A 56738-nucleotide genomic window follows, 5' to 3' on the forward strand; every position below is an offset into this window, starting at 1 on the left:
TTCACGTTGTTTGTTTCGTTCAGTTTTCAAAGAACTACTTGGTCGCTCATTTGCGACTTCCTTATGTTAACATCTTCATTTTTCAATGTCAACTAAGTTTTTCAAATTTCTTTTTTATCGTCTTCTGCGTTTCCGCATCAGCGACGGTTATTAATTTATCATATAATAACTATTAACGTCAACACTTTTTAATAAAAAATTCTTTTCCTTACATAACGCATACACTCTTCTGCATTAGCGACTCTTCGAAACAAACAAAAAATGATTTTATATCTTTCTTCCATCGCCTTTTTTACAACGTCATGAATACGTTCATCTTCAAAATCAAATAACAGTTCTTCTAACTCTCTCTTCAATATGTATTCCATTTCTTTTTTCTCTTCTTTCGTTAACATAAACCCAAGCAAATCATCACCTCAATCATTTCTTACAAAGCAATAAACGTTACGCTCATTTTCACTTATCAAAATCCTATCATTCATTATATCCACTGCTTACGATATTAATCCTTTGTTCTCTTTTTAATATTTAAAGCATATATGTAACTGAAAAGGATTGGACAAAGGGGCGTAATATTATGTTTTTCTTTTTTATTACGAGTAAACGAGCTTTTAAACACATTAGCTTAATAGTGATACTTTCCTTATTTACAGCATGGCTTCTCTTTTTGAAAACATATTCACATGAATCTGCTTTTTCAACTGCGACAGGACCTAAAGTTATTTACAAAGGAGACACCTCTAAAAAACAAGTTGCATTCACGTTTGATATTAGTTGGGGAGACAAAAAAGCAATTCCAATCCTTGATACACTTAAAGAAAGAGACATTAAGAATGCAACCTTCTTCGTTTCTGCTGCATGGGCAGAAAGACACCCTGATGTTGTTGAACGCATCATAAAAGATGGACATGAAATCGGTAGTATGGGCTATAATTACACGTCCTACACTTCTCTAGAGACAAATGAAATACGAAGAGATCTTTTACGAGCACAAGATGTTTTTACAAAACTTGGTGTGAAACAAGTCAAGCTATTACGTCCACCTAGTGGAGACTTTAACAAAGCAACACTTAAAATAGCAGAATCACTCGGATACACCATCGTCCATTGGAGTAATAACTCAAACGACTGGAAAAACCCAGGTGTAAACAATATCGTTTCCAATGTCTCTACTAATTTAAAAGGTGGAGATATCGTCTTATTACATGCATCCGATTCTGCCCTTCAAACAAATAAAGCTTTACCACTGCTTCTACAAAAATTAAAGATTGACGGATATGAGCAAATATCGGTATCACAACTTATTTCTAACACAAGTACAAAAAGTAAAGATGTAAGGTAATTCTTTTCCCTCGTGCCTTCACACATAAAAAGCTCTACTACCTATCATTAAGGTAGTAGAGCTTTTTTCATCCCGATATTTATATTCGTACAACCACCCTGCATAAAAACTCAAAAATCTCTCTTACTTAAGCTGACTTACTCGCCTTTCCAATTAAACGATGTAATATAAGTAACTGATATGCATTACATAATAAAAGTGGTATCACCATTAAATACAACCAATCTGTGTCATTAATACGAAGCGCTGGTACCCACTCAAGAATTGTTACAACAACCATAAAGAACAAAGCGGGCACAAATGCCTTTCTATTCGTTTCTTTACTTTTTATGTAAGCAACAATCGCCCCAAACACAAATAATACACCTGCAACAAGTATGTTATTCCCTAACGAAACTTCCCCATTTGCAATCAATATGGATCTTAAATACACGAAATCAAATAAAACGAATGCAATAAAGAAGAGCTGGACTGCATTCCATAAAGAAGGTGACCTGAACATCCCCAGTCCAAAACGATGGATTGTTAAATAGGCAAAGAACCCCATTTGACTTATAACACTAAAAATAAATCCTACACCCATCAACCAGAAGGAAACTGCTAAAATCTCCTTTCCGTCGAAATTTTGAAAAAATTTAGCGTACTTGTCCCACTCCAGAACAAACCCAATAATGACCGTGCTAATCCCACCTAGAAACAACGTCGTAAAAAACAGGCGTACCCACTTGCGGCTATTCACAACACATCCCCCATTATCCTTATATTTCTAATTAAATTGTATCAATGACAATTTCAAAAAGCTAGCCATGTTCATGTATAAATTCCTTAAAGATATTTATATTAAAAAGAGAGAACTGTGTTGAAAGGAGTTCCAACTTATGAAACGGATGCTGCTCGTTTTGACTTCTTCTTTTCTATTTCTTGTACTTGTAGCATGTGCACAAGGAAAAGAAGCAAAGTCCGAACTTGATTATGATCAAACGAAGAAAATGATTGTTGATATTTTAAAAACCGATCAAGGTAAGAAAGCCATTCAAGATGTGTTAACTGATGAAAAAATGAAACAAGCACTCATACTAGATGAAACAGTAGTAAAGAAAACGATTGAAGATGCAATGGTATCCGACAAAGGGCAACAATTCTGGGAAAAGCTCTTTAAAGACCCTGAGTTCTCATCGAAATTCGCTAAAAGTATGGGGAAAGAACAAACAACCTTAATGAAAACATTACTAAAAGACCCTGAATACCAAGCAGGCGTTATAGAAATTATGAAAAACCCTGAAGTAGAAAAAATAATGTTACAAACAATGAAGAGCAAAGAATACCGCCAATATTTACAACAAGTACTAACAGAAACTGCTGAAAGCCCACTCTTCCAAGCTAAGATGATTGATATTATTAGTAAAGGTGTACAAAAGGCCGAAAAAAGTGGATCTGATAAAAAAGAAGCAGGCGGTGAAGGTGGTTCCCAAGACGGTAAAAAGGAGCAACAGTAAAAATAATAATTATAATAATGAGTGGACAATATATGTATCGTCCACTCATTATTATTTTATTTTTGCGCGACAGCTATTTTATCAATTACTGTCTCAGCTATCGTACGATAAATAAGACCCGTCGTATGTGTATCTTCATATACCGAAGGCGCAAAGTCATCTTTATTCCAATCAGGTTGTTGAAGCGGGATTCGGCCAAGTACTTCTGTTTGAAGTTCTGTAGCTAATTTATCTCCTCCACCTCTTCCAAACACATATTCTTTTTCACCAGTTGTTTTACTTTCAAAATATGCCATATTTTCAACAACACCAAGAATACTATGTTCTGTACGTAAAGCCATGGCTCCAGCACGCGCTGCCACAAATGCCGCTGTTGGATGTGGCGTTGTTACAATAATCTCTTTACAAGCTGGCAACATTGAGTGTAAGTCTAGCGCAACATCACCTGTACCCGGTGGTAAATCTAAAACTAAATAGTCTAAATCGCCCCACTCTACTTCTGTAAAGAAGTGATTTAACATTTTCCCAAGCATAGGGCCTCTCCAAATAACCGGTGCATTATCTTCTACAAAGAATCCCATTGAAATTACCTTTACACCTAGACGCTCCACTGGAATGATTCTATCCCCTCTTACAACAGGACGTTTTTCTATCCCCATCATATCCGGTACGCTAAAACCATAAATATCAGCATCAATGATACCAACCTTTTTACCTAGACGAGCTAAAGCAATAGCAAGGTTAACAGAAACTGTTGATTTTCCGACTCCACCTTTTCCACTCGCCACTGCTAAAAATGTTGTTTTTGAATTTGGTGACAATAAAGATTCAGTTTGCTCTTCTTCCTGTTCCGGTGCAAACTGAGCTAATTCCTCTTCTGTAAATTCTGCAAAGCGAAGCCCTACTGTTGCTGCTCCTAGTTCTTTTACTAATTTTACAATTCCAGATTGCAATTGCATTTGTTCCGCTGTACCGGTTTTTACAATTGCAATTTTAACACTTACATGTTCCTTCTCAGGCTTAACTGTTACCTCTTTAATTGCGCCTGTTTCTTTTAACGTTTTATGTAAAAACGGATCTACAATCCCTTCTAACGCTTCCACTACTTGCTCTTTCGTTACCATAGTTAGCCCAGCCCCCTGTATGAAAAATAACGTAATGTTAATTAAATTTATCTCTCTTTATTTTTGAAATAAATGCGTTTACATTTCCAGTATAACACATTTTCGGAAAACTTCGTTAACGGGAGAAACTCAAAAAATCCTCCTTATTCTGGAGGATTCCCTTTTTCCGTGAAATAACGTAATATACCACGATATACTGCAGCCGCTACCTTTTGCTGATATTTCTCCGAATTTAACATATACCTTTCGTTTACATTCGATAAAAAGCCAGCTTCAATTAGAGCACCTGGTGTTTTCGCATACTTCAATAAATACACATGAGAAATTGTTTTAGCAGAACGATTCGTATTCTCTAAACTCGTTCTCAATTCAGCTTGTATAAATTTCGCAGCACGTTCATTTTCAACCGAAGAACGATAGTAGAACGTTTGTGCGCCTTTCGATCCACTACTAGTTAAAGCATTTAAATGAATACTCGCAAAAAAGTCTACATCAGGCTTATTAATAATCTCTACACGCTTTTTTAGATCCTCTGCTTTACGTCTACTATATGATTTTGTATCTTTCTGAGCTAAATCATAATCTCCCTCACGTGTTAAAATAACTAGTGCACCTTGTTCTTGTAAATAATCTTGTACCTTCTTTGTAATTTCAAGCGTAATATCTTTTTCTATAATATCTTTTCCACCAACAGCCCCTCCGTCTGGCCCACCATGCCCAGCATCTAATACAATCACTTTCCCTGATAAGGGTAAATTCCAAGCTCGCCACGATTTTGTAATTTGAAATTCTTGTTTGACTAAAAAAAACAAAACAACCGCAGCGAGTGCAAAAGAGATAATTCGAATTCTCTTCATACCTTTCCTCCTCCAGCTAGTCCCTCTAATTACTTATATGGGACAAGAGGAAAGTTTATGCTTGTCTTAATGAAGCTTTAATCGATATCTTCTTTCACCTTTTTCATATCCTTCCTGCCACCATAAGCCGATAAACTGCTGGCAAGATTCAAAAAGTAATTCCTCATCTTGTAACTTAATTTCCCGCATAGTCATGCTCGTTAAAAATTGGAATAGTGTTTCCGTTAATTGTTGCTCTTCTTCTAAGGCTCTATATTTCACATCAAAGAATGATTCACCATAATAACCAAACTTACTGTATCTCGCTCCTAATAAATACGATTCTATCCCTAATTCAATACAGTAATCTTCATACTGACGATGAAGTTCCTGCATCTGAAAGGCATCCCTAATATTTGAACGTAATGTTTTTAATGATAATTCTCGCAGCATCTTCCGTTCATATTTCAACTGCTTTTCTTTTTGTTTTTCTTGTAAGCTGACAATGACATTCATAGTACTTATAAACCTCCCTAATACGTATTAGTCTAAACTTCTAAAGAAGAAGCATACGCGAGAGAATAGCACTAAAATATTCCAAACTACAAAAATTACAAAAGAGGAATGAAACATAAAAAAACCCCAACCAAAATGGTTGGGGTTTGTAGTTCGCAAAAATTAACGTTTTGAGAACTGAGGTGCACGACGTGCGCCTTTAAGACCGTATTTTTTACGCTCTTTCATACGTGCGTCACGAGTTAATAGACCTGCACGTTTTAGTGTTAGACGGTATTCTGGATCAGCTTTTAATAAAGCGCGAGAAATACCGTGACGAATAGCACCAGCTTGACCAGTGTATCCACCACCATTTACGTTTACAAGTACATCGTAGTTACCTAAAGTTTCTGTTGCAACTAGAGGTTGTTTCACTACTTCACGTAATGCAGCAAATGGGATATAGTTTTCAAAATCACGACCGTTAATGATAACGCGTCCTTCGCCTGGAACTAGGCGTACGCGCGCTACTGAACTCTTACGACGTCCAGTGCCATAGTATTGAACCTGTGCCAAAGTAAGCCCTCCTTTAATTGATTATCCGCGAAGTTCGTAAACTTCTGGTTTTTGTGCTTGGTGTGGATGCTCTGCTCCAGCATACACGTTTAATTTCTTAGATACTTGACGTCCTAAACGTCCTTTTGGAAGCATCCCTTTAATTGCAAGCTCTAACATTTGTACAGGGTAGTTTGTACGCATTTCTAGAGCTGTTCTTTGTTTAAGTCCACCTGGGTGGTTAGTGTGACGGTAGTAAATTTTATCGTTTAATTTATTACCTGTTAAATGAATTTTTTCAGCGTTAATAATAATTACATGATCACCCGTGTCAACGTGTGGTGTAAATGTAGGTTTGTTTTTACCGCGTAAAATAGATGCTACTTCAGTAGATAGGCGACCTAAAGTTTGACCTTCAGCATCAACCACATACCATTTACGCTCAACTTCGTTAGCTTTTGCCATAAAAGTCGTACGCATGTGTTTCCCTCCTCGTTATCTTTTCCATAGAAAAAATCTATTGTTTATCTTAAACACGATTTCCTTCCGGGGCTAATCGTGGTTTTAGAAACAATACCATATGTTATGATATACTTTTGAGTTTCTAATGTCAAGCAAATGTTACACCAGGATTAGTTGTTATAGTTTACCTGCCATAAGTAAAGTCCATGACCTGGAGCCATCTTTCCAGCAAACTGACGATTTTGTTTCGCTAAAATCTCTGGAATGCTATCAGGATCAAGCTTTCCTTGCCCTACGCTAAGTAACGTACCAACAATAATTCTGACCATATTATATAAAAATCCATTACCTACAAAACGAAAAATTAATTCATCGCCTTGCTCAATTAACTCAATTTCATAAATCGTTCGCACCTTATCTTTTTTGTCAGTTTTTGCCGAACAAAAAGAAGTGAAATCATGCGTTCCAATAAAATAAGGAATCGCCTTTCTTATAGAGCTTATTTCGAGCGGATATGGATATTGATATACGTAATTTCTACGGAATACATCCGCAGTCTTTGATAATAATACACGATAACGATATTCTTTTCTCTCGACACCGTAACGCGCATGAAATTCTTCTGTTTTTTTCTCTACCTGTCTGATAACAATATCATCTGGCAACATTGTGTTTAATGCATTACTCCATTGCCACTCTTCAAGCGACAACGGTGTATCAAAGTGTATGACTTGTCCTTTAGCGTGAACGGTAGAATCCGTTCTGCCCGATGCCTGAACACGAACAAGCGCTCCTTTATGCAATTTCTGCAAAGCTTTCTCAATCTCTTGTTGAACAGTACGATGCTGCGGCTGAATTTGATAACCACAAAAATGCATGCCATCATATGCAACCGTACATTTTATTCTATCCATTTCTCTATTCTCCATTACGATCGCACCCATGCCAAAATACAAGCTAAACAAAGTAAGCTTATTATCGTTACTGTATCACTTGTTTTCCAGCGTAGTTGCCTAAATTTAGTACGTCCTTCACCATTTTGATACCCACGTGCTTCCATAGCAATTGCTAAGTCCTCAGCACGCTTAAAAGCACTGATAAATAGAGGAACGAGTAGTGAGATAATAGCTTTCATCCTATCTTTTATCGGTCCTCCTGCGAAATCAATACCGCGTGAAGATTGTGCCTTCATTATTTTACTCGTTTCATCCATTAATGTCGGAATAAAACGAAGAGAAATTGACATCATTAATGCGATTTCATGAACAGGAACTTTTATACGTTTCAACGGCTTTAATAACGTCTCCAAACCATCTGTAATCTCAATAGGTGTCGTCGTTAACGTTAATAATGTTGTCATTAAAATAATAACGAAGAATCGTATAGAAATGTATATCCCTTGCTCTAATCCTTTTTCATGTATCGAAAACCAACCAAGCTGGAATAGTACTTCCCCTTCTTTATTTGTAAAAATATGCAGGAAAAATGTAAAAAGAAAAATCCATAGAATTGGTTTTAAGCCCGAAAGTACATAACGAATCGGCACTTTTGCAAAAAATAAAGCAATGAGTGCATATAAAAATAAAAATCCATATGAAATCGCATTATTTGCTAAGAAAACAACAAATACATATAAAAAGACAATCAGCAGCTTCGTACGTGGATCAAGTTGATGAATAAGAGACTTCCCTGGAATATATCTTCCAATAATCAACTGCTGCATGATTCATGACCACCTTTTCGTAACACCTGCACAACTTCATGAGTAAGATCCTCTAAAGATAAGGTAGCCTTTGGGATTGAAATGCCAAACTTCTCTTCAATTGCACGTTTATACTTTAAAGACATAGGAAGATCCACGCCAATTTTCTCTAGTTCATCAGCATGTGAAAATACTTCCTCTGCACTTCCTTGCAAAAAGACCGTTCCTTTATGCATGACTACAATCTGCTCTGCATACTTAGCAGCATCCTCCATATTATGTGTTACTAGGATAACTGTAAGACCTTTTTCCTTATGCAGCTTATAAAACATCTCCATAAGTTCATTCTGCCCTTTTGGATCTAGTCCTGCTGTAGGTTCATCTAATACAAGCACTTCGGGTTTCATCGCCAATACACCCGCTATCGCAACACGCCTCATTTGCCCACCACTTAACTCAAACGGTGAACGTGTTAACAGTTCTGGCTCTAACCCTACAAGTTCAATTGCCTCTCTTGCCTTTTGCTTCGCTTCTTCTACAGATACCCCAAAATTAGTAGGGCCGAAACAAATATCCTTCTCCACAGTCTCTTCAAACAACTGATGTTCTGGGAATTGAAAGACAACCCCTACCTTTTTACGTAGTGGCTTTAGCTTTTTTTCTTTCTTTCCTGCCGAAATGAAATGTTCACCAATTTGAACTGTGCCATTCGTCGGCTGCAATAAACCATTTAAATGTTGAATCATCGTCGACTTACCTGAACCAGTATGACCGATAATGGCATAATAGCCCCCACTTGGAAACGACACGTCTACATCATAAAGTGCGCGTCTTTCAAATGGAGTTTTATATTGATAACGATGTTCTACTTTTTGGAATGTAATCTCCAAAGTTCGTTCACCAAGCTTTCCATTGTAAGATGCGTATTTTGCAAGAGAATTTCATTTCTTTTTAATAATTCTGCTATTTTCACTGAAAATGGTACATCTAATCCAATTTCTTGGAGCATATGAGAGGACTTGAAGATTTGCTTTGGAGTCCCTTCCTCTAATATTTCTCCCTTGTTTAAAATAATGACACGATCTGATTGTGCCGCTTCTTCTAAATCGTGCGTAATTGATAACACGGTAATACCTTTTTGATTAACAAGTTGTCTAACCGTTTCTACTACTTCACGTCTCCCTTGAGGATCTAACATTGACGTTGCTTCATCTAATATCAAAATAGATGGCTGAAGTGCTAAAACGCCTGCTATTGCCACTCGCTGCTTTTGCCCACCAGATAACGAATGAGGTTCATCATTAAGAAAATCTTCCATACGGACAAGTTTGAGAGCCTGATTTAATCTTTCTACCATTTGCTCTCTTGGCATTCCGATATTCTCTAGGCCAAAAACAACGTCGTCTTGCACTGTCGTTCCAACAAATTGATTGTCTGGATTTTGAAATACCATCCCAATTTGTTTTCGAACATCCCATACCGTTTCCTCTGATAAAACCATTGTATCATTTACTGTAATAGTCCCTGCTTCCGGCAAAAACAAACCATTCAATAATTTTGCAAGTGTAGACTTCCCTGAACCGTTTTGTCCAATAACAGATACCCATTCTCCCTCATACAAGGCAAATGAAACATCTTTTAATGCATAAGTGGCTGCCCCAGGATATTGAAATGATATATTTTCTGTCCGAAGTTTCTCTTTTTTCAATACAAGGCACCCTTTCCTTCGCCAAGTTAGCCTATTTTTATATTTAAAAAAAAGGGCCATGACCAGTTTCTTGAAAAGAACTGTCCTGCCCTTTTAATTATCATTATACTAACTCGATAATTACCATTGGTGCTGCGTCTCCGCGACGTGGACCAATTTTTGCAATACGAGTGTATCCGCCTTGGCGCTCAGCATAGCGTGGAGCTACATCAGCGAATAATTTTTGAAGTGCATCTTGACCAGTCTCAGCGTTAGCTACTTCATTGCGAATGAAAGCTGCTGCTTGACGACGAGCGTGAAGATCTCCGCGTTTACCTAAAGTGATCATTTTTTCCACTACAGAACGAAGTTCTTTTGCACGAGTTTCTGTCGTTTGGATGCGCTCGTTGATAATTAAATCAGTAGCTAAATCACGTAACATAGCTTTACGTTGCGCACTTGTACGGCCTAATTTTCTGTATGCCATTCGTAGTTCCCTCCTTTGTTGATGGGTTTAAATCCTCAGTCGTCTTTACGTAAACCTAAACCTAATTCCTCAAGCTTATGTTTAACTTCTTCTAAGGATTTACGTCCTAAGTTACGAACTTTCATCATATCTTCTTCTGTTTTGTTCGCAAGCTCTTGTACAGTATTAATTCCTGCACGTTTTAGGCAATTATAAGAACGAACAGAAAGATCTAGTTCTTCGATAGTCATCTCAAGAACTTTCTCTTTTTGATCTTCTTCCTTCTCGACCATAATCTCAGCATTTTGTGCTTCATCAGTTAAACCAACAAAGATATTTAAATGCTCAGTTAAGATTTTGGCACCTAAAGAGATAGCTTCTTTTGGCCCGATGCTTCCATCCGTCCATACATCAAGCGTAAGCTTATCATAATTAGCCACTTGTCCGACACGTGTCTTTTCCACTTGGTAAGTCACACGTGATACTGGAGTATAAATAGAATCAATAGGAATTACTCCTATTGGTTGATCTTCGCTTTTATTTGCATCAGCTGGCGTATACCCACGGCCACGCTTTGCAGTTAAACGCATGCGGAAATGCGCATTTTTTGCTAACGTTGCAATGTGTAAATCTGGATTTAAGATTTCTACATCACTATCATGAGTAATATCAGCAGCTGTGACAATACCTTCGCCCTGCACATCAATTTCCAACGTCTTCTCTTCTTCAGAGTAGATTTTAAGAGCTAACTTTTTCAAGTTTAAGATGATCGTCGTAACGTCTTCTACTACGCCCTCAACTGTTGAAAATTCATGTAATACGCCATCGATTTGGATAGCAGTAACAGCGGCACCAGGGAGTGAGGATAAAAGAATACGACGTAAGGAGTTACCCAAAGTAGTACCATATCCACGCTCAAGCGGTTCAATTACGAATTTACCATATTTAGCATCTTCGTTAAGTTCAACCGTTTCGATTTTCGGCTTTTCGATTTCAATCATTAACTAAACCCTCCTTCAAAACGTCGAAACCCCGGTTAAACAAAGGGATACCCCCTGTCTAACCGAAAGTCCCCCTTAGGCAGTTCCCGATTGTGCACAACAAGCGATGTTTCTGTACGAAATTTCTCGATAATGCATCATATCCATTATAGACAAAAGGGAAAATTCTATACAGAAAAATTACACACGACGACGTTTTGGTGGACGACATCCATTATGAGGAACTGGAGTAACATCTCTAATTGCTGTTACTTCTAGACCTGCAGCTTGAAGAGCACGAATTGCAGCTTCACGACCAGCACCAGGACCTTTAACAGTAACCTCTAAAGTTTTTAAACCGTGCTCCATTGCAACTTTAGCAGCAGCTTCAGCAGCCATTTGTGCAGCGAATGGAGTAGACTTACGAGATCCACGGAAACCAAGTGCACCAGCACTAGACCAAGAAAGTGCGTTACCATGAGTATCTGTAAGTGTTACGATTGTGTTGTTGAAAGTAGAACGAATATGAGCTATACCAGCTTCAATATTCTTTTTCACACGTTTTTTACGAGTGTTTGTTTTACGTGCCATTGTTAGTTCAACCTCCTTTACTTATTATTTCTTTTTATTTGCTACTGTACGACGTGGACCTTTACGTGTACGAGCATTGTTTTTAGAGTTTTGACCACGAACTGGTAAACCACGACGGTGACGAAGACCACGGTAAGAACCGATCTCCATTAGACGTTTAATGTTAAGAGATACTTCACGACGAAGGTCTCCCTCAACTTTAATACGATCGATGATATCACGGATACGTCCTAGTTCGTCTTCCGTTAAATCACGAACTCGTGTTTCTGAAGAAATACCAGCTTCAGTTAGAATTTTTTCAGCAGTTGTGCGACCAATGCCGAATACGTAAGTTAAAGAAATAACAACGCGTTTGTCTCGAGGAATATCTACACCTGCGATACGTGCCATTCTGAATGCACCTCCTTCTGATTAACCTTGTTTTTGTTTATGTTTAGGGTTTTCACAAATAACCATTACTTTTCCACGTCTACGAATAACTTTACATTTTTCGCAGATTGGTTTAACTGACGGTCTTACTTTCATGTCTCGAACCTCCTTAAAGATTACGGAGTGCTATATTATTTAAAACGGTACGTAATACGACCACGATTTAAATCGTACGGAGATAATTCTACCGTAACTTTGTCTCCTGGTAAAATACGAATGAAGTTCATACGGATTTTACCAGAAACGTGAGCCAATACGACATGCCCATTCTCTAATTCTACTTTGAACATAGCATTTGGCAACGTTTCAAGAACGGTACCTTCGACTTCAATTACATCATCTTTAGCCATTCAATAGTTCTCCCTTCTTCAAATCAGTAACATTTTACACTGCTCTGAAATCCCGGAGAGCCAGCTACTTATAAAGTGGTAAGGATTTCGTATCCTGCTTCTGTAAGAGCAATCGTGTGCTCAAAGTGTGCACACCATTTACCATCTACCGTTACCACTGTCCAGTCATCAGATAGTGTTTTTACATATCGTCTTCCTTGATTCACCATCGGCTCAACACAGATGACCATTCCCGGCTTTAATCTAGGGCCTCTATTTGGTGGACCATAGTGCGGGATTTGAGGGTCCTCATGTAAGTCTTGCCCGATTCCGTGACCAACATACTCCCTAACGATCGAGAACCCATTCTCTTCAGCATGGGTTTGAACCGCATGTGAGATATTTGATAATCTTTCGCCTGGTTTTACTTGTTCTAGACCAAGATACAACGATTTTTCTGTGACATCAAGTAGCTTTTGAACAGATTCAGAAATGTTTCCAACTGGATACGTCCATGCAGAATCTCCATGGTACCCATTGTATTTCGCACCAATATCGATACTGATGATATCGCCCTCTTCGAGCTTGCGCTTCCCTGGAATTCCGTGTACAAGCTCTTCATTTACAGAAGCACATATGCTCCCCGGAAATCCGTTGTATCCTTTAAAAGATGGCGTAGCACCATATTTTTGAATCGTCTTTTCCGCTATTTGATCGAGCTCTTTCGTTGTAATTCCTGGAGTAATATGCTGTTTCAACTCTTGATGAGTTAAAGCAACGATCCTGCCAGCTTCTCGCATGATTTCTATCTCGCGAGGAGTTTTGCAGATGATCATTACGCTAAGCCTCCGATGAGAACATCGATATCAGCAAATACTTTATTGATATCTTGCTCACCATTAATGCTTTGTAAGTAACCAAGCTCCTCGTAGAAATCAAGCAAAGGTTTTGTTTGCTTAATATTTACATCTAAACGATTTGCCACAGTTTCTTCATTGTCATCAGAGCGTTGATATAATTCGCCACCACATTTATCGCACACATCAGCTTTTGCTGGTGGATTGAATTCTAAGTGGTAAGTCGCACCGCACTCTTTACAAATGCGACGGCCTGTAAGGCGTGTTAATAACAACCCTGAATCCACATTAATGTTTAAAACATAGTCGATTTTTTTACCAAGATCTTTCATAATCTCTTCAAGAGCTGATGCTTGTGCAACAGTTCGTGGGAAACCGTCTAGTAAGAAACCTCTTACGCAGTCTTCTTGACTTAAACGTTCACGAACGATTCCGATTGTAACTTCATCTGGAACAAGTGCACCTTTATCAATAAAAGATTTTGCTTGTAGACCCATTTCAGTTTCAGCCTTCATAGCTGCACGAAACATATCTCCTGTTGAAATGTGAGGGATGTTATACTTGGCAACAATCTGTTCGGCTTGTGTACCTTTACCAGCACCAGGAAGCCCCATTAAAATTAAGTTCATCCTTGTTCCCCCTCAGAGTACATGAGCATGTAGGGAAGACAATTCTTCCCACTTACTCATTGCTTGATAAACCCTTTGTAATGGCGTTTTACCAGTTGACTTTCTAGCTGCTTCATTGTTTCTAAAGCAACGCCGACAACGATTAACATACTCGTTCCACCAATCTGTGCAGATGGAGGAAGATTTCCCAATTTCGTAAAGATAACTGGTAAGATTGCAATCGCTGCTAGGAAAATTGATCCTACAAAGGTCAAACGATACAAGATTTTTGTTAGATATTGTTCCGTATTCTTACCCGGACGAATACCTGGAACATATCCACCTTGTTTGTTTAGATTCCCTGACATTTGCTCTGGATTAACCTGAACAAACGCATAGAAATATGTGAAGGCTACAATGAGCGCAACATATATGATCATTCCCACTGGGTGAGAATAGTTAAAGTTTGCAATGATCCACTGCGATACATCATGATTCGGGAAGAACTGTGCAATAGTTGGAGGCGTAATTAAGAATGAAACAGCAAAAATGACTGGAATAACACCCGCACTATTTACCTTAAGGGGTAAATGTGTGTTTTGTGCTCCAGCATGATTCCCATTCCCTCCTGTTACACGCTTCGCATATTGAATTGGGATCTTTCTAACAGCCTGTTGAATGAAAATAACACCAACAATAACCGCTAGCACAGCTAGTAAGATCAATGCAACTTTAACGATACTCATGAACAATTGATCTCCGATATTTTGAAACTGTTGTTGATACACTTGAGATATAACACTTGGGATCGCTGCGGCAATACCGCCAAAGATAAGGATGGAAATACCATTACCTACACCTTTAGCTGTAATCTGTTCACCTAACCACATTAAAAATGCAGTACCAGCAGTCAGTACCGTAGCAATGTATAAATAAGTGCTCCAACCAGGATTCAAAATTAATTGCCCACCTACCATACCGTTAAAACCAATTGACATACCAAACCCCTGAATAAACGCAAGAACAATTGTAAAGTAACGCGTGAATTGCGTTAGTTTACGACGGCCCATTTCACCTTGCTTCGACCATTCCGAAAATTTAGGAACAACATCCATCTGCAATAATTGCACGATGATGGATGCTGTAATATACGGCATGATTCCCATCGCGAAGATGGAGAAGTTTTTCAAGGCGCCACCGCCAAATGTATTTAGGATACCTAAGGCATTTAATTGATCTTGTGCTTTCAGTACGTCTCCATTTGTAAATGGCACTGGGATAAACGTGCCAATTCTGAATACGATTAACATCGCTAAAGTGAATAATATTTTACGTCTTATCTCAGCAACGCGCATAAAGTTGGAGATTGTACGAAACATTAGATCACCTCAACTGATCCGCCAGCTGCTTCAATTGCTTCTTTAGCACTTGAAGAGAACTTGTGCGCTTTAACAGTTAATTTTTTCTCTACTGCGCCGCTTGCAAGAATTTTAACACCGTCGTTTAACTTGCTGATAACGCCAGTTTCCAGCAATAATTCAGGTGTTACTTCTGTACCATCTTCAAAACGATTTAACGTTGATAAGTTTACAATAGTAAACTCTTTACGGTTAATGTTTGTGAAGCCGCGTTTTGGTAAACGACGGAATAATGGAGTTTGACCACCTTCGAAGCCAAGACGAACACCGCCACCAGAACGTGCGTTTTGTCCTTTATGACCTTTACCAGCAGTTTTACCGTTACCAGAACCGATACCACGACCGACACGGTTACGTACTTTACGAGAACCTTCTGCAGGTTTTAATTCATGAAGTTTCATTCCCAGGCACCTCCTTATATTAATGAGTTATCCTTAAGCTTCTGTTACAGTTATAAGGTGAGAAACTTTGTTGATCATACCAAGAATAGCAGGAGTTTCTTCCTTAACTACAGTTGAATTCAACTTTTTAAGACCTAAAGCTTCTACCGTCGCACGTTGATCTTGTGGACGACCAATTACACTACGAGTGAGGGTAATTTCTAACTTTTTCGCCATTTGTTTTCCCTCCTTAACCTAGTAGCTCTTCTACAGATTTACCGCGTAATTTTGCAACATCTTCAGCGCGCTTAAGTTCGCTTAATCCGTTCACAGTAGCGCGAATCATGTTGATTGGTGTGTTAGAACCAAGAGATTTCGAAAGAATATCTTGTACACCAGCTAATTCAAGTACCGCACGAACAGGTCCACCAGCAATAACACCAGTACCTTCAGCAGCAGGTTTTAAGAATACTTCACCAGCTCCAAAATGACCGTTGATTGTGTGTGGAATTGTTGTACCAACTAATGGTACAGCGATTAAGTTTTTCTTAGCGTCTTCGATAGCTTTGCGGATTGCGTCTGGTACCTCTTGTGCTTTACCAGTACCGAATCCAACATGACCGTTTTTATCGCCAACTACAACTAGTGCAGCAAAGCGGAAACGACGACCACCCTTAACAACTTTCGCGACACGATTTATCGTAACTACACGTTCTTCAAGTTCTAATTTACTTGGGTCAATGCGATGCATCAATTTTCCCTCCTTTGACCATTAAAATTGTAATCCAGCCTCACGAGCAGCCTCAGCTAGAGCTTTAACACGGCCATGGTATAAGTAACCACCGCGATCGAATACTACTTCTTTAACGCCTTTCTCTACAGCACGCTTAGCAACTGATTCTCCTACTTTCGTAGCAGCTTCAGTATTGCTAGTACCGTTAAGAGCAAGGTCTTTATCAAGAGTAGATGCACTTACTAACGTTACACCATTTACATCATCAATAACTTGAGCGTAAATATGTTGGTTAGAACGGAACACGTTTAAACGTGGACGTTCTGCAGTACCAGTAAGTTTAGCACGTACACGTGCATGTCTTTTCTTACGAGTCGCATTTTTATCAGCTTTAGTGATCATTCTTGTCACTCCTTTCTCTCACCTAACGGGTTTACTTAGCAGTTTTACCTTCTTTACGACGAACAACTTCGCCTTCGTAACGAATACCTTTACCTTTATAAGGCTCAGGAGCACGTACAGCACGGATGTTAGCAGCAAATTCGCCAACACGTTGCTTGTCGATACCTTTGATTACGATTTTAGTTGGTACAGGTACTTCAACTTCAAGACCTGCTTCCGGAGTCATTTCTACTGGATGAGAATAACCTACGCTTAATACAAGTTTATCTCCTTGTTTTTGAGCACGGTAACCAACACCGACTAATTCAAGTCCGCGTGCGAAACCTGTAGTTACACCTTCAACCATGTTTCCGATTAAAGCACGAGTTGTACCGTGTAATGCACGGTGTTCCTTCTGTTCAGATGGACGCTCAACTGTTAGTGTATTTTCTTCAATTTTGATAGACATATCAGCATTGAATTTACGAGTTAATTCACCTTTAGGGCCTTTTACTGCTACAGTATTGTCTTCTGCAATTGTAATAGTAACACCTGCAGGGATTTCAAGAATCTTTTTACCAATACGAGACATGTGGTCACACCTCCGTTCGTTTTAAATATATATTACCAAACGTATGCTACTACTTCTCCACCAGTTTGTAATTGACGAGCGTCTTTGTCTGTCATTACTCCCTTAGATGTAGAAACAAGAGCGATACCTAATCCGTTAAGTACACGTGGTACTTCATCAGCTTTAGCGTAAACGCGTAAGCCAGGTTTACTGATACGTTTTAATCCAGTGATTACACGTTCATTGTTTGCACCATATTTCAGGAAAATACGAAGGATACCTTGTTTGTTATCCTCGATGTATTCTACATCACGAATGAAACCTTCACGTTTTAAAAGTTCAGCGATCTCTTTTTTGATTTTAGAAGCAGGAACCTCTAATTTCTCATGACGTACCATGTTCGCATTACGGATGCGAGTAAGCATGTCTGCAATTGGATCTGTCATCACCATGTGTTTTACCTCCTTCCCATTTGTGGGTTTTACCAACTAGCTTTTTTAACACCAGGAATTTGACCTTTATATGCAAGTTCACGGAAACAAATACGGCAAAGCTTAAATTTGCGGTATACAGAATGCGGACGACCGCAGCGTTCGCAACGTGTATACTCTTGTACTTTAAACTTAGGAGTACGCTTTTGTTTCGCTATCATAGATTTTTTAGCCACGTTTTCGCCTCCTCTACTTAGCGTTGGTTTCCATTATTTTTGGAATGGCATACCGAATTGTGTTAAAAGTTCACGAGCTTCTTCATCAGTTTTCGCTGTAGTAACGATTACGATGTCCATACCGCGGACTTTGCTTACTTTATCATAATCGATCTCAGGGAAGATAAGTTGCTCTTTAACACCTAATGTGTAGTTCCCACGACCATCGAATGATTTCTTAGAAACACCACGGAAATCACGTACACGTGGTAAAGAAACTGATACTAATTTGTCGAAGAACTCATACATTTGCTCGCCGCGTAAAGTTACTTTCGCACCGATTGGCATACCTTCACGAAGACGGAAACCAGCGATTGATTTTTTAGCACGAGTTACAACAGGTTTTTGACCTGCGATTTGTGTTAATTCTTCTACTGCATTGTCTAAAGCTTTTGAGTTAGATACCGCGTCACCAACACCAGTGTTGATTACGATCTTTTCGATTTTCGGTACTTCCATCACAGATTTATAGTTAAACTTGCTCACTAGAGCAGGAGTAATTTCCTTTTGGAACTTCTCTTTAAGGCGATTCAATGAAGTGACCTCCTTTCTTAAGAAAATTATTTATCTAATAATTCACCAGATTTTTTTGCAATACGAACTTTTTTACCATCTTCTACTTTGAAGCCTACGCGAGTAGGTTCACCTGTTTTCGGATCTAAAACCATAACGTTAGAAACGTGAATAGGTGCTTCTTTAGTAATAATTCCACCTTGTGGATTTAATTGAGATGGCTTAGAGTGTTTTTTAACGATGTTAACACCCTCAACGATAACACGGTTTTGCTTTGGGAAAGCCACAAGGATAACGCCTTGTTTTCCTTTGTCTTTTCCAGTGATTACCTGTACTTTATCACCTTTTTTTACATGCATCTTAATTCTGCACCTCCTTAGCAAGGCAATACCTTAAATTATAGAACTTCTGGAGCTAAAGAAACGATCTTCATGAAGTTGCTATCACGTAATTCACGAGCTACTGGTCCGAAGATACGAGTACCACGTGGGCTCTTATCGTCTTTGATGATAACCGCTGCGTTTTCATCAAATTTGATATAAGAACCGTCCGGACGACGAGCTCCGCTCTTCGTACGTACCACTACTGCTTTAACAACGTCACCTTTTTTAACAACGCCACCTGGTGTTGCTTGTTTTACCGTAGCAACGATAATGTCACCAATGTTAGCATATTTACGACCAGAGCCGCCTAATACTTTAATTGTTAAAAGTTCACGTGCACCAGAGTTGTCAGCAACTTTCAAACGAGATTCTTGTTGGATCATGTTATGAAACCTCCCTTCGGACTAAAAATTCCGATTCGTCTATTTAGATAATAACCGCTTCTTCAACGATTTCAACTAAACGGAAACGCTTAGTAGCAGAAAGCGGGCGAGTTTCCATGATTTTAACGATATCGCCAAGTTTCGCTTGGTTTTGCTCATCATGGGCTTTGTACTTCTTAGAATACTTAACACGTTTTCCGTACAAGGAATGAGTTTTGTAAGTTTCAACTAAAACTGTAATCGTTTTGTCCATTTTGTCAGACACAACACGACCAGTATAAACTTTGCGTTGGTTACGTTCGCTCACTATGCAAACCTCCCCTCAATTTATCGATTAATTCCGATCTCTCTTTCACGAACTACAGTTTTCATACGAGCAATTGCTTTACGCACTTCACGAATGCGAGTTGGATTCTCTAATTGTCCTGTAGCAAGTTGGAAGCGAAGATTGAACAATTCTTCCTTTAAAGCTTTAACTTTTGTTTCGATTTCGGCAGTGGTTAATTCACGAATATCATTAGTTTTCATTAGATTCACCACCATTTTCTTCACGTTTTACGAATTTACATTTCACAGGTAACTTGTGAGCTGCAAGACGTAATGCTTCGCGTGCTACCTCTTCAGATACACCCGCGATTTCGAACATAATTTTCCCAGGTTTTACTACTGCTACCCAGCCTTCTGGTGCCCCTTTACCGGAACCCATACGTACTTCTAGAGGTTTTGCAGTGTAAGGTTTAGAAGGGAAAATTTTAATCCATACTTTACCGCCACGTTTCATGTAACGAGTCATTGCACGACGAGCAGCTTCGATTTGACGGTTTGTAATCCATGAAGCAGCTTGTGCTTGTAAACCGAATTCACCGAAAGCAATTTCAGTTCCACCTTTTGCACGACCACGCATTTTACCACGATGCTCTCTACGATATTTTACGCGTTTTGGCATTAACATATTATTTTCCTCCTTCCTCAGAAGCTTTCTTTTTTGTAGGAAGGACTTCTCCACGGTAGATCCATACTTTTACGCCTAATTTACCGTATGTTGTATCAGCTTCAACTGCTGCATAGTCAATATCAGCGCGAAGTGTATGAAGTGGAACAGTTCCTTCACTGTAAGATTCTGCACGAGCGATATCAGCTCCGCCAAGACGACCAGAAACCTGTGTTTTAATACCTTTAGCACCTGCACGCATAGCACGTTGAATAACTTGCTTTTGTGCACGACGGAATGATACACGGTTTTCTAATTGACGAGCGATGTTTTCGCCTACTAATTTAGCGTTAAGATCAGCTCTCTTAACTTCTAAAATGTTGATGTGTACACGCTTGCCTGTTAATTGGTTAAGAGCTTTACGAAGTGCTTCAACTTCAGTACCACCTTTACCAATTACCATACCAGGTTTTGCAGTGTGAATTGTAACATTTACACGATTTGCTGCACGTTCGATTTCTACTTTAGCAACAGCAGAATCTTTTAAGCGTACAGTAATGTACTCACGGATTTTGATGTCTTCATGTAGTAATGTAGCATAATCTTTCTCTGCGAACCAACGAGATTCCCAGTCACGGATAACGCCGACACGAAGACCAATTGGATTAACCTTTTGACCCATCGATTATCCCTCCTTCTTTTCTGATACCACAACTGTAATGTGGCTTGTGCGTTTGTTAATTTGGCTTGCACGACCCATTGCACGTGGACGGAAACGTTTCAACGTTGGACCTTCGTCAACGAAAACTTTTTCAACAACTAGGTTGTTAATATCCATCTCATAATTGTGCTCTGCATTTGCGATTGCAGATTTTAAAACTTTCTCTACAACTGGAGAAGCAGTTTTTGGTGTGTGGTTAAGGATAGCAATCGCTTCACCCACTTGCTTACCTCGGATTAAGTCTACTACTAAACGAACTTTACGAGGAGCAATACGAACTGTTCTCGCTACTGCTTTAGCTTGCATTGAAGTGCCTCCTCTCATTATCTTCTAGTTTTCTTATCGTCAGCAAGGTGACCTTTATACGTACGCGTTGGTGCGAATTCACCTAACTTATGGCCAACCATATCCTCAGTGATGTACACAGGTACGTGTTTACGACCATCATATACAGCGATTGTGTGTCCGATGAACTGAGGGAAGATTGTTGAACGGCGAGACCAAGTTTTAACAACTTGTTTTTGCTCAGATGCAACTAATTTTTCCATTTTGCTCATTAAGTGATCATCGACAAATGGTCCTTTTTTTAAGCTACGAGCCATTTTGGTGCCTCCCTTCGTGATTGGCGTACGGTTCTAGAAATGAACCGTACTACAATCCCATTATTTTTTACGACGACGAACGATGAATTTGTCAGACGCTTTGTTTTTCTTACGAGTCTTGAATCCAAGAGTTGGTTTACCCCATGGAGACATTGGAGACTTACGTCCGATTGGAGAACGTCCTTCACCACCACCGTGTGGGTGATCAACCGGGTTCATTACAGAACCACGAACTGTTGGGCGTTTACCTAACCAGCGAGAGCGACCTGCTTTACCGATTTTGATAAGTTCATGCTGTTCGTTACCTACTTGACCGATTGAAGCGCGACAAGCAGATAATACAAGACGTACTTCACCAGAAGTTAAACGTACAAGTACGTATTTACCTTCTTTACCAAGTACTTGAGCAGAAGTACCAGCAGAACGAACTAATTGTCCGCCACGACCAGGCTTAAGCTCGATATTATGAACAACAGTACCTACTGGAATGTTGATTAATGGTAATGCGTTACCGATTTTGATGTCAGCTTCTGGGCCAGACATAACTTCCATACCTACTTCTAAAGATTTAGGAGCAAGAATGTAACGTTTTTCACCGTCAACGTAGTTAATTAATGCGATATTCGCAGAGCGGTTTGGATCGTATTCGATCGTAGCAACGCGTCCTGGAATTCCATCTTTGTTACGCTTAAAGTCGATGATACGGTATTGACGCTTATGTCCGCCACCTTGATGACGTACAGTAATTTTACCTTGGTTATTACGACCAGCCTTCTTGCTTAAAGGAGCAAGCAATGACTTTTCTGGTCTGTCAGTCGTGATTTCAGCGAAATCATTCGTAGTCATATTACGACGACCGTTAGTAGTTGGATTATACTTTTTAATTCCCATCTCAATTTCCCTCCTTCTTTAGTAAGAATTAAACACCTTGGAAGATTTCGATTTCTTTGCTGTCAGCAGTTAGCTTAACGATTGCTTTACGACGACGGCTAGTAAAACCAGCGTGACGACCAACGCGTTTTGCTTTCGGCTTGTAGTTCATGATGTTCACTTTTTCTACTTTAACACCAAAGATCGCTTCAAGAGCATCTTTAACTTCTGTTTTATTAGATTTAACGTCCACATCGAACGTGTATTTTTTTTCAGCCATCATTTCCATAGAACGTTCAGTGATAACTGGGCGCTTAATGATATCACGAGGATCTCTCATTATGCAAGCACCTCCTCTACTTTTTCCACTGCCGCTTTTGTCATGATTAGCTTATCATGATGAAGCACGTCTAAAACGTTTACGCCATCAGCAGTGATTACTGTTACTCCAGGGATATTGCGAGCAGATAACTCTACAGATTCGTTTGCATCAGCAGTTACGATAAGAGCTTTCTTCTCAACAGTTAATCCTTTAAGTACTGCTAGCATGTCTTTTGTTTTTGGTGCATTTAACACTAGGTCTTCAAGAACTACAATGTTGTTCTCAACTACTTTAGTAGCTAATGCAGATTTGATTGCTAAACGACGAACCTTCTTAGGAAGTTTGTACGCATAGCTTCTTGGTGTAGGTCCGAATACCGTACCACCACCACGCCATTGAGGAGAGCGGATAGACCCTTGACGAGCACGTCCAGTTCCTTTTTGACGCCATGGTTTACGACCACCACCACGAACTTCAGAACGAGTTTTTACTTTGTGTGTACCTTGACGTAAAGATGCACGTTGCATCATTACAGCTTCGAAAAGTACAGCTTCATTTGGTTCGATACCGAAAATAGCTTCAGCTAATTCGATTTCACCAACCTGTGAACCAGTTTGGTTATATACAGTAACTTTTGGCATTGGAATTCCTCCTTCCTATTGTGAATTATTTGCTAACCTTCACAGCGCCTTGAACAACTACAAGAGATTTCTTAGCACCTGGAACGTTACCTTTTACTAGTAATAAGTTGCGCTCAGTGTCAACTTGAACGATTTCTAAGTTTTGGATAGTAACTTGGTCTCCACCCATACGTCCAGCAAGTTTTTTGCCTTTGAATACACGGTTCGGAGCAACTGGGCCCATTGAACCTGGACGACGGTGATAGCGAGAACCATGAGACATAGGTCCGCGAGATTGTCCGTGGCGTTTGATAACACCTTGGAAACCTTTACCTTTAGAAATTCCTGTTACGTCAACGATTTCACCTGCAGCGAAAACTTCAACTTTTACCTCTTGACCAACCTCTAATCCGTCCACGTCTGCATCGCGGATTTCGCGAATGAAGCGCTTAGGAGTTGTAGATGCTTTAGCAGTGTGGCCTTGTTCAGGTTTGTTAGTTAACTTTTCACGTTTATCTTCAAATCCTAACTGGATTGCATTGTAGCCATCAGTTTCAGTTGTTTTCTTTTGAAGAACAACGTTTGGATTAGCAGCGATAACTGTTACTGGGATTAACTCACCGTTCTCAGCAAATACTTGAGTCATACCGATCTTTCTTCCTAAGATTCCTTTGGTCATGAGTTACACCTCCTACATTTTTAAGTTATATGAATTATAGTTTGATTTCGATATCTACACCAGACGGTAAGTCTAAACGCATTAATGAATCTACTGTTTGTGGAGTAGGACTCACGATATCGATTAAACGTTTGTGTGTGCGCATTTCGAATTGCTCACGAGAATCTTTGTACTTATGAACAGCACGAAGAATTGTGTAAATAGTCTTCTCAGTTGGTAATGGGATCGGACCAGAAACTGTTGCCCCAGAACGCTTAGCTGTTTCTACAATTTTCTCAGCTGATTGATCAAGAATACGGTGATCATAAGCTTTTAAACGGATACGAATTTTTTCTTTTGCCATTATTTTCCCTCCTTCGTTCGCCTATTTCTAAAATAGACCTTCTCCATGGAAATTTCCCCACACCATGCCATGGCAAAGCGGCCGGGTGTGTCAGCAACCTTCCACTTCATCGCAGTCAAAGACCAACATTGTCTATTATACAATGTTATTCGTCTAGATGCAAGCATCTTTTTGTTTGCATCTGCTTTTCTCTACTTTTGCTATTATACATGGCACTTTAAAGAATTTCAAGTTTTCATCTCACAGAATCCGTTTTACAGTTTCTGGATTTTAGTTTATTGATTTTGTATTACTATAGAAGAAACTCGTCAAAACATAAAAAAATCATTTCATTCCTTATATAAATACAAACAAAAAACCAAGGGAAAATCCCTTGGTTTTTTTATATCAGTTAAGATTACTCAACGATAGTAGCAACTACACCGTAACCTACTGTACGTCCACCTTCACGAATAGAGAATTTAGTTCCCTCTTCGATAGCGATTGGAGCGATAAGTTCGATAGTCATTTCGATGTTGTCACCAGGCATTACCATTTCAGTACCTTCTGGTAATTGGATGATACCAGTTACGTCAGTTGTACGGAAGTAGAACTGAGGACGGTAGTTAGCGAAGAATGGAGTGTGACGTCCACCTTCTTCTTTAGATAATACGAAAACTTCAGCTTTGAATTTAGCGTGAGCTTTTACAGAGCCAGTTTTAGCAAGAACTTGTCCACGTTGGATGTCTTCACGAGCAACCCCACGAAGTAAAGCACCGATGTTGTCTCCAGCTTGAGCTTGGTCAAGAAGTTTACGGAACATCTCTACACCAGTTACAGTTGTAGAAGCATTTTCTTCAGCAAGACCGATGATTTCTACTACGTCACCAACTTTAACGATTCCGCGCTCTACACGACCAGTTGCAACTGTACCACGACCTGTGATAGAGAATACATCCTCGATAGGCATTAAGAATGGTTTGTCAGTTTCACGTTCTGGAGTTGGGATGTAAGCATCAACTTCAGTCATTAATTCAATGATTTTTGCTTCCCAATCAGCTTCTCCTTGAAGAGCTTTAAGAGCAGAACCTTTGATTACAGGAATATCGTCGCCTGGGAATCCGTATTCAGATAATAGGTCGCGAACTTCCATTTCTACTAATTCTAATAATTCTTCGTCGTCTACCATGTCGCATTTGTTTAAGAATACAACGATGTAAGGAACACCTACTTGACGAGAAAGAAGGATGTGCTCACGTGTTTGAGGCATTGGGCCATCAGCAGCAGATACTACTAAGATACCGCCGTCCATTTGAGCAGCACCAGTGATCATGTTTTTAACATAGTCAGCGTGACCTGGGCAGTCAACGTGTGCATAGTGACGAGTTTCAGTTTCGTACTCAACGTGTGCAGTTGAGATTGTGATTCCGCGCTCTCTTTCTTCTGGAGCAGCGTCGATTTGATCGTATCCGCGTGCTTCAGCACCACCAGCTTTTGCAAGAACTGTAGTGATCGCAGCAGTTAATGTAGTTTTACCATGGTCAACGTGGCCGATTGTACCGATGTTAACATGGGGTTTAGAACGTTCGAATTTAGCTTTAGCCATTCTAAATTCCTCCTTAGTTTATATAGGTTATTTTATATTTAGACTAGAAAGTGAAACTTACGTCCCACTTTCTAAGCTTACATAAGTAGTTATACTTGAACAATCGATAAAAATCAATTATTCACCTTTATTTTTTTTAATAATTTCTTCAGAAACAGACTTCGGTACTTCTTCATAATGATCAAATGTCATTGAGAATGTTCCGCGTCCTTGAGTGTTAGAACGTAATGCCGTTGCATAACCGAACATTTCAGAAAGTGGAACCATAGCGCGAACAACTTGTGCGTTACCGCGAGCTTCCATACCTTCTACACGTCCACGACGAGATGTTACGTCGCCCATAATGTCACCCATGTACTCTTCAGGAATTACAACTTCAACTTTCATCATTGGCTCAAGAATTACTGGGCTACATTTAGAAACCGCAGCTTTAAGTGCCATAGATGCAGCGATTTTGAACGCCATCTCAGATGAATCGACATCATGGTAAGATCCGTCAACTAACGCAGCTTTGATGTCAACTAGTGGATAACCAGCTAGTACACCATTTTTAAGTGAGTCTTCAAGACCCGCTCCAACAGCTGGGATGTATTCACGTGGAACTACACCGCCGACGATTTTGTTTTGGAATTCAAAACCTTTACCTTCTTCATTAGGTTCAAACTCAATCCAAACGTGACCGAATTGTCCACGACCACCAGATTGACGAGCGAACTTACCTTCAACTTTCGCAGCAGCGCGGAAAGTCTCACGGTATGCTACCTGAGGAGCACCAACGTTTGCTTCCACTTTGAATTCACGGCGCATACGGTCAACGATGATATCAAGGTGAAGTTCACCCATACCAGCGATGATTGTTTGGCCAGTTTCTTGGTCAGTATGAGCACGGAATGTTGGATCTTCTTCAGAAAGCTTAGATAATGCTGTACCCATTTTATCTTGGTCAGCTTTAGATTTTGGTTCGATAGCTACAGAAATAACTGGCTCTGGGAATTCCATAGACTCAAGGATAACAAGACTCTTCTCATCACAAAGAGTATCACCAGTAGTAGTATCTTTTAAACCTACAGCAGCAGCGATATCACCAGCGTAAACTGTTGAAATCTCTTCACGGCTGTTAGCGTGCATTTGTAGGATACGACCTACACGCTCACGCTTACCTTTAGTTGAGTTTTTCACGTATGATCCAGAGTTTAACACACCAGAATACACACGGAAGAACGTTAACTTACCAACATAAGGGTCAGTCATGATTTTGAATGCTAAAGCTGCGAATGGTTCTTCATCGCTAGACTTACGTTCGATTTCTTCATCTGTATCCGGAAGAGTACCTTTAATAGCTGGTACGTCTAATGGAGATGGTAGGTAGTCGATAACTGCGTCTAACAGAATTTGAACACCTTTATTTTTGAATGCAGAACCACAGATTACTGGGAAGAATTCTACAGAAGTTGTAGCCTTACGGATACCAGCTTTAAGCTCTTCTACAGTGATTTCTTCACCTTCTAGGTACTTCATCATCATTTCTTCATCAAGCTCAGCTACCGCTTCAATAAGTTTTCCACGGTATTCTGCAGCTAATTCTTTATGCTCTTCAGGAATTTCAACACGCTCGATGTCTGTTCCTAAATCGTTACCGTACATGTAAGCACATTCCTCAACAAGGTCAATGATACCATTGAACTCATCTTCAGCACCGATTGGTAACTGAATTGGGTGTGCGTTTGCTTGTAAACGATCGTGGATTGTTCCTACAGAGTATAAGAAATCCGCACCAATCTTATCCATTTTGTTAACGAATACGATACGAGGTACACCGTAAGTAGTAGCCTGACGCCAAACAGTTTCTGTTTGTGGTTCTACACCAGATTGTGCATCAAGTACTGCTACCGCACCATCAAGTACGCGTAAAGAACGTTCTACTTCTACTGTGAAGTCTACGTGTCCTGGAGTGTCAATGATGTTTACACGGTGACCTTTCCATTGAGCTGTAGTTGCAGCAGAAGTAATTGTGATACCACGCTCTTGCTCTTGCTCCATCCAGTCCATCTGAGATGCACCTTCATGAGTTTCACCGATTTTATGAATACGTCCTGTATAATACAGAATACGCTCAGTTGCTGTTGTTTTACCAGCATCGATGTGAGCCATGATACCAATATTACGAGTGTTTTCTAAAGAGAACTCTCTTGTCATTTGGTGTCTTGCTCCTTCCATATATGGATTGGATTTTTTTTATTTTAAGTAGCAAAAAAGCCACTTTATATTGTTACACATGTCAGTATGTCCAGTACCCTCATTATGTAAAACGAGCGCCCAACGAAAGGGAGAGGCATTCTCCCTCTCCACACTTCCATAAGCGACAAATAAAGCGGTTTATGCTTACATTTATTTTACGTTGAATCCTACCAACGGTAATGAGCAAATGCTTTGTTAGCTTCTGCCATTTTATGAGTGTCTTCACGTTTCTTAACAGATGCACCAGCATTGTTAGCTGCATCTAAGATTTCGTAAGCTAGACGCTCTTCCATAGTTTTTTCACCACGAAGACGAGCATAGTTTACTAACCAGCGAAGACCTAAAGTTGTACGGCGTTCTGGACGAACCTCAACTGGAACTTGGTAGTTAGCACCACCAACACGACGAGCACGTACTTCAAGAACAGGCATGATGTTCTTAAGAGCTTGCTCGAATACTTCCATAGGGTCTTTATCTGAACGTTCACGAACGATATCGAAAGCGTTATAAAGAATTGTTTGAGATTTACCTTTTTTACCGTCAACCATCATTTTGTTGATAAGGCGTGTTACTAGCTTAGACTTGTACATTGGATCTGGTAACACGTCACGTTTCGCAACAGGTCCTTTACGAGGCATATTGAGTTCCTCCTTTCATTATAAGTTTATTATTTTTTAGCAGGTTTTGGTCGCTTAGTACCATATTTAGAACGTCCTTGCATACGTTTGTCAACACCAGCTGTATCAAGCGCACCACGAACGATGTGGTAACGTACCCCTGGTAAATCCTTTACTCGACCACCGCGAATTAATACTACGCTATGCTCTTGTAGGTTATGACCGATACCTGGGATGTAAGCTGTAACCTCGATACCGTTTGTTAAACGTACACGAGCGTATTTACGTAACGCTGAGTTAGGTTTCTTTGGAGTCATTGTACCAACACGAGTACATACACCACGTTTTTGAGGTGCAGAGATATCAGTTGATTTTTTCTTTAAAGAGTTGAACCCTTTGTTTAACGCAGGTGATTTAGATTTCCATACTTTATCAGTACGACCATTTCTCACTAATTGGTTAATAGTAGGCATTTGATTATCCTCCCTTCGCATGTTTGTATGACCACATATCCAGGTGGTTCATTATTAGTTGAAAACAAAGTTTTTGCAAGGAAGAGCAAATGCTCTCTCCTCACAAAAACAGTTTTAACTTATTATTCCTATTGCTGAAGCTCCCACTTGAATCCCCGAAACTTTTCCAAGCTTACGAACTGATTCAACTTTGGTTATGGGTATGTTATGTTGCAAGGCGGTACGAATGATCATATGGGTTAACCGCATATCAGCATCTTCCGCAATAACAACTTCTTTAACTATACCATTTTTGATTGCCTCCAATGTGCGTTTATGACCAACGACTACATTTTCAGCATTTGACACTTTTTGATAAGACATATAAATATCCTCCAAAGCATCGTTCAGGAGCAACCTTGATTATAGTAACATTTTGACTCATACAATGTCAACTAGGATTAACTGTTTTTATACAAAATTTACGACGGAAAATTTTACTGTTCCACATAAACTTCATCGTTTTCTACATTCATGTCACCTTGTGTTGTTTTTACAAGATCCACTTTGCGATAACGATTCATACCTGTTCCAGCAGGAACAAGTTTACCGATAATAACATTTTCTTTCAATCCTAGAAGCTCATCGCGTTTACCCTTAATCGCTGCATCAGTTAAGACACGTGTCGTTTCTTGGAACGATGCTGCAGATAAGAATGAATCAGTTTCAAGTGAAGCTTTTGTAATACCAAGTAGAACAGGTCTAGCCGTTGCTGGTTGTTTACCTTTCAGTAACACCTTCGCATTCGCATCAGTAAACTGATGGATATCTAGTAGTGTTCCTGGTAATACATCTGTTTCACCCGCATCACTTACACGAACTTTACGTAACATTTGACGTACCATTACTTCTACGTGTTTGTCACCAATTTCTACCCCTTGCATACGGTATACTTTTTGAACTTCACGTAGTAAGTATTCTTGAACCGCCGTAATGTCCGTTACTTTTAGTAATTCTTTCGGATCAATAGAACCTTCTGTTAACTCTTTACCGTGGCTAATTGGCTGTCCTAGAGTTACTTTCAGACGTGCACCGTAAGGAATAGCATACGTACGAGCTTCAACTTCACCCTGTACAACTACTTCTTGGCGATCTTTAACATCGTTAATCGCTGCGATAACACCATCGATTTCACTGATAACTGCCTGACCTTTCGGGTTACGAGCTTCGAAGATCTCTTGGATACGAGGTAAACCTTGAGTGATATCATCTCCGGCAACCCCACCTGTATGGAACGTACGCATCGTTAACTGTGTACCTGGCTCACCGATAGATTGAGCTGCGATAATACCTACCGCTTCTCCTACTTCTACGTCTGTACCAGTTGCTAAGTTTCGACCGTAACACTTCTTACATACACCGTGGCGAGTGTTACACGTGAACGCTGAACGAATGTTTACAGTTTCAACACCCGAATTTTCAACGATATGCGCGATATCTTCAGTAATTAGTTGGTTTTCACTAACTAATACTTCACCTGTTTCAGGATGTTTTACAGTTTTTCTTGCAAAACGTCCAACAAGACGATCATATAATGACTCAATTACTTCATTACCCTCTTTAATCGCACCAATTAATAGACCACGATCTGTTCCACAATCATCTTCACGGACAATTACATCTTGTGCAACGTCTACAAGACGACGTGTTAAGTAACCAGAATCGGCAGTTTTAAGTGCTGTATCGGCAAGACCTTTACGCGCACCATGCGTAGAGATGAAGTACTCAAGTACTGTTAAACCTTCACGGAAACTTGATTTAATTGGAAGTTCGATAATACGACCAGATGGATTGGCCATCAGACCACGCATACCAGCAAGCTGAGTAAAGTTCGATGCGTTACCACGGGCACCTGAATCACTCATCATGAAGATTGGGTTGCGTTTATTCAAGGATTTCATCAGTTTTCCTTGGATAACATCTTTTGCATTACTCCAAATAGAGATAACGCGATCGTAACGTTCTTCTTCCGTGATTAAACCGCGACGGAATTGTTTAATTACATTATCTACTTTTGCTTGTGCTTCATGGAGAATTTCATCTTTTTCGCCTAATACAAGAATGTCAGATACCCCAACTGTAATACCAGCTTTTGTAGAGTACTTAAATCCTAAGTTTTTCATGCGGTCAAGCATGCGAGATGTTTCCGTAATTTGGAAACGTTTGAATACTTCCGCAATGATGTTACCAAGGATCTTCTTGCTAAATGGCGCCACTTCTTCGCGACTAGCAATAATTTCTTTAATGTTCGCACCTTTTTCAACGAAATATTCCGCTGGTGTTTCTTTTTCAAGGTTTGAGTTTGTTGGTTCATTAATATAAGGGAACGACTCTGGTAAGATTTCGTTAAATATTAATTTACCAACTGTTGTTAATAGAAGCTTACTCTTTTGCTCTTCAGTAAACGTTACATTATTTACCGAACTTGCAGCAACTGCAACACGTGTGTGCAGATGTACATATCCATTTTGGTATGCAAGTATTGCTTCGTTTGCATCTTTGAAGACCATACCTTCACCGATTGCGCCTTCACGCTCAAGTGTTAAGTAGTAGTTACCTAATACCATATCCTGAGATGGAGTAACAACTGGTTTTCCGTCTTTTGGATTCAAGATGTTTTGTGCCGCTAACATAAGAATACGAGCTTCTGCTTGTGCCTCTGATGATAACGGTACGTGAACTGCCATTTGGTCACCGTCAAAGTCCGCGTTGTATGCAGTACATACAAGTGGGTGAAGACGAATTGCGCGACCTTCTACTAATGTAGGTTCAAACGCCTGGATACCAAGACGGTGAAGTGTTGGTGCGCGGTTTAGAAGTACTGGATGCTCTTTGATCACAGATTCTAAAACGTCCCAAACTTCAGGTTGTACACGCTCAATTTTACGTTTAGCACTCTTAATGTTGTGTGCTAAACCTTTTCCAACTAACTCTTTCATAACGAAAGGCTTAAACAATTCAAGCGCCATTTCTTTCGGTAATCCACATTGGTACATCTTTAAGTTCGGTCCTACAACGATTACAGAACGGCCAGAGTAGTCAACGCGTTTACCTAATAAGTTTTGACGGAAACGTCCTTGTTTACCTTTAAGCATGTGAGATAGTGATTTTAATGGACGGTTACCTGGTCCAGTAACTGGACGGCCGCGGCGACCATTATCGATTAATGCGTCTACAGCTTCTTGTAACATACGTTTTTCGTTTTGAACGATGATGCTTGGTGCACCTAAGTCCAATAGACGTTTTAAACGATTATTACGGTTAATTACACGACGGTATAAGTCGTTTAAGTCAGAAGTAGCAAAACGTCCACCATCCAACTGTACCATTGGGCGTAGTTCTGGCGGGATAACTGGAAGAACATCTAGGATCATCCAAGATGGGTGATTTCCAGAGTTACGGAATGCTTCTAATACTTCTAGACGTTTAATAGCACGAGTACGGCGTTGTCCTTGCGCTGTTTTTAATTCTTCTTTTAAGAAGTCTACTTCTTTATCTAAATCGATGTCTTGTAGTAGCTTTTTAATCGCTTCCGCACCCATAGCAGCTTGGAATGTGCTACCATATCGATCACGATATGCACGGTATTCTTTTTCAGAAAGTAATTGCTTCTTATCAAGTGGTGTATCTCCACTTTCTGTTACAACATAAGAAGCGAAATAAATTACTTCTTCAAGCGCGCGAGGGGACATGTCTAAGACAAGTCCCATGCGGCTCGGGATACCTTTGAAATACCAAATATGAGATACAGGAGCAGCTAATTCGATATGACCCATACGTTCACGACGAACTTTTGCACGCGTTACTTCAACGCCACATCGATCACAAACTACACCTTTATAACGTACACGTTTGTATTTTCCGCAATGACATTCCCAGTCCTTTTGTGGTCCGAAAATACGCTCACAGAACAAGCCATCTTTTTCAGGCTTTAACGTACGATAGTTAATTGTTTCTGGTTTCTTAACTTCACCGTATGACCAAGAACGAATCTTGTCAGGTGAAGCAAGTCCAATCTTCATATATTCAAAGTTATTTACATCTATCAAGGGGCCTACCTCCCTTTTAGTCTACAGGTTATCCCAATTATTCTTTAGTTGTCTCAACTTCGACATTCAATTTATCTGCTGATTGATGATCATCGTCATCTTCTGTATCACGCATTTCAATTTCTTTATCGTCGCTAGACATCATTTTAACGTCCATACCTAAACTTTGCAGCTCTTTAATCAATACTTTGAATGATTCAGGAACGCCTGGTTCTGGAACATTTTCGCCTTTAACAATTGCTTCATACGTCTTAACACGTCCAACAACATCATCAGACTTCACTGTTAAGATTTCTTGAAGAGTATAAGCAGCACCGTAAGCTTCAAGTGCCCAAACCTCCATCTCACCGAAACGCTGTCCACCGAACTGAGCTTTACCTCCAAGAGGCTGCTGCGTTACAAGTGAGTATGGTCCAGTAGAACGAGCATGAAGTTTATCGTCAACCATGTGCGCAAGTTTGATCATATACATGACACCAACAGATACGCGGTTATCGAATGGTTCACCAGTACGTCCGTCATACAGGATTGTTTTCGCGTCATTTGCCATACCAGCTTCTTCAATCGTGCCCCAAACATCTTCCTCACGAGCACCATCGAATACTGGTGTTGCAATGTGAATACCAAGGTATCTTGCTGCCATACCAAGATGAAGCTCTAATACCTGACCGATATTCATACGAGATGGTACCCCTAATGGGTTTAACATGATATCGATTGGCGTACCGTCTGGTAAGTAAGGCATATCTTCTTCTGGTAAAATACGAGAGATAACACCTTTGTTACCGTGACGTCCGGCCATCTTGTCACCTTCAGAGATTTTACGTTTTTGAACGATATATGCACGTACAAGTTGATTCACGCCTGGTGGCAATTCATCGCCATCTTCACGGTTGAATACTTTTACGTCTAAGATAATACCGCCACCACCGTGTGGTACACGTAGTGATGTATCACGTACTTCACGTGCTTTTTCTCCAAAGATAGCATGTAATAGACGTTCTTCAGCTGTTAATTCTGTTACACCTTTAGGTGTTACTTTACCAACAAGTAAATCTCCATCTTTTACTTCCGCACCAACGCGAATGATACCGCGCTCGTCAAGGTTGCGTAATGCATCTTCCCCAACGTTTGGAATGTCACGTGTAATTTCTTCTGGTCCAAGCTTCGTATCACGAGCTTCTGACTCATATTCTTCAATATGAATAGAAGTGTACACATCATCTTTTACAAGGCGCTCACTCATAATGATCGCATCCTCGTAGTTATAACCGTCCCAAGTCATGAAGCCAACAAGCACGTTACGTCCAAGTGCTAGTTCACCTAATTCCATAGAAGGACCATCCGCAAGAATCTCACCTTTTACAACTTCATTTCCAACACTTACGATTGGACGTTGGTTGTAGCAAGTTCCTTGGTTAGAACGAATGAATTTTTGCATTTTGTAACGATCTAAGTCGCCTTTTACTGTTTGACCGTCAACTTCTACATAGCGACGTACCCAAACTTCACGTGCTTCTACGCGTTCAACAACACCAGGATGTTTACAGATTACTGCAGCACCTGAGTCTTTTGCTGATACGTACTCCATACCTGTACCTACAATCGGAGATTCCGGATTCATTAACGGAACCGCCTGACGTTGCATGTTCGCTCCCATAAGTGCGCGGTTAGAGTCATCGTTTTCTAAGAACGGAATACAAGCTGTCGCTGCCGACACTACTTGTTTTGGAGATACATCCATGTAGTCGATGCGTTCTTTATTTGTGACAATGTTTTCACCACGGAAACGAGCTACGATATCTTCGCTAAGGAATTCTCCTTCTTCAGATAATTTCATATTCGCTTGGGCTACAACATAATTATCTTCTTCATCTGCTGTTAAGTAATCAACCTGCCCTGTTACAAGACCAGATTCTGGATCAACACGACGGTATGGTGTTTCAATGAAACCAAACTCATTTACTTTCGCGAACGATGATAATGAGTTAATCAAACCGATGTTTGGTCCCTCTGGCGTTTCAATCGGACACATACGACCATAGTGAGAGTAGTGAACGTCACGTACTTCAAAGCCTGCGCGCTCACGCGTTAAACCACCGGGTCCTAATGCAGATAGTCTTCGTTTGTGAGTTAACTCTGCTAATGGGTTTGTTTGATCCATGAACTGAGATAACTGAGAACTTCCGAAGAACTCTTTAATAGATGCAATAACCGGGCGAATGTTAATTAACGCTTGTGGTGTAATTGCATTTGTATCTTGAATCGACATTCTCTCACGAACAACACGTTCCATACGAGAAAGACCGATACGGAATTGATTTTGTAATAGTTCTCCAACAGAACGCAGACGACGGTTTCCTAAATGGTCGATATCATCTGTATCCCCCACTTTGTATAGTAGGTTGAAGAAGTAACTGATAGAAGCAAGGATATCACCTGGTGTGATGTGTTTTACATCACGAGTAATATTTGCATTACCAATTACATTAATTACGCGTTCGCCTTCTGACTCAGGAGCATAAATCTTAATAGATTGCAGCTCAACATCGCCTTCTACCACTCCACCCATTGGTTTCGCTGTTTTGAATCCAATGTTTTTCTCTAAGTAAGGTAAAATGCGATCAAGTGTACGACGATCTAAGATTGTTCCTTCCGCCGCTAAAATTTCACCAGTTTCTGGATCCACTAACGTTTCAGCTAAACGTTGATTAAACAATCTGTTTTTAATGTGTAACTTCTTGTTGATCTTATAGCGACCTACATTTGCTAAATCGTAGCGCTTTGGATCGAAGAAACGAGACACAAGTAAGCTCTTAGCATTTTCTACTGTTGGTGGTTCACCAGGACGTAGACGCTCATAAATTTCAAGCAATGCTTTTTCTGTGCTATCTGTGTTGTCTTTTTCTAATGTGTTGCTTAAGTATTCGTTATCACCTAAAAGCTCGGTGATTTCTTGATCAGAGCCAAACCCTAATGCGCGTAACAAAACAGTTACAGGAAGTTTACGCGTACGGTCAATACGCACATATACAACATCCTTAGCATCTGTCTCATACTCTAACCAAGCTCCGCGGTTTGGAATTACAGTAGCAGTAAAACCACGTTTTCCGTTTTTATCCACTTTGCCACTATAGTATACGCTTGGAGAGCGAACTAACTGGGAAACGATAACACGTTCTGCACCGTTAATTACGAATGTTCCAGTCTCTGTCATGAGTGGGAAATCTCCCATGAACACATCTTGTTCTTTTACTTCACCAGTTTCCTTGTTGATTAGACGCACTTTTACACGAAGTGGTGCTGCATACGTCACATCACGCTCTTTGCATTCGTCTACAGAGTATTTAGGTTCACCTAAGCTGTAGTCGATAAATTCAAGCGATAGATTTCCCGTAAAGTCTTCGATCGGAGAAATGTCCTGGAACATTTCTCGCAAACCCTCATCAAGAAACCACTGATAAGAAGAGGTTTGAATTTCGATAAGATTTGGTAACTCTAATACTTCACTAATACGGGCATAACTTCTTCGTTGGCGGTGGCGTCCGTATTGAACTAGTTGACCTGTCAACTGCTTCACCCCTCAAATCATGAGTATTATAAATGCACAAAAAAAATTGTGCAAAATCACAAATAAATACAACTACTGCTATTAGCGTAGTTTTTTCTCTTAAAGATAAATACGTTGAGTCTTTCTACCTGCTCAAAAAAGAAAAATGGCTTCTATAAGAAAACCATCATTCTGTTTCATAATCTGCTGATTTTACTATCTTTTCCAAGAGAAACAAAAATATACATCTTTCTCAACGCAGAAAATCATATATTGGCATTGTATAATGTTAACATAGCCAAAAATAACCGTCAACGTTTTTTTGATTTTATGATATAATATCCTTTTTTCTTTTCTACAACTTCGACTTCAGAAAATACTTCCTCTAGTTTCTTCAGTGCAGATGGTGCACCTTGCTTCTTTTGAATAACAATCCACAACTCTCCACCTGGAACTAAATACTCTACAGCCTTTTCTAAAATCTCATGCACGATATCTTTACCTGCACGAATTGGAGGATTAGATAGAATAGCAGCATACATACCATCTACATTTTCATAGACGCTACTTTGAAAAATGCGTACATTTCCAATTCTATTGTTAGCGGCATTTTCTTTCGCAAGCTCAAGCGCCCTTTCATTCACATCCACCATGTGAACTTTACGGTCTTGAAACTCTTTCGCCAACGATAAACCAATTGGTCCATATCCACAACCTACGTCTAATATATCACCTTTAATATCTGGCACTTGAAACGCTTCAATTAAAAGACGAGAACCAAAGTCCACTTCGTTTTTCGAGAACACCCCACGGTCAGATAAGAAAGTAAATTGAGATCCACGAAGTGTAAATTCCCATCGTTTACGATCACTTTTACTAGAAGGGTCGTTAGAAAAATAATGGTCTGCCATATGGCCACCTCTTTTCTTTACAGTTAAAAAAAAAGCTCGCATGAGAGCGAGCTTTTTTTAAAGCATCAAAAGTTAATTACTTAACTTCTACAGCAGCGCCAACTTCTTCAAGTTTAGCTTTCATTTCTTCAGCTTCCTCTTTAGAAACGCCTTCTTTGATTGCTTTTGGAGTGTTGTCAACTAATTCTTTAGCTTCTTTTAAGCCAAGACCAGTGATTTCACGTACAGCTTTGATAACTTTGATTTTTTGAGCGCCAGCACTTGCAAGTACTACGTCAAATTCAGTTTTCTCAGCAGCAGCTTCACCAGCGCCACCAGCTACAGCTACAGGAGCAGCAGCAGTTACGCCGAATTCTTCCTCGATAGCTTTTACTAAGTCGTTAAGTTCTAATACAGTCATAGATTTAACTGCTTCAATGATTTGTTCTTTAGTCATTGTAAATATCCTCCCTTAAATAGGTTTGTATTGTTTTATAGATAACAAGTAATTATCTTTTAAAAAATTAAGCGCCTTGCTCTTCCTTTTGTTCTGCAACTGCTTTAGTAGCAAGTGCAAGGTTACGGATTGGAGCTTGAAGAACGCTAAGAAGCATAGAAAGTAAGCCTTCACGTGATGGAAGAGTAGCGATAGCTTTAACCTCATCAAGTGTTACAAGTTTACCTTCGATTACACCAGCTTTAATTTCTAAAGCTTCATGTTTTGTAGCGAAGTCGTTTAATACTTTCGCAGGAGCAACTACATCCTCGTTACTGAACGCGATTGCGTTTGGTCCTGTTAAGAATTCGTTTAACTCAGCCATTTCAGCAGACTCTGCAGCACGACGAGTTAAAGAGTTTTTGTAAACTTTGAACTCAACGCCAGCTTCACGTAAGTTTTTACGTAATTCTGTTACTTCAGAAACTGTTAAACCACGGTAGTCAACAACGATTGTAGATTTACTTTCGCGAAGTTTGTCCGCGATTTCAGTTACAACTTGTTGTTTAGTTTCGATTACTTTGCTCATGTTATTACACCTCCTGTAGATTATATAGAAGATGTACCGAAAGTGCACTAAAAACCTCCATGCCCAACTTATAGACATGGAGGCATATAGTCACAGAAAAAAATTCCGTTTCGTATATTAACACCTAGGTAGGAAATTAAGTCTATTGACACCTACTGTCTACGGTACACTAATTAAATTCACAACATAAATGATTATATAAAAACTTCTTTATGAAGTCAACTTCCAAATTTTACGCTAATGTAGAAACGTCTACACGTACGCCAGGTCCCATTGTAGAAGCAACTGTTACGTTCTTCATGTAAGTACCTTTTGCAGCAGCTGGCTTAACTTTTTGTAAAGTGTCAGCAATTGTTCCGAAGTTTTCTACTAATTTAGCATCTTCGAAAGATACTTTACCGATTGGAACGTGGATGTTACCAGCTTTATCAACGCGGTATTCAACTTTACCAGCTTTGATTTCGTTAACAGCTTTAGTTACATCGAAAGTAACTGTTCCAGTTTTAGGGTTTGGCATTAAACCTTTAGGTCCTAATACGCGACCAAGTTTACCAACTTCACCCATCATGTCAGGAGTTGCTACTACTACATCGAAATCGAACCAACCTTGTTGGATTTTACCGATGTAATCAGCATCGCCTACGAAGTCAGCTCCAGCAGCTTCAGCTTCTTTAGCCTTTTCACCTTTAGCGAATACTAATACACGTTGTACTTTACCAGTACCGTGTGGAAGAACAACTGCACCACGGATTTGTTGGTCAGCTTTCTTAGGGTCAACACCTAAACGGAATGCAACTTCTACAGTCGCATCAAATTTAGCTGTGTTTGTTTTCTTTACTAATTCTACTGCTTCTGTTGCAGAGTAAGCAGTTGCACGATCAACAAGCTTTGCAGCTTCTACGTACTTTTTACCTCTTTTAGCCATTTTTATTTCCTCCTCGAATGTGGTTTTAGCGGAATAACCTCCCACGTTTACGCTTATTTTCAGGTATAACCTGAGGATGCGCGCCATCCATTTATTTAAAAACGATAATCATTTACGATAATAAAGGTTGCGAATTGGAATTCCAGACCCGCAACCTTTTTAAAAAAACAAATCGAATTAGTCTTCGATAACGATGCCCATACTGCGTGCAGTACCTTCAACCATACGCATTGCAGCTTCTACACTAGCAGCGTTTAGGTCAGGCATTTTAGTTTCAGCGATTTCGCGTACTTTATCACGCTTAACAGTTGCCACTTTATTACGGTTTGGTTCACCAGAACCAGACTCAATACCAGCTACTTTCTTAAGAAGAACAGCAGCAGGAGGAGTTTTAGTAATGAAAGTGAATGAACGGTCCTCAAATACCGTAATTTCAACAGGGATGATAAGACCAGCTTGATCAGCTGTACGAGCGTTAAACTCTTTACAGAAGCCCATGATGTTAACACCTGCTTGTCCTAATGCTGGACCAACTGGTGGAGCTGGGTTAGCTTTACCTGCAGGAATTTGAAGCTTTACCATTTTAATTACCTTTTTAGCCACGAGACACACCTCCTTAAGTCCGTGATGTGGTCAATTGGACAGTGATTTGCCCTCCCACGTCATATTTTATCTGTAAGGATAAAATCTTTCAAAAAACGTCTCCGATAACGAAGACGTACTGACTTAAAAGATATTATCACTTTTTACAATTCATTTCAAGTTTCATTTTATAATTTTTCAATTTGATGGAAGTCAAGCTCAACTGGAGTCTCGCGACCAAACATGTCCACAAGCACGCTAACCTTTTTCTTCTCCACATCAATTTCTTCAATAGCACCTGTATAATCTGCGAATGGCCCCTCATTTACACGCACTGTCTCATGAAGTTCAAAGTCGAAATCAACCACTTCGTTGTCCATTCCCATATGCTTCATAATGGTAACCACTTCCTCTTCTAATAGAGGTGATGGTTTAGATCCAGAACCAGAAGAACCAACGAACCCAGTTACACCCGGCGTGTTACGTACAACATACCAAGAGTCATCAGTCATGATTAATTCTACTAATACATAACCTGGGAACACTTTTCTTTTCATTAATTTTTCTTTACCGTTTTTCATTTCTACTTCTACTTCTTCCGGGACAACAACACGGAAAATTTTATCTTGCATACCCATTGATTCTACACGTTTCTCTAGGTTTGCTTTTACTTTATTTTCATATCCAGAATAAGTATGGACAACATACCAACTTTTTTCCATTCATTTAGGACGAGCGTCCTTCCCTCCCTGACGTACATTTTTTTGCGCAAATGAAAAAACCCGTTCACCGGGCCTTTACACAGTTCTTATAAATAACATTATATCATGGATAAGTGCTTCTTATTCAAGAATTAACCAAGAATTAACCGAATTAAAGAAGAAATGCCCATATCAACCACTGCGAAGAAAATCGCAAAGAAGACAACTGTAGCGATAACAGTCGCTGTTGAACGGAGTAATTCATCTTTTTTAGGCCAACTTACTTTTTTCATTTCGCGACCTACATCGCCGAAAAAGTTCGTTAAACGCATCTACGGGACCTCCAGTGTATTATTTCAATTATTTATTTTGTTTCCTTGTGAACTGTATGCTGATTGCATGTTTTACAAAACTTCTTTATTTCAAGTCGCTCTACTGAGCTCGTATCTTTCATCGTAGAGTAGTTTCGATTTTTACACTCTTCACATGAGAGTACAACTTTTTTCCTCATTAGTTACACCAACCTTGTAACATTATGTCCCTAAAAATGTATCATACAACAAAAGACAATGTCAATGACATGCCTTTTGCACTCTCTACAAAAAGAAAACAGGTGATTTTTTACACCTGTAGCATTTGTTATGAATTTAAAGTAGTACTCTCTCTCATTTCCATATATCGTTCCAATTTCCGCTTCACCCTCTGTAAAGCGTTATCAATAGATTTCACATGTCTATTTAACTGTTCCGAAATCTCTTGATAAGAACGACCATCTAGATATAAAGAAAGCACTTTTCTTTCTAAATCGCTTAATAATTCAGATATTTTAGATTCTATGTCTGTATATTCTTCCTGACTTATAATCATTTCTTCAGGATCCGTTACCTTCGCTTCCGAAATAACATCTAATAATGTCCGATCAGATTCCTCATCATAAATCGGCTTATCTAAAGACACATATGAATTTAACGGAATATGTTTTTGCCTTGTTGCTGTTTTAATAGCGGTAATAATTTGCCGAGTGATACACAGTTCAGCAAATGCTTTGAATGAAGACAGCTTGTCCTCTTTATAATCACGAATCGCTTTAAACAATCCAATCATACCTTCTTGAACAATATCTTCTCGATCGGCACCCACTAAGAAATAAGATCTCGATTTCGCGCGAACAAAGTTCTTATATTTGTGAATCAAATATTCTAGAGCGTCAGTATTACCTTTTCGAACTAACTCAACGATTGCCTCATCCTCTAAATCACGAAATGTAACGTCGCCTACACTTACGAAGCCTGCTTCCACCTTGATCCCTCCGACCGCTATTTATTTAGCAATATTATACAGTAAAAAGATAAAGAGCGTCAATGCTTCAACGCTCTCCTCTTCTTAATTTTTCTAATTTTTCTGTAATATCTTTACTAAATATCTTTCGCATGGCGGGTTGCTTTTCTTTTGTGTCTTGTGTACGCCTTCTTACTTGTTGCTCCATCGCTTGTACTTCCAACTCCAATTCACGTGCAGATTTCCGAAGAGCACCTTGCGCAAATATAACCCATTGTTCCGTATAATCAGAAGTCGCAACATATATTTGCGTATTTATATTTCTAAGCTCAATCGCAAGCTGCTCTATCTTTTCATCTGCAGTTTGATTCTTCCTCGTGAATATGACTTCCACACGCGATTGTTTCATCTTTTTTTCAATACCTTGGACTGTATAAGCATCAAAAACTATCATTACCTTTGTACCTGTGTATCCTTGGTAATCCGCCATCTTATCAATCAGTGCATCTCTTGATGATTGCAAATCTACATCCCGTAGTTTCTTCAAGTCTCCCCAAGCTCCGATAATGTTGTAACCGTCAACGATTAAAATATCGTTCATTTTTTATTTACCAATTTCGTGACGCTTACGATATACCTCATACATTAACAAACTTGCGGCTACTGAAGCATTTAAGGATGTAACTTTACCGACCATCGGTAAAGTAATTAAGAAATCACATTTTTCACCAATAATACGACTCATACCTTTTCCTTCACTTCCAATTACTAATCCAATTGGCATTTTACCATCTAAATTACGGTAATCCGTTTTCCCTTTTGCATCTGTACCAGCAATCCAAAGTCCACGTTCTTTTAATTCATCGATTGTACGAGATAAATTCGTTACACGTGCAACAGGAATATATTCAATTGCTCCAGTCGATGCTTTCGCAACTGATGCAGTAAGTCCCACAGCTCTTCTTTTCGGAATAATAATTCCATGAGCTCCTGTTGCATCCGCAGTACGCATAATAGAACCTAGGTTATGCGGGTCTTCGATTTCATCTAAAATTAAGAAGAACGGATCTTCGTTACGCTTCTCTGCCACTTTAAATAGATCTTCTAGCTCAGCATATTGATATGCAGCCACTTGAGCAATTACACCTTGATGGTTCCCCTCAACTAACTGGTCTAACTTCTTCTTTGGTGCATGTTGTAAAATAATCTTATTTTCTTTCGCTAGTGCTAGTACAATTTGTATTTGTCCTTTGGCAGCACCTTCCGCGATCCAAATTTTATTAATATCTCTTCCTGAGCGTAACGCTTCAATTACAGGGTTACGTCCGATAATATATTCACTACTCATGATGATGTGCCCCCTTCCTTTTCTTCTAAAACAGCAATTGCCTTATATACAATTTCGTCTAATCTTTCACGATTATTTAATAAGTGATGATAGCCAATTAGCGCTTCAAAGGCTGTACTATATCGATATGTTTGTACATCAGTATTTTTCGGGACAGTACCTGAATTTGCATTACGCCCTCTTCTTAGTACCGCCTCTTCTTCCTCTGTTAAAAATGCTGTCTCTAATAAATGATAAACCACTTTCGCCTGCGCTTTTGCCGAAACAAAGCTTGTCCCTAATCGATGCAATTGATTAGGACGAACTTTCCCTTTTTGAAGTAGGTGATAGCGGATATATTGTTCATATACCGCATCACCCATATATGCTAACGCTAAGCTGTTTAATTGCTTTGCATCAATCATTCTTATCCTCTTTTCCATCTTGTACCTTGAGCGGTATCTTCTAAAATAATATTACGGTCTTTTAAATCATCGCGAATTTGATCCGATAACGCAAAATCACGATTTTTACGAGCTTCAATGCGCTTTTGAATAAGTACCTCAATTTCTTCATCAAGCAACTCTTCTTGCGCTAATTCTAACCCTAAAATATCAAATAATGTTTCAAGTTGTTTTACGTATGCTTCAATTACAACTGTAGACGTATGTTCTTCCAGTAAATATTGATTTGCATGATTTGCTACATTATATAACTCAGTGATTGCATTAGCAGTGTTGAAGTCATCATTCATTGCTTCTTCAAATGCAGTCTGGAATTTTTCCAGTTCCGCTAACCATTTCTCATTATGATCTGTTAAATCAGTACTACTTTCCATACGGTGTTTTAAATTACCGTAAGCCGTTTTAATTCTTTCCAGTCCGTTATTTGTACTTTGTAGTAAATCTTCACTGAAATTAATTGGGTGACGGTAATGTACCGATAGCATAAAGAATCTAATTAGCTGTGGATCATATTGCTTAATGATATCGTGAACTAAAATGAAGTTCCCCAGTGACTTAGACATCTTCTCATTATTAATATTAATATATCCATTGTGCATCCAATAACGTGCAAATGTTTTTCCTGTTAATGCCTCAGACTGCGCAATTTCATTCTCATGATGAGGAAATGCCAAGTCTTGACCACCAGCATGAATATCGATTGTATCTCCTAAGTATTTACGCGCCATTGCTGAGCATTCAATATGCCAGCCTGGACGACCTTTCCCCCAAGGGCTTTCCCAGAAGATTTCTCCTTCTTTCGCAGCTTTCCATAGAGCAAAATCAAGAGGATCTTGTTTCTTTTCTCCTACTTCAATGCGTGCACCGTGACGTAAGTCGGCGATTGGTTGATGCGATAATTTACCGTATCCTTCAAATTCCTTCGTTCTAAAGTACACATCACCTTCTGATTCATATGCATATCCTTTATTCACAAGTTCTTGAATAAATTCAATAATGATATCCATATTTTCCGTTACACGCGGATGAACTGTTGCATGTTTGCAACCTAGTGCCGTTACATCTTCAAAATACGCTTCAACGAAACGGTCAGCAATTGTCGGCACATCTTCACCTAATTCATTTGCTGCTTTAATTAATTTATCATCTACGTCAGTAAAGTTAGATACATACTGCACATCATACCCTTTATATTCTAAATAACGGCGTACCGTATCAAATACCATAGGTGGTCTTGAATTCCCAATGTGAATATAGTTATAAACTGTAGGTCCACACACATACATCTTTACCTTATTTTCTTCTAATGGAGTAAACTCTTCCTTTTGACGCGTTAACGTATTATAAATGTGAATAGTCATTTTTATCCTTCCTTTCTACCTTTACTTCAAGTTGTTTTTTCAATTTATCAAGTTCTACTTCCATGACCTTTAACTTATCAAAAATTGGGTCTGGAAGGTCAGAATGATTTAATTCTTGACCGATCTTTACTCCATTTTGAATAACGACTCGGCCAGGTATACCTACAACTGTAGAATGTGCAGGCACTTCTTTTAATACGACAGACCCTGCTCCAATTTTAGAATTCTCTCCAACTGTAATAGAACCTAGTACTTTAGCACCTGTTGCAATTAATACATTATCCTGAATTGTAGGGTGCCTCTTCCCCTTTTCTTTACCCGTACCACCTAATGTAACACCTTGATAGATCGTTACATTATCACCAATCTCGCACGTTTCTCCAATTACAACCCCCATTCCATGGTCTATGAAAAAACGACGACCAATTGTTGCTCCTGGATGAATCTCAATACCGGTAAAAAAACGACTAACTTGTGAGATCCAACGTGCAATAAAGAAGAAATTCTTTTTATAAAAAGCATGTGCAATTCGATGGGCCCAAACTGCATGTAATCCAGAGTAAGTCAAAATGACTTCGAAATAACTTCTTGCCGCTGGATCCTGTTCAAAAACGACTTCAATATCTTCCCGAAGCCTCTTAAACATCGACGCTCCCTCCCCTTTATGGGCTGCTTTTTCGAGTGAACTAACTCCCTACTTATCCCCCTAAATCTTTATACACGGGGATAAAACTTATACTCACACCCATTTTTACGGTATAAAAAAGACGCCTCTGTCATATTGACAGAGACGCCTTATAAGCGCGGTTCCACTCTGTTTAGGCTAAAGAAAGCCTCAAACTCATCTATGATAACGGTGTACACCGCTTCTGCTTACTTTACGCCCTAAGACGTTTCACAAAACAATTCGCTGTTCAGCAGAAGACTCGAAGGGGCATTTCAAAAATCCGCTTATAAACCACTTCCAGCCTAAAGGTGGTTCTCTCTGTAAAAAGCCTGATTTTCTACTTCTCCTTCTCGTCGCTTTTCCTTATTAGGTTTTAAGTATACTTATTATATTTCTAAATCTAGAAAATGTTAACCAATTACTTTTTGAAGACGATTTAAAACTTTTTCTTTTCCAAGAAGTGCAATAGCATTAGGAAGCTCTGGGCCATGTGTTTGACCAGTAGTTGCAACACGGATTGGCATAAATAAGTTTTTACCTTTATGACCTGTTTCCTTTTGCACTGCTTTAATAGCCGCCTTAATTGCTGCTGGTTCCATCGCTTCTAGTGCTTCTACTTGACCCGCAAATGCACGAAGTACTTCTGGTACTTGTTCACCTTTTAATACTTCTTGTCCTTCTTCTTCATAATCAACATGATCTTTGAAGAACATTTCAGAAAGCTCTACAATTTCAGCTCCAAAACTCATTTGTTCATGATATAACGCAATTACATCACGAATCCAAGCTTGTTCTTGTTCGCTTAAAGTTTCACCTATACGTCCAGCTTTCACTAGATGCGGTAAGCTTAATTCTACCACCGTATCTAAATCTTGCTTTTTCATATATTGGTTGTTCATCCATTTTAGTTTTTGAGAATCAAATAATGCAGGTGATTTTGATAAACGAGCTGCATCGAACATTTTGATAAATTCTTCTTGAGAGAAGATTTCTTCTTCTCCTACTGGCGACCAACCTAGTAGTGCAATAAAGTTAAAGATCGCTTCTGGAAGATATCCAAGCTCTTTATATTGCTCAATAAATTGAATAATAGATTCATCACGCTTACTTAACTTTTTACGGCTTTCGTTTACAATTAAAGTCATATGACCAAATTGCGGAATATCCCAACCGAAAGCTTCGTAAATCATCATTTGTTTTGGCGTATTTGAAATATGATCATCACCACGAAGTACATGTGTAATCTCCATTAAGTGATCATCTACCGCTACCGCAAAGTTATAAGTTGGAATTCCATCTTTTTTCACGATAACGAAATCACCGAAATCATTTGAATGGAATGCAACTTCATCTTTTACAATATCTTTAAACGTGTAGTCGCGATCAACCGGTACACGGAAACGAATACTCGGAATGCGGCCTTCAGCCTCAAATCCCTTCATTTGCTCCTCAGTTAAATCACGGTGGTTTCCAGCATAACGCGGTGTTTCACCACGAGAGATTTGTCCTTCACGCTCTGCTTCTAGCTCTTCTTCTGTCATATAACATTTGTAAGCTAAACCGCGTTCTAATAAATCTTCATATAATTTTTTATAAATATCTAAACGCTCTGTTTGACGATATGGTCCAAATTCACCACCAACATCAACACCTTCATCCCAGTCCATACCGAGCCATTTCAAGTATTTTAATTGGCTTTCTTCTCCACCAGCAACATTACGTTTCACATCAGTATCTTCAATACGAATAATAAACTTACCATCTTGATGACGAGCAAATAAATAATTAAATAATGCCGTACGCGCATTTCCGATATGTAAGTGTCCTGTTGGACTTGGCGCATAGCGCACTCTCACTTGCTTTTCCATAATTGGTACACCTTCCATTCTTAATGTCAACACATTCTATAATTGTACACCAAAAAAATGTGATTATCCATCTTACGAATTAAAAACCATTATTTTTTCTGTAATAAAACAACTGCTTGAGAAGCAATTCCTTCTTCTCTACCTGTAAATCCTAATTTTTCTGTTGTTGTTGCTTTTACATTGATATTGTCAATAGACGTTTCTAATAGTTCACTAATACGTTTACGCATACTTTCAATATGCGGTGCCATCTTTGGCTTTTGAGCAATAATTGTACAATCTAGATTCCCTAACTCGTAACCTTGTTCACGTACAAATTCCCAAACCTTTTGCAGCAATACAGCTGAATCAGCATCTTTAAAAGCAGGATCTGTATCAGGGAAATGCTTTCCAATATCCCCAGCTGCAATTGCACCTAAACATGCATCCGCAATCGTATGTAACAATACGTCTGCATCTGAATGACCAATTAATCCTTTCTCATGAGGAATTGTAATTCCACCAATAATTAACGGTCTACCTTCCGCAAACTCATGCACATCAAAACCTTGTCCAATTCGAAACATTTTTTACATCCTCCTCAAGCTAAACTACAGAGCTTTATGATTCTATATTATATCGCTATCCTTATAAAGAAAAGCCCGGCTGTTGCCGAGCTTTTTTTCGCTATAATCATCACTTTCATTTCTTTTGAACATGAAGGAAACTTTCAGCAATTAATAAATCCTCTGGAGTCGTCACTTTAATATTATAGTAACTCCCCTCTACTACACCTACTTGCTTCCCGATACGTTCTACGAGGCTTGCATCATCTGTACCAAGGAAACAACCCTGTTTTGCACTTCTATGAGCTTCTAACAAAAGAGAAACAGCGAACCCTTGTGGTGTTTGTACAGCTTTGAGCTGAGATCTTTCTACCGTTTCGACAACGATACCCTGCTCTACTTTCTTAACTGTATCTTTCACTGGTACCGCACAAATGGACGCTCCATATTTTTCCGCTGCAGTTAATACATCTTGAATCACTTTGTTCGTTACAAATGGACGCGCGCCGTCATGTACAAGAACATACTCAACATCACTAGTATGCTGAATGGCGTTATATACACTATCTTGTCTTTCGGCTCCGCCCTGAATAAATTGTACTGGCTTTTCAATTGGATACTTCTGCATTAATTCTTCAAAATACGGACGTTCTTCTTCGTTAATTGCCATAATAATACTTTTGCACGCTTTATCTTTTTCAAAAGCACGTAACGTATGCACAATAATCGGTACTTCATTAATAAGTAAGAACAACTTATTTTTACCAGCACCCATCCGCTTCCCTTGACCAGCTGCTGGAATAATTAATGTATACATATTAATAATCCTCTACTTATAATGCTTTTTCTAATAATTTACGTTTGGCGAAAATCATACGCCCAGCCGATGTTTGTAACACACTAGTAACAAGCACATTGAGTTGTGAACCTACATATTCTCGACCATCTTCTACTACAATCATCGTGCCATCATCTAAATATGCAACACCTTGATTTTGTTCTTTTCCATCTTTGACAACATAAACACTCAGTTCTTCACCTGGGAGTACAACAGGTTTAATTGCATTAGCTAAATCGTTAATATTTAACACCGTTACCCCTTGTAATTCAGAAACTTTGTTTAAATTGAAATCATTCGTTACTACCGTTCCACCAGTGATTTTCGCCAACTTTACAAGTTTGCTATCCACTTCTTGAATATCATCGAAATCGCCTTCATAAATTTCTACCGGAATCGGCATCTCTTTTTGAATACGATTTAAAATATCTAATCCTCTGCGACCACGATTACGCTTTAAAGCATCAGAAGAATCGGCAATGTGCTGAAGTTCTTCTAGCACGAATTGTGGAATCACAATTGTTCCTTCTAAAAACTTTGTTTGGCAAATATCAGCAATACGCCCATCGATAATTACACTCGTATCGAGAATTTTCCAATGAGTTGTAGATTCTTCTACCTCAGTTTCTTCATTCTCACTATTATTATTTTTCTTCTTCCCACGTTGTGGTAATGTAAATAATCCTAGCAATTCATTCCTCTTTTTAAACCCTACTTGGAATCCTAAATATCCAAGTAAAAGAGTAAAGAACACTTGCAACACTGTGCTAATAACTGGAATTGTAAATTCACGAATTGGTATTAAAATTAAATATGCAACAATAAGACCAGAGATTAACCCTAATGTACCAAATAAAACATCCGCTACAGGCGCCTTTACAAGAGCCTCTTCAATATGCTTAATAAGTTGAACAATATAATCTACAAGCCAAAATGTTGTTAAAAATAAAATAATTGCACCAATAATTGCACGAACATACGATCCTTCCAATAAAGGAACGGCACCGATGTCTAATACATTAATAACTTTTGGGATTAAGTAAATCCCTAACGCTCCGCCAATTACTAGAAAGAAGAGCTGTACAATCCGTTTTAACATCCAACCACCTCCTACTCATTATTAACCATTGTTTCGCTAATCAAAACGCCGAATGCAAAAGCGGACGTGTTTTTTTATAAATAGTTTTATTTACCAATATACCATATCTTATACCAAAAATGTTCTAGTGTCGTTATATTATGGAATCAATGTAATATTCTTAATTGTGTCTACTCATATAGAGATGCTCTTGGATTCTTTTTAAGCCTTCTCGTATTTTCTTCGCCCTTACTTCTCCAATTCCTTCCACATCATCCAATTCATTAATAGTTGCTCGACAAACACCTTGCAAAGTCTTAAATCGATTAATTAAATTTTCAATGATAAGTGGCGGAACGCGCGAAATTTTGCTTGTGATTCGGTATCCTCTCGGCGTCACACTTTCTTCTAAACTCATTTGTCCTGGATAGCCAAGCAATTTAACTAAATCGCTATCCTCTAGAAGTTGTGTATTCGCAAGATCTTGTAACTTTTTCAAAATTTGATGATGGTCTTGTGTTTTTTCTTGATAATAATCTTTAATTAATAACGCTGCCTCTGCCTCTAAATCAGCTAGTAGTTCTGTAAGTTGTAAACGAATTAACCTACCTTCCGTTCCTAACTCATGAATATAGCTCAATATTTCATTTTTAATCCGCAGTACCATTTCAACACTATGTAACACATGAACCACCTCGGACATTGTAACGACTTCTTCAAATTCTAGAATGCCCAAATTCGTAATACCATCATTCCATACAGCCTTATATTTTTCTAACGTTTGAATAGCTTGGTTTGCCTTTGTTAAAATAACACCTATATCCTTTAGTGTATAACGTAAATTCCCTTGATATAGTGTAATTACGTTACGTCTTTGTGAAATAGCCACAACGAGACTACCTGTCTGCTTTGCTACACGCTCTGCCGTCCGGTGGCGCATACCTGTTTCAATAGAATCAATAGATGCCTCTGGAACTAACTGTGCATTTGCAATTAAAATTTTACTTCCAGTTTCATTTAAAATAAGTGCCCCATCCATTTTTGCTAATTCGTATAAACTAGCAGGAGAGAATGCACAATTAATGTGAAATCCCCCATCAACAATACTTTTAATTTGTTCATTATATCCAAGAACAATTAGTCCCCCTGTTTGTGCGCGAAGCACATTATCTATCCCTTCGCGCAGTGGTGTTCCTGGGGCCACGAGCTGTAAAATATTAATCATACTTTTGACACGTTGCTTGTTTTCTTCCATAGCCTAGCCTCCTAATGTCAAACGAAGCGCTTCCCCTAAATTAGATACACCTACTACCTCAATCCCATCCGGAATTGTCCATCCTCCCAAATTTTTTCTAGGAATAATAGCACGTTGAAATCCTAATTTAGCTGCTTCTTGTACACGTTGTTCAATTCTTGATACTCTTCTTATTTCTCCAGTTAATCCTACTTCTCCTATTACTGCATCAGTTGGTGTCGTAGATTTATCTCTAAAACTTGAAGCAATACTTAAAGCCACAGCTAAATCAATTGCTGGTTCATCTAATTTCAAACCACCTGCTACTTTTAAATATGCGTCTTGGTTTTGCAATAATAAACCTGTTCTTTTTTCTAGCACTGCCATAATAAGCGATACACGGTTATGATCAATTCCCGTCGCCATTCTTCGAGGGTTTCCAAAACTAGTAGGGGATATTAATGCTTGTATTTCTACTAAAACCGGTCTTGTTCCTTCCATTGAGGCAACTACTGTTGATCCTGCGACTCCAACGGGTCTTTCCTCAAGAAAAATTTCAGAAGGGTTTAAGACTTCCGCAAGACCGAGCTCTTTCATTTCAAAAATACCCATTTCATTCGTGGAGCCAAAACGATTCTTCACAGCTCGCAAAATACGATATGTATGATGACGATCTCCTTCAAAGTAAAGAACTGCATCGACCATATGTTCTAACATACGAGGTCCTGCAATTGCCCCCTCTTTTGTTACATGTCCGACGATAAAAATAGGAATTCCTTTCGTTTTTGCAAGTTTCATTAATTCCGCTGTACATTCACGTACTTGCGCTACACTTCCTGGGGCTGACGTCACTTCAGGTAAATGTATCGTTTGAATAGAGTCAATAACAACAAAAGCTGGATTCATTTCTTCAATGTGCGCTGCAATTCGCTGTAGATCAGTTTCTGCTACAACAAATAGATTACTACCCTTTACATGCAAACGATCTGCACGAAGTTTAATCTGCTTTGCTGACTCCTCACCTGATATGTATAGTACATCATATGAAGAATCTGCTAATTGCGATGAAATTTGTAATAACAATGTTGATTTCCCAATCCCAGGGTCTCCACCAATAAGTACTAAGGATCCATCTACAATCCCACCACCAAGTACACGGTTAAACTCTTGGAATTTCGTTTCAATACGTGCCTCAGATTTTGTTTCTACTTCTGTTAGGCGTCTTGGTTTTGTTACTTCCGATTGAATTGCATTGGCATAATTAAGGCGTCTTGATGATACAACCGGTTCCATCTCTTCAACAAGCGTATTCCATTGACCACAACCAGGGCACTTCCCCATATATTTTGGTGACTGATAACCACACTCTTGACATGTGAATTTTGTTTTCTTTTTAGCCATATCGTTTTATATTTCACTTCACTTTCATCTATAAACAGTTTATCCTTCTCGTACAAGAAAGAGGGCTATCTCGTAGCCCTCTTAGTTTGTCTATACTTATTTTACCTTTTCAGCACTATGAATGACAAATGATTCCCCTTCAACATCAAAGATAACTTTTTGTCCTTTCTCAATAGCACCTTTTAAAAGTTCTTCCGATAGTCTATCTTCTACATGTTTCTGAATTGCTCTACGAAGCGGACGAGCACCGTATTCTCGGTCAAATCCTTTATCAGCAATGGCTGAAATCGCTCCTTCTGTTAAATGCAATTCAATCTCTTGCTCTTTTAAGCGCTTCACTAACTGATTCACCATAAGTGTTACAATCTCTTGAATATGTTTTTTCTCAAGCATATGGAACACGATAATTTCATCAATACGGTTTAAGAATTCTGGACGAAATGCCTTTTTCAGTTCATCCATTACTTTACCTTTCATATCTGAATAATCGCGGCTCTCATCTTGTACGTTAAATCCAAGATGTTTATTACGTTTTAACGCATCTGCACCAACGTTAGATGTCATAATAACAATTGTATTACGGAAATCAACTGTACGCCCTTTAGAATCCGTTAAGCGACCATCTTCTAATACTTGTAGTAAAATGTTAAACACATCAGGATGAGCTTTCTCTACTTCATCTAATAGGACAACTGAATATGGCTTACGGCGAACCTTTTCTGTTAATTGTCCACCTTCTTCATATCCAACATATCCTGGAGGAGATCCAACTAAACGAGAAGTCGAATGCTTCTCCATGTACTCAGACATATCGATGCGAATCATTGCATCCTCATCACCGAACATAGATTCTGCTAATGCTCTTGCTAGTTCTGTTTTACCTACACCTGTTGGTCCTAAGAAAATAAATGAACCAATCGGACGTTTTGGATCTTTCAATCCTGCTCTAGCACGACGAACAGCTTTCGCTACAGCTACTACCGCTTCATCTTGACCAATAACACGGTTGTGAAGAATGGATTCTAAGTTTAATAATTTATCAGTCTCTGTTTGTGCAAGTTTAGAAACCGGTATACGAGTCCACGTAGAAACGACATTTGCAATATCTTCTACTGTCACTTCTGAGTTTTCTTTTCCTTGTTGCTCTTTCCATTGACGCTTCGTATCTTCTAACTTTTCACGTAAGCGTTGTTCCATATCACGTAAGGAAGCAGCTTTTTCAAATTCTTGACTTTGCACAGCTGCATCTTTTTCTTTTCTAATTTCCTCAAGTTTTACTTCAAGCTCTTTTAGATTTGGTGGTGTTGTATAAGAGCGTAAGCGAACCTTTGAAGCAGCTTCATCAATTAAATCAATTGCTTTATCTGGTAAGAAACGATCTGTAATATAGCGGTCTGAAAGCTTTACAGCTGCATCAATTGCATCATCTGTAATAGATACACGGTGATGCGCTTCGTAACGATCACGCAAACCTTTCAATATTTGAGTTGATTCGTCTAAACTTGGCTCATCAACGTGAATTGGTTGGAAACGTCTTTCTAAAGCCGCGTCTTTTTCAATATATTTACGATATTCATCTAAGGTTGTCGCCCCAATACATTGTAACTCTCCGCGTGCTAAAGATGGTTTTAAAATGTTAGATGCATCAATTGCACCTTCTGCTCCACCTGCACCAATTAATGTATGAAGTTCATCAATAAATAGAATAATGTTTCCAGCTTGACGGATTTCATCCATAACTTTCTTTAAACGATCTTCAAATTCACCACGATATTTCGTTCCAGCTACAACTGTCCCCATATCTAGTGTCATAACACGCTTATCTCTTAATGTTTCAGGAACTTCATTATTTACAATTTGTTGTGCTAATCCTTCTGCAATTGCCGTTTTACCTACACCAGGTTCTCCAATTAATACAGGATTGTTTTTTGTTCTACGGCTTAAAACTTCAATTACACGTTGAATTTCTTTACCACGACCGATAACAGGATCTAGACGATTTTCACGTGCAACAACTGTTAAATCACGTGCTAAGCTATCCAGTGTCGGTGTATTTGCATTCGTTGAAGAACCACCTTGGTGACCTGAACTTGCTTCATTACTTCCAAGGAGTTGCAATACTTGTTGTCTTGCCTTATTTAGGCTAACACCTAAGTTATTTAAAACACGTGCTGCTACACCTTCACCTTCACGGATTAAACCAAGTAAGATATGTTCTGTTCCAACGTAAGAATGACCTAATTTACGAGCTTCATCCATAGACAACTCAATAACCTTTTTAGCACGCGGTGTATAATGTACAGTTTGAGAAGCTTCTGTTCCGCGTCCAATTAACGCTTCTACCTCTTTTTGAACCTTCTCTGGACTTAATCCAAGAGCAATTAACGCTTTTGCTGCAATTCCTTCCCCTTCGCGTACAAGCCCAAGTAAAATGTGTTCTGTTCCAATATTATTATGCCCAATACGAATTGCTTCCTCTTGAGATAAAGCTAATACTTTCTGTGCTCTTTCTGTAAATCTTCCAAACATCATAGAAATCGCCTCCTACTTGCGCTTAGTTTTTTTCAATACGTAATCGCTCACGGATTAAGGTTGCTCTTCGATAATCTCTTTCTTCTGGTCCTAAAGGTCCGCCTGCATATTGTTGTAAAATGCCTGGTTGTGTAAGAACCATTAGCTCAGTCAAAATATTTCTCGATACACCTTTTATATATCCTAAATCAATACCAAGTCGTACATCTGATAAGCAAGTGGCCGCTTCTGCAGATTGAATTAACCGACTGTTTGCTAGTATGCCATAAGAGCGATAAACCTTATCTTCAAGCTCAATACTTGAATTTTGTACAATTAATTCTCTAGCCATTTTTTCTTGCTGTATGATTTGTTGAATGACACTTTTTAAATCTGCAATAATATCTTCTTCAGATTTTCCTAGCGTCATTTGATTTGACACTTGAAATATATTACCTAACGCTTCGCTACCTTCACCATATATTCCTCTTACTACTAACCCTAATTTTTGAATTACTTGTATAATGCGGCTAATTCTTTTCGTTAAAACGAGTCCCGGTAAGTGAATCATTACGGAAGCCCTCAATCCTGTACCAACGTTAGTAGGGCAGCTCGTTATATATCCAAGTGATTCATCAAAAGCATATTCAACCTCTTCCTCTATCCAATTATCTATTTGATTGGCACTTTGAATAGCCTCTGATAACTGTAACCCTGAAAATAAGCACTGTATCCTAATGTGGTCTTCTTCATTAAGCATAACACTAATATGTTCGCTTTCTGATAATAGACATGCTCCATATTCTGTTCCTGCAAGGTTAGGACTAATTAAATGCTTTTCAACTAATACTCTCCTTTGAAGAGGCGTTAATTCATTCATTTTTAATAGTTCAAACTCTCCAAAAGGTTCTACCGTTTTATTTATAAATTCCTTTTTAAATAATTCATGAATCTGTCTAGCTTCTTCTTCGTTTTGC

At 39.0% G+C, this 56738-nt stretch carries 72 protein-coding genes and 2 other annotated features (1 of these 74 running past the window's edge); of the genes, 2 read left to right on the plus strand and 70 right to left on the minus strand.

Features of this window, described 5'->3' with window-relative positions; genetic code table 11:
* Positions 1-188 precede the first annotated feature (188 nt).
* Complete coding sequence (locus tag JDS99_RS21815; protein ID WP_000900297.1) at positions 189-407, minus strand: hypothetical protein; 219 nt, start codon at positions 405-407, stop codon at positions 189-191.
* A 170-nt stretch (positions 408-577) separates the two neighbouring features.
* Here JDS99_RS21815 and pdaB point away from each other — a divergent pair, with 170 nt between their 5' ends.
* Entirely contained in the window at positions 578-1342 is a 765-nt protein-coding gene (gene pdaB / locus JDS99_RS21820; RefSeq protein ID WP_199695710.1) for a polysaccharide deacetylase family sporulation protein PdaB, read from the plus strand.
* Between the two features lie 127 nt (positions 1343-1469).
* Here pdaB and kbaA read toward each other — a convergent pair whose 3' ends face one another.
* Entirely contained in the window at positions 1470-2081 is a 612-nt protein-coding gene (kbaA, locus tag JDS99_RS21825; protein ID WP_087983919.1) for a KinB signaling pathway activation protein KbaA, read from the minus strand.
* Positions 2082-2220: 139 nt separating this feature from the next.
* Here kbaA and gerD point away from each other — a divergent pair, with 139 nt between their 5' ends.
* Positions 2221-2838 (plus strand): spore germination protein GerD, encoded by a 618-nt coding sequence (gene gerD, locus JDS99_RS21830; RefSeq protein ID WP_087983920.1) that lies wholly within the window; start codon positions 2221-2223, stop codon positions 2836-2838.
* A gap of 56 nt (positions 2839-2894) precedes the next feature.
* On the opposite strand, the gene JDS99_RS21835 is transcribed toward gerD, so the two are convergent.
* The 68 genes from JDS99_RS21835 to JDS99_RS22170 form a co-directional block, all read right to left on the minus strand.
* Positions 2895-3962: an Mrp/NBP35 family ATP-binding protein gene (locus tag JDS99_RS21835; RefSeq protein ID WP_000256609.1), complete on the minus strand. Its 1068-nt coding sequence runs from the start codon at positions 3960-3962 to the stop codon at positions 2895-2897.
* 143 nt (positions 3963-4105) lie between these two features.
* Entirely contained in the window at positions 4106-4819 is a 714-nt protein-coding gene (gene cwlD, locus JDS99_RS21840) for an N-acetylmuramoyl-L-alanine amidase CwlD (protein ID WP_000822446.1), read from the minus strand.
* A gap of 66 nt (positions 4820-4885) precedes the next feature.
* Positions 4886-5314, minus strand: coding sequence for a YbaK family protein (locus JDS99_RS21845; protein ID WP_001101006.1), 429 nt, complete (start codon positions 5312-5314; stop codon positions 4886-4888).
* A 162-nt stretch (positions 5315-5476) separates the two neighbouring features.
* Positions 5477-5869 carry a 30S ribosomal protein S9 gene (gene rpsI / locus JDS99_RS21850; protein ID WP_000079986.1) on the minus strand — a complete coding sequence of 131 codons (393 nt, stop codon included), beginning with the start codon at positions 5867-5869 and terminating at the stop codon, positions 5477-5479.
* A gap of 21 nt (positions 5870-5890) precedes the next feature.
* Positions 5891-6328 carry a 50S ribosomal protein L13 gene (gene rplM / locus JDS99_RS21855; protein ID WP_001260795.1) on the minus strand — a complete coding sequence of 146 codons (438 nt, stop codon included), beginning with the start codon at positions 6326-6328 and terminating at the stop codon, positions 5891-5893.
* Positions 6329-6480: 152 nt separating this feature from the next.
* Positions 6481-7224, minus strand: coding sequence for a tRNA pseudouridine(38-40) synthase TruA (gene truA, locus JDS99_RS21860; protein WP_088061486.1), 744 nt, complete (start codon positions 7222-7224; stop codon positions 6481-6483).
* Positions 7225-7238: 14 nt separating this feature from the next.
* A complete protein-coding gene (locus JDS99_RS21865) occupies positions 7239-8033 on the minus strand; it encodes an energy-coupling factor transporter transmembrane component T family protein (protein WP_087983922.1) in 795 nt (264 codons plus the stop codon).
* The gene (locus JDS99_RS21870) at positions 8021-8902 is read right to left on the minus strand and encodes an energy-coupling factor ABC transporter ATP-binding protein (RefSeq protein ID WP_199695711.1); all 882 of its coding nucleotides are present in this window, start codon (positions 8900-8902) and stop codon (positions 8021-8023) included. The genes JDS99_RS21865 and JDS99_RS21870 overlap by 13 nt, the downstream gene beginning before the upstream one ends.
* Positions 8878-9720 carry an energy-coupling factor ABC transporter ATP-binding protein gene (locus tag JDS99_RS21875; protein WP_137035281.1) on the minus strand — a complete coding sequence of 281 codons (843 nt, stop codon included), beginning with the start codon at positions 9718-9720 and terminating at the stop codon, positions 8878-8880. Before JDS99_RS21875 ends, JDS99_RS21870 begins: the two co-directional genes overlap by 25 nt.
* Before the next feature lie 103 nt (positions 9721-9823).
* Positions 9824-10186: a 50S ribosomal protein L17 gene (rplQ, locus tag JDS99_RS21880; RefSeq protein WP_000331490.1), complete on the minus strand. Its 363-nt coding sequence runs from the start codon at positions 10184-10186 to the stop codon at positions 9824-9826.
* Between the two features lie 35 nt (positions 10187-10221).
* Positions 10222-11166: a DNA-directed RNA polymerase subunit alpha gene (locus tag JDS99_RS21885; protein ID WP_000569644.1), complete on the minus strand. Its 945-nt coding sequence runs from the start codon at positions 11164-11166 to the stop codon at positions 10222-10224.
* Between the two features lie 180 nt (positions 11167-11346).
* The gene (rpsK, locus tag JDS99_RS21890; protein WP_000101797.1) at positions 11347-11736 is read right to left on the minus strand and encodes a 30S ribosomal protein S11; all 390 of its coding nucleotides are present in this window, start codon (positions 11734-11736) and stop codon (positions 11347-11349) included.
* Between the two features lie 24 nt (positions 11737-11760).
* Positions 11761-12126, minus strand: a complete 366-nt coding sequence (gene rpsM / locus JDS99_RS21895) for a 30S ribosomal protein S13 (RefSeq protein WP_000090790.1) — start codon at positions 12124-12126, stop codon at positions 11761-11763.
* A gap of 21 nt (positions 12127-12147) precedes the next feature.
* Positions 12148-12261: a 50S ribosomal protein L36 gene (gene rpmJ, locus JDS99_RS21900; RefSeq protein ID WP_000868344.1), complete on the minus strand. Its 114-nt coding sequence runs from the start codon at positions 12259-12261 to the stop codon at positions 12148-12150.
* A 35-nt stretch (positions 12262-12296) separates the two neighbouring features.
* The gene (infA, locus tag JDS99_RS21905) at positions 12297-12515 is read right to left on the minus strand and encodes a translation initiation factor IF-1 (RefSeq protein WP_001029884.1); all 219 of its coding nucleotides are present in this window, start codon (positions 12513-12515) and stop codon (positions 12297-12299) included.
* 68 nt (positions 12516-12583) lie between these two features.
* Positions 12584-13330 (minus strand): type I methionyl aminopeptidase, encoded by a 747-nt coding sequence (gene map / locus JDS99_RS21910; protein ID WP_000582534.1) that lies wholly within the window; start codon positions 13328-13330, stop codon positions 12584-12586.
* On the minus strand, positions 13330-13980 hold the full coding sequence (locus JDS99_RS21915; RefSeq protein WP_001048998.1) for an adenylate kinase: 651 nt from the start codon (positions 13978-13980) through the stop codon (positions 13330-13332). Before JDS99_RS21915 ends, map begins: the two co-directional genes overlap by 1 nt.
* 56 nt (positions 13981-14036) lie before the next feature.
* Complete coding sequence (gene secY, locus JDS99_RS21920) at positions 14037-15338, minus strand: preprotein translocase subunit SecY (protein ID WP_199695712.1); 1302 nt, start codon at positions 15336-15338, stop codon at positions 14037-14039.
* Positions 15338-15778: a 50S ribosomal protein L15 gene (gene rplO / locus JDS99_RS21925; protein ID WP_000766083.1), complete on the minus strand. Its 441-nt coding sequence runs from the start codon at positions 15776-15778 to the stop codon at positions 15338-15340. Before rplO ends, secY begins: the two co-directional genes overlap by 1 nt.
* Before the next feature lie 33 nt (positions 15779-15811).
* Entirely contained in the window at positions 15812-15994 is a 183-nt protein-coding gene (gene rpmD / locus JDS99_RS21930; protein WP_001085232.1) for a 50S ribosomal protein L30, read from the minus strand.
* A gap of 13 nt (positions 15995-16007) precedes the next feature.
* Positions 16008-16508: a 30S ribosomal protein S5 gene (rpsE, locus tag JDS99_RS21935; protein WP_000554646.1), complete on the minus strand. Its 501-nt coding sequence runs from the start codon at positions 16506-16508 to the stop codon at positions 16008-16010.
* 21 nt (positions 16509-16529) lie between these two features.
* Complete coding sequence (gene rplR / locus JDS99_RS21940; RefSeq protein WP_000628818.1) at positions 16530-16892, minus strand: 50S ribosomal protein L18; 363 nt, start codon at positions 16890-16892, stop codon at positions 16530-16532.
* A 31-nt stretch (positions 16893-16923) separates the two neighbouring features.
* Positions 16924-17463, minus strand: a complete 540-nt coding sequence (rplF, locus tag JDS99_RS21945) for a 50S ribosomal protein L6 (protein WP_000086550.1) — start codon at positions 17461-17463, stop codon at positions 16924-16926.
* Between the two features lie 32 nt (positions 17464-17495).
* Complete coding sequence (gene rpsH, locus JDS99_RS21950) at positions 17496-17894, minus strand: 30S ribosomal protein S8 (protein ID WP_000245511.1); 399 nt, start codon at positions 17892-17894, stop codon at positions 17496-17498.
* Between the two features lie 29 nt (positions 17895-17923).
* The gene (gene rpsN / locus JDS99_RS21955) at positions 17924-18109 is read right to left on the minus strand and encodes a 30S ribosomal protein S14 (protein ID WP_001085700.1); all 186 of its coding nucleotides are present in this window, start codon (positions 18107-18109) and stop codon (positions 17924-17926) included.
* A gap of 33 nt (positions 18110-18142) precedes the next feature.
* Positions 18143-18682 carry a 50S ribosomal protein L5 gene (gene rplE / locus JDS99_RS21960; RefSeq protein ID WP_001080829.1) on the minus strand — a complete coding sequence of 180 codons (540 nt, stop codon included), beginning with the start codon at positions 18680-18682 and terminating at the stop codon, positions 18143-18145.
* A 26-nt stretch (positions 18683-18708) separates the two neighbouring features.
* Positions 18709-19020, minus strand: a complete 312-nt coding sequence (rplX, locus tag JDS99_RS21965) for a 50S ribosomal protein L24 (protein ID WP_000558201.1) — start codon at positions 19018-19020, stop codon at positions 18709-18711.
* Between the two features lie 38 nt (positions 19021-19058).
* Positions 19059-19427 (minus strand): 50S ribosomal protein L14, encoded by a 369-nt coding sequence (gene rplN / locus JDS99_RS21970; protein ID WP_000615912.1) that lies wholly within the window; start codon positions 19425-19427, stop codon positions 19059-19061.
* 43 nt (positions 19428-19470) lie between these two features.
* A complete protein-coding gene (gene rpsQ / locus JDS99_RS21975; RefSeq protein ID WP_000004106.1) occupies positions 19471-19734 on the minus strand; it encodes a 30S ribosomal protein S17 in 264 nt (87 codons plus the stop codon).
* A 20-nt stretch (positions 19735-19754) separates the two neighbouring features.
* Positions 19755-19955, minus strand: coding sequence for a 50S ribosomal protein L29 (gene rpmC, locus JDS99_RS21980; RefSeq protein WP_000855718.1), 201 nt, complete (start codon positions 19953-19955; stop codon positions 19755-19757).
* Positions 19945-20379, minus strand: coding sequence for a 50S ribosomal protein L16 (gene rplP / locus JDS99_RS21985; RefSeq protein WP_000928969.1), 435 nt, complete (start codon positions 20377-20379; stop codon positions 19945-19947). The genes rpmC and rplP overlap by 11 nt, the downstream gene beginning before the upstream one ends.
* A 1-nt stretch (position 20380) precedes the next feature.
* On the minus strand, positions 20381-21040 hold the full coding sequence (gene rpsC, locus JDS99_RS21990) for a 30S ribosomal protein S3 (protein ID WP_000529958.1): 660 nt from the start codon (positions 21038-21040) through the stop codon (positions 20381-20383).
* 3 nt (positions 21041-21043) lie between these two features.
* Entirely contained in the window at positions 21044-21385 is a 342-nt protein-coding gene (gene rplV / locus JDS99_RS21995; RefSeq protein WP_001148024.1) for a 50S ribosomal protein L22, read from the minus strand.
* Between the two features lie 17 nt (positions 21386-21402).
* Positions 21403-21681: a 30S ribosomal protein S19 gene (gene rpsS / locus JDS99_RS22000; protein ID WP_000124454.1), complete on the minus strand. Its 279-nt coding sequence runs from the start codon at positions 21679-21681 to the stop codon at positions 21403-21405.
* 60 nt (positions 21682-21741) lie between these two features.
* Complete coding sequence (gene rplB / locus JDS99_RS22005) at positions 21742-22572, minus strand: 50S ribosomal protein L2 (RefSeq protein WP_000511583.1); 831 nt, start codon at positions 22570-22572, stop codon at positions 21742-21744.
* Between the two features lie 28 nt (positions 22573-22600).
* A complete protein-coding gene (gene rplW, locus JDS99_RS22010) occupies positions 22601-22891 on the minus strand; it encodes a 50S ribosomal protein L23 (RefSeq protein WP_001205558.1) in 291 nt (96 codons plus the stop codon).
* Complete coding sequence (gene rplD / locus JDS99_RS22015) at positions 22891-23514, minus strand: 50S ribosomal protein L4 (RefSeq protein WP_001127258.1); 624 nt, start codon at positions 23512-23514, stop codon at positions 22891-22893. The genes rplW and rplD overlap by 1 nt, the downstream gene beginning before the upstream one ends.
* A gap of 25 nt (positions 23515-23539) precedes the next feature.
* Positions 23540-24172 carry a 50S ribosomal protein L3 gene (rplC, locus tag JDS99_RS22020; RefSeq protein WP_000160209.1) on the minus strand — a complete coding sequence of 211 codons (633 nt, stop codon included), beginning with the start codon at positions 24170-24172 and terminating at the stop codon, positions 23540-23542.
* A 34-nt stretch (positions 24173-24206) separates the two neighbouring features.
* Positions 24207-24515, minus strand: coding sequence for a 30S ribosomal protein S10 (rpsJ, locus tag JDS99_RS22025; RefSeq protein ID WP_001040595.1), 309 nt, complete (start codon positions 24513-24515; stop codon positions 24207-24209).
* A 397-nt stretch (positions 24516-24912) separates the two neighbouring features.
* Complete coding sequence (tuf, locus tag JDS99_RS22030; RefSeq protein ID WP_001029617.1) at positions 24913-26100, minus strand: elongation factor Tu; 1188 nt, start codon at positions 26098-26100, stop codon at positions 24913-24915.
* A 117-nt stretch (positions 26101-26217) separates the two neighbouring features.
* Positions 26218-28296, minus strand: a complete 2079-nt coding sequence (gene fusA, locus JDS99_RS22035) for an elongation factor G (RefSeq protein ID WP_000196381.1) — start codon at positions 28294-28296, stop codon at positions 26218-26220.
* A 209-nt stretch (positions 28297-28505) separates the two neighbouring features.
* Positions 28506-28976 carry a 30S ribosomal protein S7 gene (gene rpsG / locus JDS99_RS22040; protein ID WP_001137489.1) on the minus strand — a complete coding sequence of 157 codons (471 nt, stop codon included), beginning with the start codon at positions 28974-28976 and terminating at the stop codon, positions 28506-28508.
* 29 nt (positions 28977-29005) lie between these two features.
* Complete coding sequence (gene rpsL / locus JDS99_RS22045; protein ID WP_001142341.1) at positions 29006-29428, minus strand: 30S ribosomal protein S12; 423 nt, start codon at positions 29426-29428, stop codon at positions 29006-29008.
* A 114-nt stretch (positions 29429-29542) separates the two neighbouring features.
* On the minus strand, positions 29543-29791 hold the full coding sequence (locus tag JDS99_RS22050) for a 50S ribosomal protein L7ae-like protein (protein ID WP_000121828.1): 249 nt from the start codon (positions 29789-29791) through the stop codon (positions 29543-29545).
* Between the two features lie 113 nt (positions 29792-29904).
* Positions 29905-33516: a DNA-directed RNA polymerase subunit beta' gene (rpoC, locus tag JDS99_RS22055; RefSeq protein ID WP_000567950.1), complete on the minus strand. Its 3612-nt coding sequence runs from the start codon at positions 33514-33516 to the stop codon at positions 29905-29907.
* A gap of 37 nt (positions 33517-33553) precedes the next feature.
* Entirely contained in the window at positions 33554-37087 is a 3534-nt protein-coding gene (rpoB, locus tag JDS99_RS22060; protein WP_000147550.1) for a DNA-directed RNA polymerase subunit beta, read from the minus strand.
* Positions 37088-37377: 290 nt separating this feature from the next.
* Positions 37378-37977: a class I SAM-dependent methyltransferase gene (locus JDS99_RS22065; RefSeq protein ID WP_048543031.1), complete on the minus strand. Its 600-nt coding sequence runs from the start codon at positions 37975-37977 to the stop codon at positions 37378-37380.
* Positions 37978-38053: 76 nt separating this feature from the next.
* The gene (gene rplL / locus JDS99_RS22070) at positions 38054-38413 is read right to left on the minus strand and encodes a 50S ribosomal protein L7/L12 (protein ID WP_000159737.1); all 360 of its coding nucleotides are present in this window, start codon (positions 38411-38413) and stop codon (positions 38054-38056) included.
* 67 nt (positions 38414-38480) lie between these two features.
* Positions 38481-38981 carry a 50S ribosomal protein L10 gene (gene rplJ, locus JDS99_RS22075; RefSeq protein ID WP_000048721.1) on the minus strand — a complete coding sequence of 167 codons (501 nt, stop codon included), beginning with the start codon at positions 38979-38981 and terminating at the stop codon, positions 38481-38483.
* Between the two features lie 39 nt (positions 38982-39020).
* Positions 39021-39164 (minus strand) — a sequence feature (ribosomal protein L10 leader region).
* A gap of 49 nt (positions 39165-39213) precedes the next feature.
* Positions 39214-39906 carry a 50S ribosomal protein L1 gene (gene rplA / locus JDS99_RS22080; RefSeq protein WP_002096939.1) on the minus strand — a complete coding sequence of 231 codons (693 nt, stop codon included), beginning with the start codon at positions 39904-39906 and terminating at the stop codon, positions 39214-39216.
* 177 nt (positions 39907-40083) lie between these two features.
* Positions 40084-40509: a 50S ribosomal protein L11 gene (gene rplK / locus JDS99_RS22085; RefSeq protein WP_001085872.1), complete on the minus strand. Its 426-nt coding sequence runs from the start codon at positions 40507-40509 to the stop codon at positions 40084-40086.
* 167 nt (positions 40510-40676) lie between these two features.
* Positions 40677-41210 carry a transcription termination/antitermination protein NusG gene (gene nusG, locus JDS99_RS22090; RefSeq protein WP_000415794.1) on the minus strand — a complete coding sequence of 178 codons (534 nt, stop codon included), beginning with the start codon at positions 41208-41210 and terminating at the stop codon, positions 40677-40679.
* Between the two features lie 131 nt (positions 41211-41341).
* Positions 41342-41521, minus strand: a complete 180-nt coding sequence (gene secE / locus JDS99_RS22095) for a preprotein translocase subunit SecE (protein WP_001241321.1) — start codon at positions 41519-41521, stop codon at positions 41342-41344.
* A 32-nt stretch (positions 41522-41553) separates the two neighbouring features.
* Positions 41554-41700: a 50S ribosomal protein L33 gene (gene rpmG, locus JDS99_RS22100; RefSeq protein ID WP_002070160.1), complete on the minus strand. Its 147-nt coding sequence runs from the start codon at positions 41698-41700 to the stop codon at positions 41554-41556.
* Positions 41701-41828: 128 nt separating this feature from the next.
* The gene (locus tag JDS99_RS22105; protein ID WP_000387198.1) at positions 41829-42488 is read right to left on the minus strand and encodes an RNA polymerase factor sigma-70; all 660 of its coding nucleotides are present in this window, start codon (positions 42486-42488) and stop codon (positions 41829-41831) included.
* Between the two features lie 67 nt (positions 42489-42555).
* Complete coding sequence (locus JDS99_RS22110; RefSeq protein ID WP_000997888.1) at positions 42556-43068, minus strand: NYN domain-containing protein; 513 nt, start codon at positions 43066-43068, stop codon at positions 42556-42558.
* 3 nt (positions 43069-43071) lie between these two features.
* The gene (rlmB, locus tag JDS99_RS22115) at positions 43072-43815 is read right to left on the minus strand and encodes a 23S rRNA (guanosine(2251)-2'-O)-methyltransferase RlmB (RefSeq protein ID WP_000093757.1); all 744 of its coding nucleotides are present in this window, start codon (positions 43813-43815) and stop codon (positions 43072-43074) included.
* The gene (locus JDS99_RS22120) at positions 43812-44219 is read right to left on the minus strand and encodes a Mini-ribonuclease 3 (protein WP_000564263.1); all 408 of its coding nucleotides are present in this window, start codon (positions 44217-44219) and stop codon (positions 43812-43814) included. The genes rlmB and JDS99_RS22120 overlap by 4 nt, the downstream gene beginning before the upstream one ends.
* A 2-nt stretch (positions 44220-44221) precedes the next feature.
* Positions 44222-45619 carry a cysteine--tRNA ligase gene (gene cysS / locus JDS99_RS22125; RefSeq protein WP_199695713.1) on the minus strand — a complete coding sequence of 466 codons (1398 nt, stop codon included), beginning with the start codon at positions 45617-45619 and terminating at the stop codon, positions 44222-44224.
* Positions 45600-46265 (minus strand): serine O-acetyltransferase, encoded by a 666-nt coding sequence (cysE, locus tag JDS99_RS22130; protein WP_000476500.1) that lies wholly within the window; start codon positions 46263-46265, stop codon positions 45600-45602. The genes cysS and cysE overlap by 20 nt, the downstream gene beginning before the upstream one ends.
* 137 nt (positions 46266-46402) lie before the next feature.
* Positions 46403-46649: a binding site (T-box leader), on the minus strand.
* Between the two features lie 47 nt (positions 46650-46696).
* Entirely contained in the window at positions 46697-48154 is a 1458-nt protein-coding gene (gene gltX / locus JDS99_RS22135) for a glutamate--tRNA ligase (protein ID WP_088061476.1), read from the minus strand.
* Positions 48155-48243: 89 nt separating this feature from the next.
* Complete coding sequence (ispF, locus tag JDS99_RS22140) at positions 48244-48720, minus strand: 2-C-methyl-D-erythritol 2,4-cyclodiphosphate synthase (RefSeq protein WP_000488386.1); 477 nt, start codon at positions 48718-48720, stop codon at positions 48244-48246.
* 115 nt (positions 48721-48835) lie between these two features.
* Positions 48836-49516, minus strand: a complete 681-nt coding sequence (gene ispD, locus JDS99_RS22145) for a 2-C-methyl-D-erythritol 4-phosphate cytidylyltransferase (RefSeq protein WP_048562648.1) — start codon at positions 49514-49516, stop codon at positions 48836-48838.
* A 16-nt stretch (positions 49517-49532) separates the two neighbouring features.
* Positions 49533-50636: a PIN/TRAM domain-containing protein gene (locus tag JDS99_RS22150; protein WP_000919686.1), complete on the minus strand. Its 1104-nt coding sequence runs from the start codon at positions 50634-50636 to the stop codon at positions 49533-49535.
* A 160-nt stretch (positions 50637-50796) separates the two neighbouring features.
* Positions 50797-51870, minus strand: a complete 1074-nt coding sequence (disA, locus tag JDS99_RS22155) for a DNA integrity scanning diadenylate cyclase DisA (protein WP_000392165.1) — start codon at positions 51868-51870, stop codon at positions 50797-50799.
* Positions 51871-51873: 3 nt separating this feature from the next.
* Entirely contained in the window at positions 51874-53250 is a 1377-nt protein-coding gene (gene radA / locus JDS99_RS22160) for a DNA repair protein RadA (protein ID WP_001085205.1), read from the minus strand.
* Between the two features lie 96 nt (positions 53251-53346).
* Positions 53347-55782 carry an ATP-dependent protease ATP-binding subunit ClpC gene (gene clpC / locus JDS99_RS22165; RefSeq protein ID WP_000971181.1) on the minus strand — a complete coding sequence of 812 codons (2436 nt, stop codon included), beginning with the start codon at positions 55780-55782 and terminating at the stop codon, positions 53347-53349.
* A gap of 22 nt (positions 55783-55804) precedes the next feature.
* On the minus strand, positions 55805-56738 hold the 3' portion of the coding sequence (locus JDS99_RS22170; RefSeq protein ID WP_087983928.1) for a protein-arginine kinase McsB. 131 nt of this gene lie beyond the right edge of the window; only the last 934 of its 1065 coding nucleotides appear in the window; its start codon lies beyond the right edge, outside the window; the stop codon is at positions 55805-55807.

The organism is Bacillus cereus group sp. N6 (assembly GCF_016483705.1).
Taxonomy (GTDB): Bacteria; Bacillota; Bacilli; order Bacillales; family Bacillaceae_G; genus Bacillus_A; species Bacillus_A wiedmannii.

Bases quoted from the DNA above. Each gene is read 5' to 3' on its own strand.
- pdaB (WP_199695710.1), top strand. From the start codon at position 578: ATGTTTTTCTTTTTTATTACGAGTAAACGAGCTTTTAAACACATTAGC.
- gerD (WP_087983920.1), top strand. From the start codon at position 2,221: ATGAAACGGATGCTGCTCGTTTTGACTTCTTCTTTTCTATTTCTTGTA.
- JDS99_RS21835 (WP_000256609.1), bottom strand. From the start codon at position 3,962: ATGGTAACGAAAGAGCAAGTAGTGGAAGCGTTAGAAGGGATTGTAGAT.
- cwlD (WP_000822446.1), bottom strand. From the start codon at position 4,819: ATGAAGAGAATTCGAATTATCTCTTTTGCACTCGCTGCGGTTGTTTTG.
- JDS99_RS21845 (WP_001101006.1), bottom strand. From the start codon at position 5,314: ATGAATGTCATTGTCAGCTTACAAGAAAAACAAAAAGAAAAGCAGTTG.
- rplM (WP_001260795.1), bottom strand. From the start codon at position 6,328: ATGCGTACGACTTTTATGGCAAAAGCTAACGAAGTTGAGCGTAAATGG.
- truA (WP_088061486.1), bottom strand. From the start codon at position 7,224: ATGGATAGAATAAAATGTACGGTTGCATATGATGGCATGCATTTTTGT.
- JDS99_RS21865 (WP_087983922.1), bottom strand. From the start codon at position 8,033: ATGCAGCAGTTGATTATTGGAAGATATATTCCAGGGAAGTCTCTTATT.
- rplQ (WP_000331490.1), bottom strand. From the start codon at position 10,186: ATGGCATACAGAAAATTAGGCCGTACAAGTGCGCAACGTAAAGCTATG.
- JDS99_RS21885 (WP_000569644.1), bottom strand. From the start codon at position 11,166: ATGATTGAAATCGAAAAGCCGAAAATCGAAACGGTTGAACTTAACGAA.
- rpsK (WP_000101797.1), bottom strand. From the start codon at position 11,736: ATGGCACGTAAAACAAACACTCGTAAAAAACGTGTGAAAAAGAATATT.
- rpsM (WP_000090790.1), bottom strand. From the start codon at position 12,126: ATGGCACGTATCGCAGGTGTAGATATTCCTCGAGACAAACGCGTTGTT.
- rpmJ (WP_000868344.1), bottom strand. From the start codon at position 12,261: ATGAAAGTAAGACCGTCAGTTAAACCAATCTGCGAAAAATGTAAAGTT.
- infA (WP_001029884.1), bottom strand. From the start codon at position 12,515: ATGGCTAAAGATGATGTAATTGAAGTCGAAGGTACCGTTCTTGAAACG.
- map (WP_000582534.1), bottom strand. From the start codon at position 13,330: ATGATCATCTGCAAAACTCCTCGCGAGATAGAAATCATGCGAGAAGCT.
- JDS99_RS21915 (WP_001048998.1), bottom strand. From the start codon at position 13,980: ATGAACTTAATTTTAATGGGGCTTCCTGGTGCTGGTAAAGGTACACAA.
- secY (WP_199695712.1), bottom strand. From the start codon at position 15,338: ATGTTTCGTACAATCTCCAACTTTATGCGCGTTGCTGAGATAAGACGT.
- rplO (WP_000766083.1), bottom strand. From the start codon at position 15,778: ATGAAACTTCATGAATTAAAACCTGCAGAAGGTTCTCGTAAAGTACGT.
- rpmD (WP_001085232.1), bottom strand. From the start codon at position 15,994: ATGGCGAAAAAGTTAGAAATTACCCTCACTCGTAGTGTAATTGGTCGT.
- rpsE (WP_000554646.1), bottom strand. From the start codon at position 16,508: ATGCATCGCATTGACCCAAGTAAATTAGAACTTGAAGAACGTGTAGTT.
- rplR (WP_000628818.1), bottom strand. From the start codon at position 16,892: ATGATCACTAAAGCTGATAAAAATGCGACTCGTAAGAAAAGACATGCA.
- rplF (WP_000086550.1), bottom strand. From the start codon at position 17,463: ATGTCTCGTATTGGTAAAAAGATTCTTGAAATCCCTGCAGGTGTTACT.
- rpsH (WP_000245511.1), bottom strand. From the start codon at position 17,894: ATGGTGATGACAGATCCAATTGCAGACATGCTTACTCGCATCCGTAAT.
- rplX (WP_000558201.1), bottom strand. From the start codon at position 19,020: ATGCATGTAAAAAAAGGTGATAAAGTACAGGTAATCACTGGAAAAGAC.
- rplN (WP_000615912.1), bottom strand. From the start codon at position 19,427: ATGATCCAACAAGAATCTCGTTTGAAAGTTGCTGACAACTCTGGTGCA.
- rpmC (WP_000855718.1), bottom strand. From the start codon at position 19,955: ATGAAAACTAATGATATTCGTGAATTAACCACTGCCGAAATCGAAACA.
- rplP (WP_000928969.1), bottom strand. From the start codon at position 20,379: ATGTTAATGCCAAAACGCGTAAAATATCGTAGAGAGCATCGTGGTAAA.
- rpsC (WP_000529958.1), bottom strand. From the start codon at position 21,040: ATGGGTCAAAAGGTTAATCCAATTGGTCTTCGTGTCGGCGTTATCCGT.
- rplV (WP_001148024.1), bottom strand. From the start codon at position 21,385: ATGCAAGCTAAAGCAGTAGCGAGAACAGTTCGTATTGCTCCTCGTAAA.
- rpsS (WP_000124454.1), bottom strand. From the start codon at position 21,681: ATGGCTCGTAGCTTAAAAAAAGGACCATTTGTCGATGATCACTTAATG.
- rplB (WP_000511583.1), bottom strand. From the start codon at position 22,572: ATGGGAATTAAAAAGTATAATCCAACTACTAACGGTCGTCGTAATATG.
- rplW (WP_001205558.1), bottom strand. From the start codon at position 22,891: ATGAGAGATCCTCGTGATATCATTAAGCGCCCAGTTATCACTGAACGT.
- rplD (WP_001127258.1), bottom strand. From the start codon at position 23,514: ATGCCAAAAGTTACTGTATATAACCAAACTGGTTCACAGGTTGGTGAA.
- rplC (WP_000160209.1), bottom strand. From the start codon at position 24,172: ATGACCAAAGGAATCTTAGGAAGAAAGATCGGTATGACTCAAGTATTT.
- rpsJ (WP_001040595.1), bottom strand. From the start codon at position 24,515: ATGGCAAAAGAAAAAATTCGTATCCGTTTAAAAGCTTATGATCACCGT.
- tuf (WP_001029617.1), bottom strand. From the start codon at position 26,100: ATGGCTAAAGCTAAATTCGAACGTTCTAAACCCCATGTTAACATCGGT.
- fusA (WP_000196381.1), bottom strand. From the start codon at position 28,296: ATGACAAGAGAGTTCTCTTTAGAAAACACTCGTAATATTGGTATCATG.
- rpsG (WP_001137489.1), bottom strand. From the start codon at position 28,976: ATGCCTCGTAAAGGACCTGTTGCGAAACGTGACGTGTTACCAGATCCA.
- rpsL (WP_001142341.1), bottom strand. From the start codon at position 29,428: ATGCCTACTATTAACCAATTAGTGAGAAATGGTCGTACTGATAAAGTA.
- JDS99_RS22050 (WP_000121828.1), bottom strand. From the start codon at position 29,791: ATGTCTTATCAAAAAGTGTCAAATGCTGAAAATGTAGTCGTTGGTCAT.
- JDS99_RS22065 (WP_048543031.1), bottom strand. From the start codon at position 37,977: ATGGCAGACCATTATTTTTCTAACGACCCTTCTAGTAAAAGTGATCGT.
- rplL (WP_000159737.1), bottom strand. From the start codon at position 38,413: ATGACTAAAGAACAAATCATTGAAGCAGTTAAATCTATGACTGTATTA.
- rplJ (WP_000048721.1), bottom strand. From the start codon at position 38,981: ATGAGCAAAGTAATCGAAACTAAACAACAAGTTGTAACTGAAATCGCG.
- rplA (WP_002096939.1), bottom strand. From the start codon at position 39,906: ATGGCTAAAAGAGGTAAAAAGTACGTAGAAGCTGCAAAGCTTGTTGAT.
- nusG (WP_000415794.1), bottom strand. From the start codon at position 41,210: ATGGAAAAAAGTTGGTATGTTGTCCATACTTATTCTGGATATGAAAAT.
- secE (WP_001241321.1), bottom strand. From the start codon at position 41,521: ATGCGTTTAACGAACTTTTTCGGCGATGTAGGTCGCGAAATGAAAAAA.
- rpmG (WP_002070160.1), bottom strand. From the start codon at position 41,700: ATGAGGAAAAAAGTTGTACTCTCATGTGAAGAGTGTAAAAATCGAAAC.
- JDS99_RS22110 (WP_000997888.1), bottom strand. From the start codon at position 43,068: ATGAACGATATTTTAATCGTTGACGGTTACAACATTATCGGAGCTTGG.
- rlmB (WP_000093757.1), bottom strand. From the start codon at position 43,815: ATGAGTAGTGAATATATTATCGGACGTAACCCTGTAATTGAAGCGTTA.
- JDS99_RS22120 (WP_000564263.1), bottom strand. From the start codon at position 44,219: ATGATTGATGCAAAGCAATTAAACAGCTTAGCGTTAGCATATATGGGT.
- cysS (WP_199695713.1), bottom strand. From the start codon at position 45,619: ATGACTATTCACATTTATAATACGTTAACGCGTCAAAAGGAAGAGTTT.
- cysE (WP_000476500.1), bottom strand. From the start codon at position 46,265: ATGTTTAAGAGGCTTCGGGAAGATATTGAAGTCGTTTTTGAACAGGAT.
- gltX (WP_088061476.1), bottom strand. From the start codon at position 48,154: ATGGAAAAGCAAGTGAGAGTGCGCTATGCGCCAAGTCCAACAGGACAC.
- ispF (WP_000488386.1), bottom strand. From the start codon at position 48,720: ATGTTTCGAATTGGACAAGGTTTTGATGTGCATGAGTTTGCGGAAGGT.
- ispD (WP_048562648.1), bottom strand. From the start codon at position 49,516: ATGTATACATTAATTATTCCAGCAGCTGGTCAAGGGAAGCGGATGGGT.
- JDS99_RS22150 (WP_000919686.1), bottom strand. From the start codon at position 50,636: ATGTTAAAACGGATTGTACAGCTCTTCTTTCTAGTAATTGGCGGAGCG.
- disA (WP_000392165.1), bottom strand. From the start codon at position 51,870: ATGGAAGAAAACAAGCAACGTGTCAAAAGTATGATTAATATTTTACAG.
- radA (WP_001085205.1), bottom strand. From the start codon at position 53,250: ATGGCTAAAAAGAAAACAAAATTCACATGTCAAGAGTGTGGTTATCAG.
- clpC (WP_000971181.1), bottom strand. From the start codon at position 55,782: ATGATGTTTGGAAGATTTACAGAAAGAGCACAGAAAGTATTAGCTTTA.